The following is a 57671-nucleotide window of genomic DNA, read 5'->3' as shown; positions in this document are numbered from 1 at the left end:
TGGTCAGTTCAATGGCAGGAAGCATCTGATCACTTCGACTATGGTTGAGTAAAACTGCTAGGCGAAGTAATAAACATAGATAAAGTAATTTATTTCCACCAGCCTTCAAAATTTCGTTTTTTACATCATTTCGCAATTTACGACGGTGGTGAGCAACCAAATGTGAAAGATGGTTTTGATCAATTTGTGAGAAACCCGGAATATCAGAATGCTGCAATAAATAAGCACCATGACGGTGATAACCACCATGGCTAATTGCCAAACCAATTTCGTGCAAATACGCAGCTCGACGCAGTAAGTCACTGTCTTCACTCGTTAAATTAAGCGACTCCGCAACACTATCAAATAATTGTTGTGCTGTATTCACAACTCGTTCTGCTTGTTTTGGATCTGCGTTATAACGACCCATTAAAGCCTGTACACTACGATCACGGATGTCTTCATGTTTAAAACGGCCTAATAGGTCATACATGACTCCTTCACGTAATGCACCATCAGAATATGCCAAACGATCGATTTCTAAAACTTCAAAAACTGCGTACAAAATTGCCAATCCGGCTGGCAAAACTGCTCGTCGGTCTTCTCGAAGTCCTTCAAAATCAATTTCAGAAATATTTTTAAACTTAAGTAATTTATCTTTGAGTTTATATAAACCATCTCGAGTGACATTTTCTTGTTCATCACTCAAGCCCATATTCACCATAATTTGGCGGCAAGCTTTAATGGTTCCACTAGAACCAACTACAGTATCCCAGCCTTCCATTTTATAAGTTGTTGCAATAGCTGAAAGTTCTTTACGCGCAGCAACTACTGCTTTATCAAAGGCTTTTTGTGTGATTTCACCATCAGCAAAGTAGGCTTTTGTATAAGCCACACATCCCATTTGCAATGACTCTGTGTAAATAGGTTCAAACTCTTCGCCAATAATGAACTCAGTAGAACCACCACCAATATCTACAACTAAACGTCGACCACCATTTGCCATGGTATGCGATACACCAAGATAAATCAGACGTGCTTCTTCTCGTCCAGCAATAATTTCAATAGGTTTAGGCAAAATTTCTGCCGCTTTTTGAATAAATTCATGACCATTTTTTGCTTGACGCAAGGCATTAGTCGCCACAATTCTTAAGCGATTTGGCTGAACAGAACTTAGTCTTCCAACAAAACGCGCCAAACATGCCAAACCACGCTGCTGAGCGGCTTCTGTTAAGTTTTTATTCTCATCTAAACCAGCTGCGAGCTGTACTTTTTCTGACATCGAAGCAACTTTTTTAACTTCACCATGGTCTACCCGTGCAATTGCAAGGTGAAAACTGTTCGACCCCATATCTATGGCGGCAAGTAATTCTTCATCAATCAGAAAGTCAGACATTATTGAACTAAACCCATAACAATTCACGCCTAGAGTAATTCACAAGAATGCAATTGAAAAGTCATTTTCATCAACAATTAGCTGTGAATTATATTTTTCTATTTTATAAGTTAATTGTACAAGTCGATGATGAATATCGTGAGCATCCATTAGACAAATTTAGTTAAGCCTTGAATAATAGCATCAAACCCTTACATTGAACTAAGTAGCTATGTAATACTGATAGAGATAATTTCTCCTGTAATAGCACTTTTTCTAAAAAATTGGAGCCGTACCATGTCTGCGACTATTGTAAATACAACTGATGATAACTTCCAAACAGATGTTTTAGATGCTGAAACACCTGTACTTGTTGACTTCTGGGCAGGATGGTGTGCACCTTGTAAAGCAATCGCACCTGTTCTTGAAGATCTATCAAGTGAATATGCTGGTAAAGTAAAAATTGTTAAAGTTGATGTAACTTCTTGCGAAGATACCGCAGTGAAATACAACATTCGTAATATTCCTGCTTTATTACTTTTCAAAAATGGTGAAGTCGTGGCTCAACAAATTGGTGCTGTACCTCGCTCTAAACTTGTTAGCTTTATTGATGAAAACGTTTAAGTCAAAATGCTAAAAAAGAAAATACGCTATACTTTTTTATAGCGTATTTTTTTCGGCTATAAATTGACAAATTAGCTAGGCTGGCTTATATTGCATGCTCAAGAGGCACTGAAGGGAATCATCTTCGTCCGGCTTCTTACAAGACACAAACATAAAGATCGCCACTCGGCAACAGAAATTGTTTTTTCACATTTCTCTTTGAAACAATTAATCAGACTTCTGAATTGTTATTGTGTAAATACAATTGCGATAATCTTTTTTGTATGCGAGCGATTTTTCTTCTTTTTAAACCACACTCTACTCTTTCCTAATTCTGACCCTTATGAATTTAACTGAACTCAAGAAAAAACCAATCGGCGAACTAATTAAAATTGCTGAATTTATGGGCCTGGAAGGTATGGCTCGTAACAGAAAGCAAGATATTATTTTTGCCATTTTGAAACGCCATGCGATGAATGGCGAAGAAATTTTTGGTGACGGCGTTCTCGAAATTCTCTCTGATGGTTTTGGTTTTTTGCGTTCTGCCGCAGGTTCGTATTTAGCAGGTCCGGATGATATTTATGTGAGTCCTTCACAAATCCGACGCTTTAACTTGCGTACAGGTGATACCATCACAGGTACTATTCGCCCTCCAAAAGAAGGTGAGCGTTATTTTGCGTTGCTCAAAGTTAACCAGATTAATTACGACACGCCAGAAAATTCTCGAAATAAAATTTTATTTGAAAACTTAACCCCCCTTTTCCCGACCGAACAATTGGTTATGGAATTAGGTAATGGTACAACAGAGGACTTAACTGCTCGTGTTGTCGATTTAGTTGCCCCAATTGGTAAAGGTCAGCGTTCTATTATTGTTGCACCGCCAAAAGCGGGTAAAACAATGTTACTTCAAAATATTGCTCAATCAATTGTTAGAAATAATCCAGAAGTATTCCTGATTGTTCTATTGATTGATGAACGTCCAGAAGAAGTAACGGAAATGGAACGTACCGTTCGCGGTGAAGTGATTGCTTCAACATTTGATGAAGCTCCAGCTCGCCATGTACAAGTTGCAGAAATGGTAATTGAAAAAGCAAAACGTCTTGTTGAACATAAAAAAGATGTTGTGATTTTGCTTGACTCCATTACTCGTCTTGCACGTGCTTACAACACCGTTATTCCCTCATCAGGTAAAGTGTTAACGGGTGGTGTGGATGCTCATGCATTAGAACGCCCTAAACGCTTCTTCGGTGCTGCACGTAATATCGAAGAAGGTGGTTCACTTACGATCATCTCAACTGCTTTGATTGAAACAGGCAGTAAAATGGATGACGTAATTTATGAAGAATTCAAAGGTACAGGTAACCAAGAGATTACGCTTGATCGCCGTATTGCTGAAAAACGCGTCTTCCCTGCCATGAATATTAAAAAGTCTGGCACACGTCGTGAAGAGCGTTTAATGGATGATGATAAATTACGTAAAGTATGGATCCTCCGTAAGCTCCTTCACCCTATGGATGAATTAGCAGCAATGGAATTCTTACTTGACCGTATGAAAGAAACCAAAACAAATGATGATTTCTTTGATCAAATGAAACGCAAAGCTTCCACTTAACTGATTAAATCTCTAATAAAAAGCCACTCAAAAGAGTGGCTTTTTATTTGGTTGACAGAATTTACACAAAAACACATTTTGCTCATTTTTATGTAAAATTATTTATAAGTTTTTGATAATAAATATTATTATCTAAAAAAAATTAAGTTTTTTAGTAGCTTACCTCTACCTTTTCCAATATATCCGAGCTAGTTAATTGTTTTTTTCTGTTAAAAAACAGTCTGTTTTTCTCTTTTTCATACATTTTTTTGACAGACGACAGTAGTATTTCAACATTTGCAGTGATAGCATAGCGGCAGACCAGTTAGACTGCTCCATGCGTTGTTACCTAGCTACGTTTTAGGAATAATAAAAGCAAAACAGTCCAACTTAGGTTTTTTTAATCTCAAATCTTTTTTGTGAGAGTGATGCCATGTTATTCAAAAAATTCGCTGTTGCTGCTGCTGTTGCTGCTACTTTAGCTTTCGTTGGTTGTTCTAAGAAAGAAGAAGCTCCTGCTGCTGCTTCTGAAGCTGTAGCTGCTGCTTCTGAAGCTACTGCTGCTGCTTCTGAAGCTGCTGTAGCTGTTGACGCTGCTGCTTCTGACGTTGCTGCTGCTGCTTCTGACGTTGCTGCTGCTGCTTCTGACGTTGCTGCTTCTGCTGCACACTAATCTATATTCTAGATTAGACGTGAAAAAAGAGGACATTTTGTCCTCTTTTTTTTACGTCTAAATTTTGATTTTCTAATATTAAATGACCCTATATTGATGCCAAATAAAATTATATAAAGCTATCTAAAATATAAAAAAAGCAGATCAATCGATCTGCTCATTTCCAACGCGTTGTCTAAACTTCTGACCCGCTCTGAAGGTCACTACACGGCGTGCAGAAATTGGAATTTCCTCGCCTGTTTTAGGATTACGTCCTGGGCGTTCGCGTTTATCTCTTAATTCAAAATTACCAAAACCAGAAAGCTTAACCTGCTCCCCGGCAATAAGCGCTTGGCTAATTTCGTCGAAGAACAACTCGACCATTTGTTTTGCTTCACGGCGATTTAAGCTGGTTAACTCACTTAAATGATCAGCCATGTCTGCTTTAGTTAATGCTGTCATGAGGCCCTCAATGTCGCTTGATAAGTGTTTTCCAACACTTGGATTATATTGTCCATACCAGATTTAATTTCAGCATCTTCAAGCGTACGTGAAGGATGTTGCCATAATAACGCAAACGCTAATGAGCGCTTACCTTCTTCGACACCCTGCCCCGTATACACATCGAATAACCATGTAGAGTCTAAAAGTTCTCCACCAGTTTGTTCGATTAACTGCTGAATATCTCTAACATTTATATTATCAGAGATTAAAAGCGCAATATCACGTCTAACTGAAGGAAAACGTGATAATTCTGTAAAATTAGATACATAAGATTGCAAAACAGCTGTTTGATCGAGTTCCGCAACCCATGTGGTACTTAAATCAAGTTCATTTTCTAGTGATGGATGCAAACGGCCTAGATAACCAATTGATTTACCGTCTACTAAAATTTCAGCTGATTGCCCTGGATGCAACCATGCACGCTCAGAACGTACATATTCAACACTTACACGACCAGCAGCCAAGATCTCCTCTATCTCACCTTTGAAATCAAAGAAATCCATTGGTTGAGGTTTAACATGCCAAGACTCTGGTTGTTGCGAGCCAACAGCAACCAAAGCCAAAGTTGGAATCTGTTTTAGATCTTCAATACTTTTAGCATCTTGATAATCGAAACGTAACCCTAATTCAAAGAAGCGAACACGGCTTTGCTGGCGGTTGAGATTATATTGTACGCAAGGGATTAAACTTGAAAGTAGAGTACTACGCATTGCAGCCAAATCACTTGAAATTGGATTTGCTAGCATTAATGGATTTACTTGTGGGTTTAATTGCTTTTCAAGTTTTGCATCGGCAAAGCTAAAGCTAATTGCTTCTTGATAACCTAAACTTACGATAGTTTGACGTAACTCTGCAATTTCAAAGCGGTCTTTGTATTTAGCTAATTTAACATCCATGCTTGGTAAACTAATTTGGATATTGTCATAACCATCAATACGCGCTACTTCTTCAATTAAGTCTTGGTAAATAGCCATGTCATAGCGATGTGACGGAGGGATTACACTCCACTCACCTTCAGCTTTAACAGTTACCTCACAGCCTAGTCGAGTTAAAGCATCAGCAATGAACTCACCCGCGACTTGATATCCTAATAATTGGTCTACCTGAGCCTGCTTAAGGTCAATTGCTTCACGTTTAGGAAGTAGATCAGTTTTTTCAGCTACAGTAATTGGGCCAAACTCACCGCCCGCCAATTCTTGAATAAGCTGAGAAGCACGATTCATTGCAATTAACGGTAATTCAAAATCCACACCGCGTTCATAACGCTGCGAAGAATCTGTGTGTAAACCAAAACGGCGAGCACGTCCAGCAATAGCAAGTGGCGCAAAGAAAGCACTTTCTAAGAAAATGTCAGTTGTATCATCGGTTACACTAGATGCTAGACCGCCCATAATTCCGGCAATTGCCAAAGCTTTCTGGTCATCAGCAATAACCATTATATCTTCTTTTAATTCAAATTCTTGATCATTTAAAAGCTGTAATTTTTCCTGCGGCTGAGCTTGACGCACATGTACAGTTCCTTCGATTTTAGCTAGATCGAAAGCATGCATTGGTTGGCCCAATTCCATGAGGACATAGTTCGTCACATCAACCAGAATACTGTGCGTGCGAATTCCTGAACGAGATAAAGCTTGCTCCATCCACTCTGGTGTTGCAGCTTTTACATTAACGTTTTTAACTACACGTCCTAAGTAGCGTGGAGCACCATCCGTGCTGATTACTACTTTTTTCTCATCAGTGATTGTCGCATCAACCGATTTGATTTCAGGCTCATTCATTTGTAGTTGGTTAATTACAGCGATTTCACGTGCAATTCCACGAATACTGAAACAGTCACCACGGTTTGGTGTAATGCTAATATCAATGATGTTATCATCAAGTTTTAGATATTCACGGATGTTTACCCCTACCGGAGCATCATCAGGTAGCTCGAGTAAACCATCGATTTTATCTTCTAGATCAATTTCGGAAGCACCACAAAGCATGCCTTGTGATTCAACTCCACGAAGTTTACCTTTTTTGATTTTAAAATCGCCGGGTAATACAGCACCAATTGTTGCAACTGGAGCTTTCATGCCCGCACGAACATTCGGTGCACCACATACGATTTGTAAAGGCTCACCTGAACCAATATTCACTGTTGTCACACGCAAACGGTCTGCATCAGGATGCTGCTCAACTGTTAAAACTTCGCCGACCACGACACCAGTAAATGGCTTTGCAACAGGCGCGAGTTCATCAACTTCAAGACCAAGCATGGTCAACTGATCAGACAATGTCTCGCTATCAATTGCCGGGTTAACCCATGTACGTAGCCAATTTTCGCTAATCTTCATCTTTATAAACCTTTTTTAATCCTGAAAAACTGTTAGGCAAATTGGCGTAAGAAACGCACATCATTTTGATAGAACATACGCAAATCATTAATGCCATAACGCAACATTGCAAAACGCTCTACCCCTAAACCAAAAGCAAAGCCTTTGTATTTATCAGGATCAATACCCGCAGCACGTAATACATTTGGATGTACCATGCCACAGCCTAATACTTCTAACCAACGTCCACGCTCATCCATGATATCTACTTCTGCACTAGGCTCTGTAAATGGGAAATAAGATGGACGGAAACGTACTTTTAAATCTTTCTCAAAAAATTCATTCAGTAGGTTAATCAATAAACCTTTTAATTCAGCAAAACTGGTGTTCTCAGCAACGTATAAACCTTCGATCTGATGGAACATTGGCGAATGCGTTTGATCCGAATCACAACGGTAAACACGACCTGGACATACGATACGAATTGGTGGCTCACTTGTTTCCATTGTACGAATCTGTACCCCAGAGGTATGCGTACGTAGTAGGTGAGTGGCATCAAAGTAGAAAGTATCGTGCATAGCACGTGCTGGATGGTGACCAGGAATATTTAATGCTTCGAAATTGTGATAGTCATCTTCAACTTCTGGACCAGTCGCAACTGTAAAACCAGCTTTAGTGAAGAACTGACAAATTCGTTCTTGTACCTGAGTAACAGGATGGACTGTACCAATACGTTGACCACGGCCCGGCAATGTAATATCAATCGTTTCACTTGCTAGCTTTTGTGCAAGTGCTGCCTGTTGTAATACCGCTTGACGCTCTGTTAATGCAGTATTAATTGTTTCTCGAACAGCATGAATCGCAGCACCTTGTACTTTGCGTTCTTCAGGGTCCATTTTCCCTAATGCTTTCGATTGTTCTGCAAGCTGGCTTTTTTTCCCTGTAAATTGCACACGCACCTGATCAAGTGCAACAAGGTCTTGAGCTGCTGCAATGGCAGCAAGCGCTTCTGTGGTCAGGGCTTCCAGTGACATATTAACTCTCAAAGCAACAAATTTAAAAAATATAATAAAACACTGCATTCTAACAGTTTTTCATCGAATTGATGAAGTTTATCCATCATGAAAAATGTATTAGGCAACAAAAAGATAAAACGTATAAGATAATAGCATCGTCAATGAGATCAACTATTATGGCGCTTAATCGGATTTGGAAACAACAACTTACGCTTGTGACATACGGTAATGAATACCTCCGTCAGAATTTAAGCTTTAACCAATGGCGACAACATCATATTTTCGACCATCATAGTTTTCAGTTTCGTGACTTAACTTCTCAACATTTGTTGGCCCAACACTTTCAAGTCTGGCTAGAAGCATTAAAAAAACAAGGCACCTCAAAACTCAGCTTACATTTATCAAGCCTTCTCAATGAAGAGCAAAATCCAAACGGTAATGTCGAGCTCTTACCTTATACTCATTTTATCGTGAGCCATCAGAATGATAAGAAGTTTGCTTGGATTTTTGGCCATGAGCTTGCCGAATGGTATAACAATGATAATGAGTTTGAAGCCCCTGCCTCACAAACCTGTGAGCTTCGTTTAGAAACTTTCTGGCGTTTTGAACTCAATGAAAAATTATCAAAAAAAATTGAAGCTGATTTAAAAAATCCGCTATGGCAAGAAATAGCTGATTTTATGGATAGTGAATTATTTCATAGTAAATATGCAGCAGGCTTTGAGGAACCAGAACTTCAAAATGTTCTTTTTGATGGTACAAATATTAAAAGCTTAGAGCCAAAACTTGCATTAATTCCTGAGAGTTATCCCGCAGATTATGCTCATCAACTTTTATCTCGTACTCAAGCATTAGCCGACTATTTAGAACAAAAGAAACGTAGTGCAAATGATCCTTTAGGAGAAGAGCTAGACCAAGAGCAACTCATCAATTTAAGAAACTTTACGCAAAAAACTGATGATTTGTTTGCCAAACTTATCGTAAAGGTTGCCAACCATTATCAGGCGGCTCAGATGGTGCCCGTAGTTAAAGCCTCTCCATTTGAGCAACCAAATGAAAATCCAAAGCATCTCAAGTCTCACCATCATAAAGGTAATGGTTCAGGCGTGATTAAGCTGATTGTTTTGACGATTATTATTTGTGCTTTGGCTTATTATTTTGGTCTTTAAAGATTAAAGCTCCCATTGATAAAATAGTTCTGTTATTTCGGGGCCGAACTCAGGTAGTTCGGTTCCCCCAATTAATTTGGCTCCCATTTTTTCATAAAAAAACCGGCTTGGATTTTTATTAAAAACTTCTAAACGAATAAAAGCATAACCTTGATTTAAAGCGCATTGATAGAACTTTTGGAATAACTCACGGCCTATGCCTTGTTTTTGAACTTCTCTTAAAAGATAAAAAGCAAGAATCTCAGCAATATTATTTTCCGGATTTAGATAACCATCGAGAAAGCCTTTTACTACACCCTTTTCAGTATAGATAAACAACTTATGATTAGGGCTTGTGGCTATTTCTTTCCATAAAAGTTCTTTATCTAATACTTTAAGCTCATCTAATATTTCTTGCTTAAGCATACCAGTATAGGTTTCTTTCCACCCGTTTACATGCACTTCTGCAATAGATAATGCATCATCTAAGGTAGCTATACGGATCTCTCTTTCGTTCAATGTTTTCAAACTACCTCCATACCTAAGTACTTCTCAAAGCTAAGCATTAATTTGTTTAATATAAACTTATTGAGTTAAAAGCAGCTCTCGAACATGCATTAAAGCAAAACCCAACAAATTTAGTCCTTGCCATAGAGATGGATCTTGGATATAGGGATGGTCTTGCGCCATACCAATACCCCAAATTTTATCGACTGGAGATACTTCAACCAAAATACAATCTTTCGTTGCTAATAAGAATTTTTTCAACTCAGGATGCTGTGAAAATTTAGCAAAATTCGCCTGCACCACCATGTCAAAACGTTTTTCTCGCCATATCTGTTCATCATAATTACGTACTTTACGACCTAGCTGTTTGGCTTCATTAGGATGTTTAACTTGCAAAATCCGTGCAAAATTTCTTCATCATTAAATATTTTTGCTTTTTGCGCCATCATATAATGCTCAGCAGTAAAGTATTCATCACCTTCCACTTTAAATTGCGCAGGAAACCACTGGCTAAAACAACTTTTATCAACAAGATCAGCTTGTTTAGGAGTATGCCCCCAGAAGTATAGATATTTGAATTGGTGACCTTGCTGTACTTTTTGAATTAAATCATTAAGAAATTTTTCGTCTTTCATCATTTATCTCTGATTATTATCTTTTTTAAATTAGGACCACTAAAAATAAAAAAAGACCGCTAAAAAGCGGTCTTTCTTTGAATCTCTAAGCTTATGCAGCTAATGCACCTTTAGCTTTTTCAGCTAAAGCAGCAAATGCTACTGCATCATGCATAGCGATGTCAGCTAATACGCGACGGTCGATGATCACTTGAGCTTTTTTCAAGCCATCGATCATACGGCTGTAAGACAAACCGTTTTGACGAGCACCAGCATTGATACGCGCAATCCATAAAGCACGGAATTGACGTTTCTTTTGACGGCGGTCACGGTAAGCGTATTGACCAGCTTTGATTACCGCTTGGAACGCTACGCGGTAAACGCGTGAACGAGCACCATAGTAACCTTTAGCGCGAGCAAGAATTTTTTTGTGACGACGATGAGCCACTACACCACGTTTTACACGAGCCATTTATAATCTCCTTAGATGTATGGGCACATACGACGAACTGAATTCATGTCAGAAACATGAACCATTACACAGCCGCGTAATTGACGGATACGTTTAGCAGATTTTTTGGTCAAGATGTGGCGCTTGAACGCTTGTTTACGCTTAAAACCGTTTGCAGTCGCTTTGAAGCGTTTAGCTGCACCACGGCGAGTTTTTAACTTAGCCATAGTAACCTCTTTTAGGCACCTGTTCGGCGCGATTGCACCATTGCAAAATCGACCTGCAGGTAAGGAAGCGCGTATTTTATAGCATGCTGACTAAAATTAAAACTATTAGTTACGGTTTTTATAGGTGCAAAGAAAGACTTTTCGATTTCAACTGTGGCAGCGATATCAATAATAAATAAAGCACCTGGGCTTTTTTCCATTTATAATACGATCAAATTATCAACATATGATATTCCCAATGCAGAAACATGATGCATTTGCCGCCTTACGCTATAGAGATTTCTCAATTGTTACGATTAATCAATTTTGCTTAACTTTAGCAATTCTGATTCAAGAAATTATTGTTGCTTACTCACTCTATCGAATCACCAAAGACCCACTGACTCTAGGTTTAATAGGACTTGCTGAAGCCATTCCTTTTATTGCGCTTTCTCTTTGGGGTGGCTATTTTGCAGATAGGTTTAATAAACAAATTATTATGAAAATCTGTTTGTTTTTTTCGGTTCCTCTTCCTTTAGTTCTTTGGTTGCTATTCCATCTGCATGGTTTAGGTCATATCAGCGTAAATTTCCTTTCTTGGGGTATTTATGCTGTTATTTTTGGCTTAGGTACTATACGTGGGTTTTACAATCCTTCTGCAACATCTTTAAAGCCATTTTTAATTCCCCGTGAGCTGTATGCAAATGGTGCAACATGGACGACAATTGGTTGGCAAAGTGGTGTAATTATTGGACCTATGCTTGGTGGTTTTATGCTGGCCTATTTAGGCCGAGAAACCAGCCTATTTAGTGTTGCGACGTTACTGGGCATTTGTTTTATATTAATTAATTTACTGCATAAGCGTAGTTTTCCTAAAATAGAAACTGCGAATGTTTTAGAAAGTTTAGGAGATGGTTTTCGTTTTATCTGGAAAACCAAAATTGTTCTTTGGGCGATTTCTCTTGATTTAGCTTCTGTTCTATTTGGTGGAGTCATCGCGTTATTGCCAATTTTCGCAGAAGATATTTTGAAAGTTGGTCCAGAAGGACTGGGATATTTGCGTGCGGCACCATCTATTGGTGCGCTCGTCACTATGATTGCTTTGACTCGTTTCCCACCAACTCAGCATGCATGGCGTAACATGTTACTTGCCGTAGCCGGTTTTGGAGTATTCACCATTTTATTCGCCTTCTCGAAAAATATGTGGTTATCTCTATTTGCACTGGCGATGACAGGTGCTTGTGACAGTATTTCGGTTGTAGTTAGACAAACTATTTTGCAAATTTTCCCGCCAGAAAATATGCGTGGTCGCGTAGCTGCTGTAAACGGAATGTTCGTTTCATCAAGTAATGAGCTTGGTGCATTTGAATCAGGTTTGGCAGCAAAATATTTGGGAACGATTACAGCAACTATTTTTGGTGGTTGTATGACTTTGGTCGTTGTTACTTTCTGTTGGCTAAAAACCAATGACTTATTTAAAGTCGATATTACTAAAAGCTCAGAAGACTAATGAATTCATTTTAATTTAAGCATCTTCGGATGCTTTTATTTTAAATAAAATCTGTAATCACCCAATAAATAAAAATATAACGCCCAGCCTTCGCAATCAAAACTATAATTAAAAAGCGCCAAAAATTTTCTTTGAATAAACCAGCAACTAAAGTAATTGGATCTCCAATCACTGGTGTCCAACTTAGAAGCAGCGAATAAAATCCATACTTATGATAAAAACGTTGAGCTTGTTCTAAACGTTTTTCAGAAACCGGGAACCACTTTTTGTGTTTAAACTGCTCTATTTTTAAACCTAGCCACCAGTTCACACACGAGCCCAGTACATTTCCGAAAGTGGCGATAGAAATTAGAAGGAAAGCAGAATGTTCTTTTTTTAATAACAAGGTGGCGAGCACAGCTTCGGATTGTAACGGTAATAATGTGGCCGCCCCAAAAGCACTCAAAAAAAGTAAAAAGTAACTTAGCATATTAAATTAGACCAAATCACCTTTCACTTTATTCATTAAGGTACCAATAAGAATTAGATAACTTTAATTGATAATGCTTTTTGTATCGCAGGACGTGCCGTCAAGCGAACAATATATTCTTGTACATAAGGATAATCTTCTAATTGAATACCCTGCCATTCATAGCGCAAGATCCAAGGTAAAATTGCCATATCAGCAATAGAGTATTCACCTGCAACAAACTTCTGACCAATGAGCTGTTTATTTAATACACCATATAAACGTTTAGTTTCATTTACATAGCGGTCTATCGCGTATGGAATTTTTTCTGATGCAAAACGGTTAAAATGATGATTCTGCCCAAGCATAGGCCCTAGCCCACCCATTTGCCACATGAGCCATTGTTCAACTTCAACTCGCTCTTGCTCATCGGTTGGATAAAATAATCCCGTTTTCCGTCCTAAATATTGCAAGATAGCACCTGATTCAAATATCGAAATTGGCTCGCCACGAGGTCCATTCTGGTCAACAATTGCCGGAATTTTATTATTTGGAGAAATTCTCAGAAAGTCTGGCTGAAATTGATCATTTTCTAAAATATTGATTGGGTAAAGGGTGTAATCCAGTCCCATTTCTTCTAAGGCAATTGTGATTTTATGTCCATTGGGAGTTCCCCAATAATATAGATCAATCATTCTATTTTCCTATTCATCGTTATCATGACTGCGTCTTGCGTTATAGCATGTTTTAAGAGGGGCGATGAGGTTTCCAACACTAAAAAATACATAAAATTCAAGAATTGAATTTCTTTCAAAATATAGCAATTATCTTAAATAGAACTGAATAGAGAAAAGTGAAATCATCTTTATTATTGTAATGCGGTTATAAAAAAGCACTGCTTTTGCAGTGCTTTTTTTGAGTATTACTTTTTCTTTTTCGGTCCAAGTAACATACCCATTTGACGGCCTTCCATTTTAGGTGCTTGTTCCACAACCCCAAACTCAGCGACATCAGCTTCAATCTTTTGTAATTGAGCTAAGCCAAGTTGTTGGTGAGCCATTTCACGACCACGGAAACGTAAGGTGATTTTCACTTTGTTTCCTTCTTCAAGGAATTTCAAAATAGCACGAAGCTTAACTTGATAATCACCAACATCAGTTGCAGGGCGCAGTTTGATTTCCTTCACTTGCACTTGATGCTGTTTTTTCTTCGCATCTTTTTGCTTCTGCTTAAGGTCAAACAAGTGCTTGTTGTAATCCATAATTTTACAAACAGGCGGCTCGGCGTTTGCAACGATCTCAACTAGGTCAAGATCTGCCTCTTCAGCAGCGCGCAGTGCTTCATTTAATGAAACAATTCCTTTTTGCTCACCGTCAGCACCAACGAGGCGTACTTCTTTTGCACGGATCTCGTCGTTAATTGCTGGACGGTTGCTTTTTGCACCTTGTTGTTGGTTACGGTCAGGCTGTTTAATCTTTCTTACTCCACAATATACCGGCCACGTTCGGCGACGGCAGACTTCACTAAGTCAATGAATGCATCTACTGACATAGTACCTAAATTTTTTCCTGAGCGAGTACGCACATTCACTGTACCTTCTTCAACTTCTCGATCACCAAGAACTAACAGGTAAGGAATACGCTCTAGAGTACGCTCACGAATCTTAAATCCGATTTTTTCATTTCTCAAGTCAGAAATAGCACGAAGGCCATTTTCTTTGAGTTTTGCTACGACGTTCTCACAAGCTTCAGCTTGAGAGTCCGTAATATTCATGACACATGCTTGTAACGGCGACAACCAAGGTGGCATGAAACCAGCGTAGTGTTCAATTAGTATACCAATAAAACGCTCAAAACTGCCAAGAATTGCACGATGCAACATAACAGGCTGATCACGATCATTGTCTTCAGTCACATAAGACGCATCTAAACGTTCTGGTAAGTTGAAGTCACACTGAATAGTACCACATTGCCATACACGTCCGAGACAGTCTTTCAATGAGAATTCAATTTTCGGACCGTAGAACGCGCCTTCACCCGGTTGTAATTCCCAATCCAGACCCGCTGCATCTAAAGCATCTGCTAAAGATTTCTCAGCCATATCCCAAAGCGCATCATCACCCACACGTTTTTCTGGACGTGTAGAAAGCTTCATTTGCACTTCTTCAAAGCCAAAATCTTTATAAACATCTAAAGTAAGTTTAATAAAGTCTGCAACTTCTTGACCGATCTGTTCTTTAGTACAGAAGATATGGGCGTCATCTTGGGTAAAGCCACGTACACGCATAATGCCGTGTAAAGAACCTGATGGTTCATTACGATGACAAGAACCAAACTCTGCTAAACGAATTGGTAGATCACGGTAAGACTTCAAACCTTGGTTGAATACTTGCACGTGACATGGGCAGTTCATTGGCTTAACCGCATAGTTACGATTTTCAGAATGAGTCGTAAACATGTTGTCTGCGTAGTTCGCCGCATGACCTGATTTTTCCCACAATGTAAAGTCTACAATTTGTGGTGTTTTAATCTCAAGGTAACCATTGTCTTGCTGAACTTTACGCATGTATTGTTCAAGTACTTGGTAAATAGTCCAGCCATTTGGATGCCAGAACACCATACCGGGTGCTTCTTCTTGCATATGGAACAAGTCTAAAGCTTTACCAATTTTACGATGGTCACGCTTTTCAGCTTCTTCGATACGTTTGATATATGCAGCGAGCTGTTTTTTGTCTGCCCAAGCTGTACCATAAATACGTTGAAGCTGTTCATTCTTTGCATCACCGCGCCAGTAAGCGCCAGAGATTTTTGTCAGCTTGAATGATTTTAAGAATTTGGTGTTCGGTACGTGTGGACCACGGCACATATCCAAATAATCTTGATGGTAGTACAAGCCCATTTGTGTTTCTTCAGGCATGTCTGCAATCAAGCGTAATTTGTATTCTTCGCCACGTGCAGTAAATTCAGCAATTACTTCATCACGTGGTGTCATTTTTTTAACGACATCGTAATCTTGGTCGATGAGCTTTTTCATGCGCTCTTCGATCGCTGCCATATCGTCTAATGTAAACGGACGGGGCATCCAGATGTCGTAGTAAAAACCTTCTTCAATGACTGGACCAATCACCATCTTAGCTTCAGGGAAAAGCTGTTTAACAGCATGTCCTACAAGGTGTGCACAAGAATGGCGAATGATTTCAAGACCTTCTTCATCTTTTGGAGTGATAATTTGTAAGGTCGAATCTTCGGTAATTAAGTCACATGCATCAACTAAGCGATCATTTACACGGCCAGCAACAGTATTTTTTGCTAGACCAGGCCCGATACTTTGGGCAACTTCCATAACAGATACAGCGTGATCAAAACTCTTTTGATCGCCATTTGGCAATGTGATAATTGGCATAAAAAAATCCTTAAGGAGTGATGCCCTATACGAAGGAGCATTTCACCGCGAGATTATGATCGAGGCGAACCTCAAAATATAAAAACGGTGTAAATCAAAGTTAAAAAACCTGAAAGATTTTACACTTGTTCAAGCAATGTGAAAACCTTTGAGTCCATAAAATCATAAATACATTTTGCTTATCAGGTAAACAGCAATAAATGACTTAAAAAATATATTGAGGCGATTTTTAAATATATTTAGCACAAGTGGTTTAAGATGAAGAAAATAGCATTTCTGCTCATTTTTTGACTGGAAGGTATCGCCCTTTAAGACTAAAGCATAAATGCTTTGATTAATATTAAGTCATATTTTCAAAGAATGAATTAAAAATAGAACACGGAGTTGTTTCACATGGTTAGTGCTTATGACGAGTTACCACGCACCCCCGCAAACTTTGTTGCGTTATCACCTCTACGCTACTTAGAGCGTGCAGCTTATATTTATCCAGATCAAGCTTCGATTATTCATGGTAAGCGTCAAATTTCATGGAAAGAAACTTACCAACGTTGTTGCCAATTTGCATCTCAGCTCAAGCAACTGGGAATTGAAAAAAATGATACGGTATCTGTCTTATTGCCAAATATTCCAGCCATGATTGAAGCGCATTTTGCAGTTCCTATGGCTGGTGCGGTACTCAATACTCTTAATACACGTTTAGATGCAAAAACAATCGCTTTCATGTTAGAGCATGCTGAAAGTAAAGTGCTGTTGGTTGACCCTGAATTTGTAAATTTAGCAAGAGAAGCCCTCTCACTTATTCCAAACCAACACATTATTGTGATTGATGTAGCTGATACGGAATACGAAGGTGAAAACCAGTTTTTAGGTTCTTTTGAATATGAAGAATGGATCGCTCAAGGCGATATTAACTTCTCTTGGCATTTACCAGAAGATGAATGGGATGCGATTAGCTTAAATTACACTTCTGGAACTACAGGTAACCCTAAAGGTGTGGTCTATCATCATCGTGGGGCTTATCTTAATGCTGCGAGCAATATCTTGGCTTGTGGAATGAAACCGCGTGCTGTGTATTTATGGACACTACCCCTCTTTCATTGTAATGGCTGGTGTTTTGCATGGAGTATCGCAGCAAGTGGTGGAACCAATATTTGTTTACGCAAAGTCGATCCAGAATTAGTTATGCAACTCATTGCAGAACACAAAGTTGATTATTTCTGTGGTGCACCTATTGTTCTTTCAATGATTCTTAACTTACCTAAAGAAAAACAAACGGAATTTGATCACCATGTTGAAGTTATGGTGGCTGGAGCAGCGCCTCCTGTTGCCATTATTGAAGGCATGCGCAACATGGGGATTAACGTAAACCACGTATATGGCTTAACAGAAACTTATGGACCTTCTGCACTATGTGCCTCTCAATCTGGATGGAATGAGTTATCAATTGCTGAACAAGCCCAGCTTCATTCCCGCCAAGGCGTACCCTACCCATTACAAGATAGTATGCGTGTGTTAGATCCCGAAACTATGGAACCTGTCCCGAATGATGGACAAACCATGGGAGAAATTATGTTCCGTGGCAATATTGTGATGAAAGGTTATTTAAAGAATCCTCAAGCAACTCAAGAAGCATTTGCAGGTGGATGGTTCCATACGGGCGACTTAGCCGTTTGTCATCCAGATGGTTATGCAAAAATTACTGATCGTTCGAAAGACATCATTATTTCAGGTGGAGAAAATATTTCATCTTTAGAAGTGGAAGATGTTTTATATAAACACCCTGCGGTATTAACCGCTGCAGTCGTTGCTAAACCCGATGCACGTTGGCAAGAAGTACCATGTGCGTTTATTGAATTAAAGATGGGTACTACGGCAACACCTGAAGAAATTATTGCACATTGCCAAAAAGAGTTAGCGCGCTTTAAAGTTCCTAAAGATGTGGTCATTACAGAAATTCCAAAAACATCGACCGGCAAATTACAGAAGTTTATTTTGCGTGAATGGGCAAAAGAACGTGCTGAAAATATATAAATAAAAAAGCGACGCCTTGAGCGTCGCTTTTTTATTTAATCGCATTTAGCCTTGATCAGACAATAAAGCAATTTGCTGCACATAGTTCACAAATTTACCTTTTGATGCCTCAAGCTCTGCTTCACTCACTTCTTGAGTTTTATCACGCTTGATTCTCAATACATGCTGACGCAAGGTGTGACGCTCCGATGCATTATAAATTTTACTAAATTCATTAATTGCAGGGTCACCTTGTTCGATCATACGATCAACCCAACGCATCAATTGAGCCTGCTTTTTTGCGCCTTGCTGCGGAGTTAAATAAGACAAAATAATGGTCTCATCTTCATTACGCAATAATTTACCAATACGTTGAAACTGACGACGACGAGCTTCAAAAGAACTAATGTTCTGTACTTCCATTAACGCATCAATTAAACGTTCATCAACTGGGAGTTTTTGAATCTGCTTAATAGAAAGTTGTGCTAATTGCTCACCCAAAGCAGCCATACGTTGAACTGCTTTTTTCTGTTCTGTCTTACTTGCACGTCCTTCTAAAGAGCCAAAATCTTCTTCAGTATAACGTTGGGGACGACGTGCCACGATTAATCTGCCTCATAAAATTTTGCGGCGAATAACGCCTGTACTTCATTTAATGCCTGTTCTTCGTCGGTACCATCAATGACCAATCGCAAAGTGGTCCCTTTACCTGCACCTAACATCAGCAAAGACATAATATTTTTTGCATCTACTAAATGATCGCCTTTTCCAATTTGGATCGACGAACGAAATTTTGTAGTGACCTCTATCAGTTTTCCTGATGCACGAGCATGTAAACCGAGTTTATTAATTACATCAACAGTTGTGTCTATCATGACCAGTGCTTCATTTCTCTGTGTAAGACCTGAACAGACCATTCTGCCTCAAGTGCTTGTTTTAGTCTATCTACGATATAAACGGAACGATGTTGACCACCAGTACAACCAATAGAAATCGTCATATAGTGACGATGTCCTTCAGCAAATGCTGGAAGCCATTTTTTTAAGAAGTGAAGAATATCATCAAACATTTCGTTTGCTTGCGGACTTGCTTCTAAAAATTGTCTTACTGGCTCATCCAAACCAGAAAAACGTCTCAATTCTAAATCCCAATGCGGATTTGGTAAATGCCGTACATCAAAAACATAATCAGCATCTAAAGGAATGCCATGTTTATATCCAAATGACTGCAATATGACAATAAGCTTATCTGACTGCCCCAATTTAGACAGTAAAATATGCTTTAAATCATGAACACTTTTATCCGTTGTATCAATATGAACCGTGGCACGGAACTGAATTGGGAGCAATAACTGCTTCTCTTCATGAATACACTGCAACAGACTTTTAAAACGATTGGCCAATGGGTGTGGACGACGCGATGCACTAAAACGTGCGATCAAATCCTGATCTTGCGTGGTCAGATAAATCACGTCAACCGTGCCATGTTTTTGTAGTTGCTCAAAAACATGATCGAACTCTTGCATATCTGCACGAGTACTTCGAACATCTACACCTAATGCCAACTGCTCTAAATTATTTTCATGATCTAGCTTTGCCACAATTTCAGGCAGCAATGCCAAAGGCAAATTATCAATACAGTAATAGCCCAAATCTTCTAACACTTGAAGAGCCGAAGATTTTCCTGAACCAGACTGTCCTGTCACGATAAGTATACGCTTCATGGCATGGCTGTCCTTTGATCTGTTTATTGGGGTGTAAAGGCAACTTCTAAATTATCAATCAAACGAGTTGCACCCAATTTTGCCGCGACGAACAACACAATATCACGATCAAACTGAGTAGCAGGTAGCAGATTTGACTGACGAGCTTCGACATAATCCACAACAAACCCATTATCTGTCAACTGAGTTTTGATATCTTCTAAAACTTGTTGTAGATCTTTGCCTTGATGTAACTGCTGTTCAGCTTGTTTCAAACTTTGATAAATAACTGGAGCGACCTGACGTTGCTCAGGACTTAAATAGCCATTTCTTGAGCTAAGAGCTAAGCCATCTGCTGCACGAACAATTGGCACACCAATTACTTCTAGCGGGATATTTAAGTCTTGTACAAACTGACGAATCACTGCTAACTGTTGGTAGTCTTTTTGACCAAAGAAAGCATAGTTAGGTTGCACAATATTAAAGAGTTTAGTAACCACCAAAGCTACGCCATCAAAATGCCCAGGACGTGAACTACCACATAAAGCATCAGTAATTTGGCTAACACTTATGTTGGTTAACCGTGGCTGAGTACCATACATTTGCTCAACTGATGGTGCAAAAATAATGTCACAGCCTACATCGGCTAATAGACGACTATCTTGTTCTAAAGTACGAGGATAGTTATCAAAATCTTCACCCGGTCCAAATTGAGTTGGATTTACGAAGATACTAACAACCACAACATCACATAACTTTTTCGCTTCACGAACAAGTGTGAGATGTCCTTCATGTAGATTTCCCATTGTTGGGACAAAACCAATAATTTTACGTGCAGCTCTAGCAGGATTTAAAGAAGCAGCAAGACCTTGTATGGTGGTTTCTGTTTTCATGAATTACAGCTCAACGTGGAAAGTATGTTCTTTGGCTGGAAACGACTGATCCTGTACAGCAGCATGAAAAGCTTTAAAAGCATCTAAGATTGCTGTTTCACCAGATTGTTCTTTCATAAAGTTACGGACAAAACGCGCAACTCGACCAAAAGTTAAACCTAACATGTCCTGTACTACGAGTACCTGACCATCAGTCGCATTACCCGCACCAATACCAATCACAGGGGTATTTGGAAATAGTTCAGCAATTTCTTGTCCTAACTGAGCAGGAACACATTCAAGCAATAGAACTGCCGCACCCGCTTCAACCACTGCTGTACAGTCAGCAATAAGTTGATCAGCGGCTTCACGTGTTTTAGCTTGTAATTTGTAGCCGCCAAATACATGTACAGATTGAGGAGTTAAACCTAAATGTACGCACACAGGTACACCATTACGTGTTAAAACCTGTACAGTTTCACTTAGCCACGCGCCACCTTCGATTTTGATCATCTGGGCACCAGCTTGCATGACTGTTCTTGCGTTTTGCAAAGCATCATTTAAGGTTGCATAACTCATAAATGGCAAGTCAGTCATAATCAAGGCATGTTGGTTACCACGACGAACTGCTGCCGTGTGATAAGCCATGTCTTCAACAGTTACAGGTAAAGTTGAGTCACGACCTTGAATTGCCATTCCAAGAGAATCACCAATTAAGATAGTATCAATTTCAGCAAGTTCCATTGCTTTTGCCATACTCGCATCGTAACAAGTTAGACAAGAGAACTTACGTCCTTCGGCTTTAAATTTTCTTAAGTCACTTAGACTAATCATGATGGTATCCTCTACAGGAGTTTGCAGAACGTAATAAGTCGGGTTTTAAGCCCAAGACTCATCAGCAAGTACAGTCAGCGTCGGCTGCTGTATCAGTTCTAAATTTTTAAGTGGCTGATCATTAATATGTAAATCAGCGTCTAAATCTAATAAAGGAATTACAACGAAATCACGCTCTAGAATTCCAATGTGCGGCACTGTTAAGCGCTCATTTTGAATTTTTTCATTGCCATATATAAGCAAATCCAGATCTAAAGTCCGCTCTCCCCAACGACGAAGGCGTACACGACCAGCTTCTTGCTCAAATCGCTGTAACTGATCTAACAAATCTAAAGGCGTGAGATCTGTATTTAGCTCTGCAACTGCATTTAAATAATTTGGTTGATCTTGAGGCCCCATAGGTGGACTTTGATAAAGTTTAGAAACTTTCACTCCACCTAAAGTTTTAAGCTTAGCAATGGCTTCAGATAAGATTTGGCGCGAATCACCCAAATTACTTCCTAAACCAATATAGGTCTTCGTTGTCATTGCGTTGGCCCAAAAATAACTTGGCTTAAATCGCGTTGTACTCGCTTACGCTTCAAAATCGGATGGTCGCTCATCACGCCTGCGTCCAAAGCAGTGGCTTTTTCGACGAAACGACCCATCGATTGTTCTTGTCGAGCACGTTCTTTTTTCCCACGACGGCTGCGTGGTTCAGGAATATCAACCAAAGGTTCGATTTCCGTCTCAACTTTATTGTTTTCAACAGGTTCAGCAACGGCTTTACGACGGTTTCTAGCTTTCTGACGATTGTACTGGCTAATTGCAGCTTCTTTTTCGTCATTCGACATTTCTTGGTAGGCTTCCCACCAGCTTCCCATTCCTTGCGTGGTGTCATCACCTGACTTTTCACGAAGTAACAAGAAGTCAAAACCAGCACGGAAACGCGCATGTCCAGCCAATGCTTCAATTTGCTGTGGTTTCGGATTAAGCAAACGGGTCTGCATTTCCCAAACTTCACGAATAAAAGTTTCTGCAAAACGAGGAATTACAGTGCGTGTTGCCTGACGTTTTAAGACATCTAAACCAGCTTGTGCACGCGCTTCAGCTGGTACCACACCTTTAGATAAATAAAATTCACAACGCTCTAAAAATGGTTGCCACAATAAGACTGCATAGAAAAATGCAGGGTTAATTGTTTTACCCACTTGAATACGCTGATCTGTATTCTTTGCTGCTCTTAAAATAAATGGAGTGAGGTTAGGCTGAATATCGGCAAAGAGTTGTTTCCAAACACCAAACTCAATCAACATTGGCAAAACACGCGCCAAATGTCCCATTGTAAAGAGCTTCTGAGATTCATCATATAAACGATGCGGAGAAACATCACGCAATAGTTGCGTCATCTCTGCATCAAATATATCGAGAATATCTGAATCAATTTTAAAATTTAACTTCGCTGCAAAACGTAAAGTTCGCAGCATACGCACAGGGTCTTCTTCGAAGCGCTGTGCCGGATCGCCCAATAAACGTAGGGTTTTATTTTTTACATCGTCAATTGCTTTGCAGAAATCGAGCACAATCGCCTTACGCGGTTGGTAATATAGCGTATTGATTGAAAAGTCACGGCGAGCAAAGTCTTGTTCGATAGTTCCCCAGTTATTGTCACGTAAAATCATGCCTGAAGCACTGGTGACTGCTTTTTTAGGAGGAGCACGGAAAGTAGCAACTTCAATAAGCTCACGTCCTGAATAGACATGTGCTAATTCAAATCGACGGCCAATGATTCGACAACGTCGACCAAAAACTTCTTTAATCTGAGAAGGTGTTGCATTAGTGACTGCATCGAAATCTTTAGGATTAAGCCCTAGCATTAAATCACGGACACCACCCCCAACAATATAAGCTTCATAGCCAGCTTTGGTCAGACTATCGATCACATCTAAAATCGAAGAAGGAAGTTGGGCTGTGGACAAACCACATTTTGACGCTCGCAAGGTTTGCAAAAGACGCTGTCTCCTACGTCAGGACGTAAATAACAAGTTGTCGCTAATCATAGCTCTAACGCACACAAAGGGCAATTTGATTCTCTGTAGTTTACGCATGAAATGACAATTGACAGACAGATAATTTATAAAGTCAAACGCGCTTTATTCTTTTCAAAAATGGCTGGACCAATGCCCTTTACGTTTTTAAATTCATCAATATTTTTAAAGCCACCGTTCTTTTGACGGTATTCCACAATCGCCTGAGCCTTTTTCTCACCAATACCTTTTAGCTTTTGCAGCTCATCAAGATTGGCCTGATTCAAGCGAATTTGCCCTGACGAATCAGTCATAGCTGAGCTTTTTGAAATATTAGAATGGGAGGAATGCTGCATACTCAACTTCTGATCATACATCTGTTGCTTCGCCTTCCACTCCTTAAAATTTTGATCAAAAGATTGAGCCTGAACAAAGGTTGATGAAATCAGGCTCCAAAATAAAACAATGAAAATATTGTGCTTATTCTTCCAAAGATTCATGCTGAGCTGCATGTGTTTTTTCCCCTAACTTTAACTGCCGCTTTGCCTGATTCCACAATTCATCCATTTCAGACAAGGTCATGTCCTCTAACGTTCTTTGCTGTTTTTGCGCTTGATCTTCAATAAAAGCAAAACGACTTCTAAATTTATGTATTGTTGATAAAAGTGATGTTTCACTTGAAATCGCAAGTTTACGTCCAACATTGACTAATGAAAACAGGCAATCTCCAAATTCATCTTGAATTTCATCAATATTTTGATTTTTTAGGGCCTGCTTAAACTCATCCAACTCTTCTTCTAGTTTTTCATAAGCATCTTCTACTGTTTCAAAATCAAAGCCAACCTTAGCGACATTTGCTTGAATTTCTTGTGCCTGCAATAGCGCTGGTCCATGCTTTATTTCATCTAATCTTGATTGCGGCTTTCCTTGCTTTTCTTGCTGTTTAATTTGTTTCCATAATTCACTGACTTGTTCTGGTGTTAAGTTATTAAATTGATCTGCCTGAAAAACATGTGGATGACGGCGAATTAACTTTTCACTTATTGCCTCAACAACATCTTGAAAGTTAAAAGCACCTTGCTCACTAAACATCTGTGATTGAAATACGACTTGCAATAACAAATCGCCTAGCTCATTTCGAATCTCGTTAATATCGCCCTGACGAATAGCCGCCTCGACTTCATATGCCTCTTCAATCGCATATTTAGTCAGTGACATTGGGGTTTGTTGTTGATCCCACGGACATCTTTCACGTAACTCTTGCATGATTTTAAGCAATTTATCCATGGTAACCCTCAAGTTTAAAAAGTCGGTCAGTCAAACTAAGATTTTAATTTGCTATGATCAAAATCAAAGCGATTAAATCAGTCGCACTATTGTACTGAGAAAGAGAAAAAATATGGGATACAGTATTCTGATTAGTGGTGCCGCTCAAGGTATTGGGGCTGAAATTGCACGAGTATTCTACAAACAAGGATATAAAGTAGGCATTTATGATATTAATGAATCGCTTGCTCAAGAATTGGCAAATGACTTAGGGGCAAATGCCCGTGCCGGCTATCTAGATGTAAGTGATTACGACCAATGGCAACATAGATTAAAAGAATTTACTGACTGGGCGGGTGAACTTAACATATTGATAAATAATGCCGGTATTTTGTATTCTGGCGCGTTTGAAACGACTGATATTAAAGCTCATCAAAGAACAATAAATATTAATGTAAACGGTGTCATCAATGGCTGTCACGCTGCTCTACCCTATTTAAAGCAAGCGTCTTTTGCACGCGTTATCAACCTCTCTTCAGCCTCTGCAATTTATGGGCAAGCTGATTTAATCTCTTATTCAGCCAGTAAATTTGCAGTTCGCGGAATTACTGAAGGTTTAGATGTGGAATGGAAAAAATATGGTATTCGCGTTTTAGATGTGATGCCGCTATTTGTACAAACTGCAATGGTTAACAATATGGATGCAGGCACTATTCAAAATATGGGGATAGATTTAACCCCAAACGATATTGCTCAGCAGGTGCTTACGCTTGTCGAGAAAAAGGCTTACTTTTGGACGCCTACTCACACTCCAGTTGGCATAAAAACCAAACTGCTTTATCAACTATCAACGTTGAGCCCTCAGTTTCTAAATCGACTAACCAATATTTATTTATCTAGAAAGTAATTTGCAATAAAAATAAAAAGGCTGTCATTTGACAGCCTTTTTATTCAGTTTATTAAACACCTTGAATCATACGTCGCGCACTAATGATTCCCGGTTGCTGCTCTAGACGAGCCAATAAGCGAGAAAGCTGTGCTAAACCTTTAACCTCAATGAGTAACTTCATATTAGCAATACCATCTGCCTCAGAAATTGTATTGACCTGACGAATATTGATTTGGTCAGAGAAAATCACTTGAGTTAAGTCTTTAAGCAGACCACGACGATCATATGCTTCCACTACAATTTGAACGCTTTGACCACGTGTTGGCTGCATTTCCCAATCAGCTTCAACAGCACGCTCTGGCTCTTGCTTAATCATACGCTGATAGTCTGAACAAATGACCTTATGGATGCTGACACCACGGTTCAAAGTAATATATCCAGCGATTGATTCACCATGCACTGGCTGACAGCACTGAGCGATGTGTAACTCTACATTATCTAAACCATCAATTAAAATTCCATGAGCAGATAGCGTATGGCTGGCACGTGGATTTAATGTTGGTTTAAGCACCAGTTCAGGCTCATCCTGATCTAGATGCATTTGGCGGTTCACCTGATTAATCAGGGCATGTAAGCTAATATCACCACTTACCAGACTTACCAAAATGTCGTCGCCAGTCTTCACATTAAAATGTGATGAATAATCGTTTAGGTCGATACTTTTTGGGTGAATCGCAAGACGAGCTAACTCTTTATTAAGCAGTTCTCGACCTACTTCAAGATTTTTACTACGATCTTGCTGTCTAAACCAATGACGCAACTTGTCACGTGCACGAGAGGTTTTAATATAACCTAAAGAATTCACCAACCAGTCACGGTTTGGTTCACGATCTTTTTTAGTTAAAATTTCAACCTGTTCACCCGTTTTTAAAGTATAGGTAAGTGGCACATAACGCTGGTTGACCCGCGCTGCATAACACTTATTCCCTACTTCTGTATGCACATGATAGGCAAAATCTAAAACTGTTGAGCCACGTGGCAACTCCTTAATGTCACCATCACGACTAAAAACATAAATCTTCTCAAAGCCTTCAAAATCTTGTAGTTGATCAAAGCCTTCCGTTTCATCTTCGTTTTGATGTACCGTCGTTTCATTACGTTCTTGATAGTGCTCTAAAACAGCACGTAATGAATGCAAACGATGATTAAAGGAATGATCGGTATTCTTTGAACCTTCTTTATAGTTAAAGTGTGAACATACGCCTAACTCAGCCTCATCATGCATCTCGTGAGTACGAATCTGTACTTCAAGAGATTTGTTTTCAGCAATTACAGCCGTATGCAAAGAACGGTAACCATTTGCTTTCGGGTTAGTAATATAGTCATCAAACTGATGCGGAATATGACGCCAGATTTGATGAACAATACCTAAAGAGTGATAACACTCCGGCACACTATTTACTAATACACGTAAAGCACGAATATCATAAAGTTGGTCGAAGCTCAGGTTTTTGCTTTTCATTTTTCGATAAATCGAATAAATGTGTTTTGCACGACCTGTAATTTCAGCCTCAATACCGTAAGACGCTAACTCATTTTTCAAACGATCGATGACGAACTGAATATAATGCTCACGCTCTAAACGCTTTTCATTGAGTAATGAAGCAATCTCTTTATAACGGTCTGGAGCCAAATAGCGAAAAGCGAGATCTTCAAGTTCCCATTTAAGCTGAGCAATACCAAGTCGATGTGCCAACGGCGAATAAATAGTAAGAATTTCACGTGCTACACGTTCTTGGCGTTCGCGAGAGGAATTTGCAAGCTCTCGTAAAGAATAGGTACGTTCAGCAAGTTTAATTAAAACAACACGAACATCTTCGGTCACCGAAATCAGCATTTTATAAATGCCGCTTAAATGTTCTCGTTGATTATTATTAAAGTGATCTTCTAACCGTTTATTTTTTTCAATAAGTTCTGAAAGTTTACCCATTGCCAAAGTACCTTTGACAAGGTTGTAAACTTGCTCTCCGAATTTCTGTTTTACTTCTTCTATATCGGTAATGCCTTCACGCACACTACGATAAAGCATTGCTGCTGATAAAGTATCTTCATCAACATGGAGATGTGCCAGAATGTCGGCCATTCCAACGCCTGTAGCAAAAGTATTGGAACGATGATTAACCGTTGAGTCTAACTCTTTTTGCAGGGTTAAATGTGCGACTTTTTCAAGTTGTTCAAGCTTCGCCCCATCTAATATTTCACGCACTCGATCCAACCATGAGGCTAAACCGATTTGCGTTTCGGCGGCATGCTCTACAGTCGTTTCCTCTGACAACTCAGTTAGTTGTTCAGGTAACTGTTCACGTACTGTGACCATACCATTCTCCTCAATATGTAACTCATGTTTTTAATCGTTTATCTCTTGAATTTTTTCAAATAGTGCAATGGATTCAACATGTTCGGTATGCGTAAACATGTCCATCACCGCTGCTTTTTTTAACTGGTAACCATATTGGACCAAAACACCCGCATCCCTTGCCAGTGTAGCTGGATTACATGATACATAAACGATTCTTTTTGCTCCAAAATTTGATACATACTGCATAATTTCATATGCACCAGCACGAGGAGGATCAATCAATAATGCATCAAATCCTTGATTTGCCCAAGAATGATGCGAAAAATCTTTTGTTAAATCTTGTGAAAAGAAGGTTGCTTGCACCAAACCATTGCATTTCGCGTTAGCTGTTGCTCGCTGCACCATTTCTTCACTCCCTTCGACCCCGACAACCTGACCACTCGCACCAACACATCGTGCTAACGGGAGTGAGAAATTGCCCAAACCGCAAAATAAATCAAGTACCTTTTCACCTGATTGCAATTGAAGCAATTCACATGCCAATTGAACCATCTGTTCATTTACTGTGGCATTGACCTGAGTAAAATCCAATGGCGAAAAAGCAAAATTTACATTAAACCTCTCCAAGGCATAATGTAAACGTAAAGCCCCTTGTTCATCATCAATACGATGAATGCTTTCAGGCCCCTTAGGTTGCAAATACAACTGCCAGCCTTTGTGTAACGCAAATTGCTTTAATTGGTTGACATCAGAATTGTTTAATTTTTCTACATGACGAACCAATAAAGAAACTTCATTATCACCTTTTGCTAATTCTACATGACCAATGTGCGCTTTGCCTTTTAGACTTTGGAGTAAAGTGCGTAACTCAGGCAGACTATTTGATAAATTTTTATCCAAAACACTACAACTATGGACCGAAGTTAATCGATTACTATGATGTTCGCGAAACCCCATAATTAAACGATCTGGTTTTGGCAAATAGCGCACGCCTATTCGAGCACGGCGACGATAATCACTTTGTGAAGATCGAATCGGCTCTAGCCACTGTTCAGGTTGAATACCTGCGAAATGCTGTAAATGTGACTGGAGTACATTTTGCTTTAAACGGATTTGCTCATCAGGATGGATATGCTGCATGCTACATCCACCACAGATACCATAGTGAGGACAAATTGCCTCGATACGATGTGCTGAAGGTTCTCCTAACAACTGCAACATCTCAGCCTCTTCAAGGCGCTTGGCTTGATGGGTAATTCGAGCCTTTACAGTTTCTCCGGGCAATGCATAACGAATAAAAACTTTCTTACCATGCTTATCTGCAGGATGCTCAGGATGAGAACCATAATGCGCAATTCCCCGCCCCTCATGAGAAAGTGTTTCAACCTGAAAAATATATTCGGGCTGTGGCAGGTTGCGAGATTTGGCTTGTTGTTTCAAAGGATGAACCTAAAAATCTGAAGAATTAAAATAGTGAGAAGTAAATTCAGTATGTTTCGAAGTACGTTCCCATACTTCAAGGAAATCGGCCTGCTGTGGCATAGTCAGTAAATATTCAATACTCGAACTAATCCAGTGGTCATGTTCATCTGCATTCAATTGGCCTTTTAGTACGAGCCAACGCAAATAAATAAACCATGTATTGAGCACGTCCCCTTCACAATAGCTCGTCAATTTTAACCACTGTTGATTACGGACATATTCAGGCACATGATAACCCGATTCACCACGTTTACCTGGTAGACCTAAAATACATGCAATATCATCAAGTTTTTGAAAATTACGCCCATTAAACATTGCCATCACATCCATTAAATCAATGTGGCGATGGTGATAACGATTTTGGTAATTATTAAAACGCTTTTGGCTATCAATCTCACCTTGATCAAATAGACCTGGTGCAGAAAGCCCATGATACATTGCGCGGAATAGAATGACAGGTAAATCAAATTGTGAGCCATTCCAACTCACTAGAGTCGGATGACGCTTATCAAAAATAGATAGAAATTTCTGCAAAATCTCAGCTTCAGAATATTGTTCTCGACTAAAAGAAAATAATCTAAAACCAGACTCATCTATCCATAAGCCAGAAATACAAACGATTTCATGTAAGGGCAAACGCTGAAAATCCATGCCAGATTCTTGACGACGGATTTTTGTCAATGCTTGCTCTACATCGGCCTCTGGTAAATCGAGATGATATAAATGCGCTCCCGCTTTTAAATCAGTTAAAGTTTCAATATCAAAAACTAAGGTTGGGAAACGCATCATTTCTCTCAATTATGAGTTATCGTCCTGTACTGAAAACAGACCTGTAGACAAGTAGCGATCACCACGGTCACAGATAATGCAAACAATAACAGCGTCTGGATTTTCTTCAGCAATCTTGATTGATGCCCATACTGCACCGCCTGAAGAAGTACCCGCACTAATACCTTCCATACGTGCTAATTTACGCATGGTTTTTTCAGCTTCAATTTGTGGAATATCAATAATACGATCCACACGGCTACTATCAAAAATAGTAGGCAAATATTCTTTCGGCCAACGGCGAATACCGGCAATACTTGATCCATCAGATGGCTGCAAACCAACAATTTGGATATCTGGATTTTGTTCTTTTAAATATTTAGAAACACCCATAATGGTACCGGTTGTGCCCATTGAACTCACAAAATGAGTAATTTTACCGCCTGTTTGTTTCCAAATTTCAGGACCAGTCGTTAGGTAATGAGCCTCAACATTATCAGGATTACCAAACTGGTTTAAAACGTGACCTTTACCTTCTTTTTCCATTTGCAAGGCTAAATCACGTGCACCTTCCATACCTTGCTGTGGTGTTACTTCAATCAGCTCTGCGCCATAAGCCAGCATCGCATCTTTACGCTCTTGGCTCATATTGTTCGGCATAATAAGTTTCATTTTATAGCCGCGCATTGCCGCAACCATAGCCAACGCAATGCCTGTATTACCGCTGGTTGCTTCAATTAATGTATCACCTGGTTTAATTTGACCACGTTTTTCTGCCTGCATAATCATGTTATATGCTGGACGATCTTTTACAGAACCTGCCGGATTATTACCTTCCAATTTTGCTAAAACCGTTGCCTGCGTGTGACAAGCCAAGCGCTGCAAACGGACTAGAGGTGTTTTACCTACATAGTGATCTAACAAAAATTCATCGGCTAAAAAATCAGGTTGTGTATTACTCATGATCAACACCTATATCGAGGTGGGCCTATTGTATGAAAAAATGCTCGGTACTGCACCCATTTCAATATGCTTTTTAAAGAAAGCGATTAAAGCTCGGTCATTTATAAAATGGCGTCTGTTTTAAAATAAAGCGTGATAAGATGCCGTACAGAGAGATAAATCTGATGTAGCCATGTCTAATTTCAATAAAACCTTATCGAAACGCTTACGTCTGAATCATGCATATGGGCAATTAATTGCTCTGATTTTTGTGCCCATTATGATTTTAACATGCGTGGGTGCTTTTCTGGTTTTAACTGAAACCTCACATTCAGTAAAACAACAACAACTACATCATGCCTCTGCAATTTTAGCTCGCTACAATCAAATCGCGATCGACTTATATAAGCTGGTTGAACTAGAACCCGATGAATATGATCATGCCCAGCACATCATGCAAAGCATGTTTAGTGAAAAAAATCTAAAACGTGCTGCTTTAATCGACAGTAATGGTCAGACCTATTTAAGTATCGGTTACCGTGATAATCGCTACTGGCCAAACTTTACGAAAAGTAATGGTTTTTTTGGTCCAATTTCTTATAACCACAACAATATTTATGGACTGCGGATTAGTGATACACCTGGAAAAGCACCTGTCTGGCTCGTGATTGAAATGGACAACCAGCCACTAGAACTGGCACGTTATCGTATTCTGATCGCACTTGTCATTACGGGATTAATGACCTTACTATTACTGTTACTTTGCTTGAATTTTTATTCACGTCGCTGGATTGCGCCGATGTATGAAATTCGCATGCAGCTGCAACGTTTAAATGCAGACACGTTAGACCAGCATATGGTGATTAACAGTACTGGCGAATTACGTTTGTTACAGCGAGATATTGCAAACGTTGTTAAACGATTACACTTTAGCTTTTTAGAGCTAAAAGAACACACTGAACAAACCGAAGAAGACTTACGCAGAACTTTAGATACCTTAGAAGTTCAAAATATCACCTATCGTCAAGCACGTGACCAAGCAATTTCATCGAACCAAGCCAAATCGGTTTTCCTTGCCAATATTAGTCATGAACTTCGAACCCCTTTAAATAGTATTGATGGCTTTATTCATTTATTACTTCGTCAGCAAAACCTAAATAACGAACAAAACCTTTACCTACAAACCATTCGCAAGTCATCTGCCCATTTATTAGCATTAATTAATGATGTATTAGACTTCTCCAAAATTGATGCGGGTAAGTTAGAGCTCGAAACAGCACCGTTTGATTTAGAAGAAGCTGTCTTTGATGTCATGGATATGCTGTCTCCACTGGCTGCCCAAAAGCATATCGCTATGGCTTTTTACTATGCTGACAACATTCCACAACAAGTGATTGGTGATGCTTTACGCTTCAAACAAATTCTGACCAACTTGATTTCGAATGCGATTAAATTCACTCCAGATGGAGAAATTATTGTTCGTGTTCGTATGGAACATGATGATATTGGACAATGCCTACTTCATTTTAGTGTGCAAGACAGTGGTATTGGTTTAAGCGGTACAGACCGTAAAAAACTATTTGAATCATTCTCACAAGGTGATGCATCTGTTACACGTCAATTTGGCGGTACAGGTTTAGGTTTAGCTATTTCCAAACAGCTTGTTCATCTCATGCATGGTCAAATTGGCTTTGAGGATAACCAAGAGCGCGCACCAACAGAAAAAGGTTCTACGTTCTGGTTTACCGCACAATTTGTGGTAGATGAAGATTACGAGATCGAACATCCACACTTTGAGCATTTACAAGTGGTGTCGTATCTTGCTCACCCTGCTACAGCAAGTGTTTTACGTTACTACCTTGAAAACTATCATGTTCCTCACATCGAGACACAATCGATTCTAGACTTATTTAGTCGCTTAAAACATCTTGATCAAAAAGATGATACGTGGCTCATTGTTGACCATAGTGGCGATACTGAAGCGTTATTAAAAGAAATCCGTAGTCGTTATCAAGGTAATTTGGCAGTCTATGGTTATCAAATGACGCTTGAGCCAAACATGCTCAATGAATATCGTGCTCGCCCTCTATATCAACCATTAAGTCGAAGCGGACTCATTCAATTATTAAATGATCAACCTATTTTTGAAGAAGAAGAACAAGACTTCAATGGAGAAGGTTTACACATTCTGGCTGTCGATGACCACTTACCTAACTTAATTGTTTTAGAAGCTCTGCTTGGAGAACTGAATGTTAAAACGACTAAAGCAATTAGCGGTCAAGAAGCGCTAAACCTCATCCAAGAGCGAATTGATCAAAAACTCAAACCATTTGATTTGGTGTTTATGGATATTCAAATGCCTGTTATGTCAGGTATTGATACAACTCGCGCTATTCGTTCGCTAGAGTCAACTTTAGATGGTGAAATGCAACTTCCAATTATTGCATTAACAGCCCATGCCCTTGCCGATGAAAAGCAGAAACTCCTCAAAGTTGGCATGAATGACTATGTCACCAAGCCAATTCAAATGGAACAAATTATCCAGATTTTAACGCAATGGACCAAAAACAACTTTGCGTCAAAAGCGCTAGAGAAAGACCATCATGTGGTTGCAGAAGCATTAGACCCAGAAATTTTAAACTGGCAACAAAGCTTGCAGCTTGCGGCAAATAAAGAAGACTTAGCTCAAGACTTACTTAAAATGTTAGTTGATAGTTTCCCAACTGAGCTAGACGAAATGCAACAGCTCATTGAGCTTGAAGACTTCCCTCAACTTGAGCATGTTTTACACCGTCTTTATGGCGCCACTCGCTATGTAGGCACTCCAAAACTACAACAAGTGACAGGTGACTTTGAACAATTTATTTCAACACTACGTAAAGAACGCCGTATAGCAGATGAAGGCTTCATTGAAGAAGTTATGAGACGCTTCGACGAGCTAGGACTTGTTGTAAAAGAAGTAGAAAGTGCAGCCCACCAAATCTTGGTGATTCCTGACTAAGATATCTACAAAATAGGCATGACTGAGCTGTCATGTTTCCAGATTACAGCCATGTTATGCTCCGCTTATCTATAAAAAAAGAAGCGGGAATCTCATGGCACTCTTACGTATTGAAAAAAATAATGGCATTGCAACGGTATATTTAAACCGTCCTGACAAACGCAATGCCATGAGTTTTGCCTTATTAAAAGAACTTGTTTCAACAGCAAAAGCCATTAAAAAGGACCGTGATATTCGCTGTGTGATTTTGACAGGTGAAGCACAAGTTTTTAGTGCCGGAATTGATTTATCCGACCTAAACAATCCCAAAAATTCTGCTTTTGCCATTTGGGAGCTTGTAAAACCGGGTCAAAGCCTATTTCAAAAAGCATTTCTTATTTGGCAAAATTTACCTGTACCTGTGATTGCGGCATTAGAAGGTTATTGTTTTGGCGCAGGCATGCAACTTGCCTTAGCAGCCGACATTCGAATTTCTCACCCAGACACTAAAATGTCGATTATGGAAAGTCGTTGGGGCTTAGTTCCAGATATGGGACTTACTCGTTCATTGAAAGGTTTAATTGGCGTTGACCTTGCAAAAGAGCTTACCTTAACCGCTCGTGTTTTCGATGGAAATTATGCAAAAGAAATTGGTCTTGTCACTCATTTAAGTGAGTCTCCGCTAGAAAAAGCAAATGAAATTGCAGCTGAAATGTTACAGCGCTCACCAGATGCGCTCACTGCGGCAAAACGTGTACTTGATGCAATGGAGCACCAACCAGAAAAATCATTACGTTTAGAAAAAATCTGGCAACTTAAATTATTACTTGGTAAAAATAGCAAACTTGCTCGTAAAAAAGACAAACATCCAGAAGTTAATTTTTTACCACGTCAATATAAATAAAGAGCTTAGATTATGAATTTTGATCGCAATACCCCTATTGCTTTTTTAGGTATAGGGTTGATGGGAAGCCGCATGGCAACCCGTCTTACTCAAGCAGGTTTTCAAGTTGCTGTTTGGAACCGAACCTCTTCTGCATGTGAAGAACTGATTGATATCGGCGCGCAGCCTTTAGATCTTATAAATATTGGCGAATATCCTGTTATTTTAACTTGTCTCGCAGATGACAAAGCCGTACAAAGTGTATTTGAGCAAATTCAACCTCACTTAAAAGCTAAACAGGTGATTGTTGATTTCTCAAGTTTATCTGTTGCTGCAACAAAAACACTTGCTCAAGCAACTGCCGCGCATGACGTTACTTGGATTGATTCTCCTGTTTCGGGTGGAACAGCTGGTGCAGAACAAGGAACGCTAGTCATTTTTGCAGGCGGTGATGCTCAAACAATTACAGAGTTAACGCCTATTTATAATGTTCTATCTCAACGTGTGACGCGAATGGGAGACACAGGAACTGGTCAAGCCACCAAAATTTGTAACCAACTCATCGTCGCAGCCAATAGTGCACTTATTGCAGAAGCTGTCGCGCTTGCAGACCGAGCGGGTGTAGATACAACTTTACTCGCTCCAGCCTTAGCAGGTGGATTTGCAGACTCTAAGCCCTTTCAAATTCTAACCCCACGCATGGCAACTCATACATTTGAGCCTATTCAGTGGAAAGTTCAAACATTATCTAAGGATCTTAACAATGCAGTAACATTGGCTAACAGTGTTAATTTAGACATCCCCGTTGCACAAAAAGCTCTATTACAGCTACAAACTCACCAAAAAAATGGCTTTGCTGAGAAAGATTTAGCTACTATGATTCAATTAATAGAGCAAAAATAAACGGAGTTTGAGTATGGGTCGTCTTGCAGTCAATTTATCCATGATTTTTACCGAAGTTCCTTTAATTGAACGCTTCGCTCTGGCTCATGCACAGGGCTTTGAATATGTAGAAATTCAATTCCCCTATGAATTAACGATTGAAGATATTCAAACCCAACTCGAACGCTACAACCTTAGCCTTTGCCTAATTAACGTACCTGCTGGTGATCTTATGCAAGGTGGGAATGGTTTAGCAGGCATACCTGGTCAAGAAGCAGCTTTTCATGAAGCATTAGAATTAGCTATTCGCTATGCCACTGCTTTAAACGTTCCTCGTGTTAATATTTTAGCGGGTAAACAACCGCTTGACGCAGACTTACTTCCTTGTTTAAAAACATTAGCAGCTAATCTAAAACTTGCCTGTAATTTACTCGGTGAACACGGTATAGAGCCTGTTTTCGAAATGATTAATGGTACGGATATGCCACGCTTTTTAGTGCAGAACATTGCTCAAGCACAAGAGATGCTCGAAGCAGTCAACCACCCTACTCTAAAAATGCAGTATGACTGCTATCACATGGCCATGATGGGTGAAGATGTACTTGAGGGTTTACAAGAGAATATTCACTTAATTGGACATATTCAATTTGCAGACTGCCCAGGCCGCCACGAACCTGATACAGCTCAAATCCCATATGAGCAAATTTTTTCTTGGTTAAAGCAAAGCTCATATCAGAACTATATTGCAGCAGAATATAAACCTGAAAATGGTTCAAATCAGTCGTTTACATGGAAGAAAAAATACTTTTCTGATGATGTAAATATATAAACTGTTACGACTTCTGTTTGAAATTTAGCGCGAAAACCACTATATTAGATAGTGAGTAATTGTCAGGAAAATATACCCTATATGAATTTAGAACCATCGCCCAGCGTGTCTAATTCTCACGATTTCGCAATGAACACCTCAAATAAAGACGTACAAGCTTGTCTCAAAGTCGTCCACGACGCTTTAGTTGATGTAAAAGCAAAAGATATTCTCCAGTTAGATGTTAGCTCAATTAGCAATGTCGCTGATGCTATTGTAATTGCAAGTGGTACTTCTACTCGCCATGTCAAAGCACTTGCCGACAATGTTGCAGAAGAAGCTCGAAAAGCCGGTTTCCGCCCGATTGGCGTTGAAGGTGAACGAGATGCAGAATGGATCTTAATTGATCTCGGCTTTGTTGTAGTACATGTAATGCTACCAACAGCTCGCAAATTCTATGATTTAGAAAGCTTATGGCGTACCGCTCCAGAGTCGGTTGCTTAAAATTTTGCTTTTAAAAAAAGCGGCTCTTTTGAGCCGCTTTTTTATTTCTCTAATAGCGATTTAATCCCTTTTAAATATCAACTACTATCTCTAAGAAACCAATTATCACTTACAGCCCAAATTGACATGACAAATTGTCAGTTTTACCGCACTATACAAATTCTTAAAGTTCTCACCAATAAATAGCATAACCGGAGTACAGAAAGTGAAGATATTAATTACGGGCGCCAACACAGGGATTGGTTTTGCCACAGCAGAACAACTTGTTAAACAAGGACAACATGTGATTTTGGCTTGTCGAAATCCTCAAAAAGCACAAGATGCGCAGAACAAACTACGCTCACTCAATCAAGGTCAAGTCGATTTAGTTTCCCTTGATTTAAACAGTCTTGAGTTAACCCAAAAAGCAGCAGATGAAATTGCTGATCGCTATGGCAGCCTTGACGTACTCATTAATAATGCAGGCTTATTCTCTAAAACAAAGCAACTAACCACAGAGGGTTTTGAACAACAATTTGGGGTTAATTATTTAGGCCATTTTTTACTTACTCAAAAATTACTTCCAGTTTTACAACAATCTCCTAAAGCACGAATTATTCATCTAGCTTCGATTGCTCACTGGGTTGGCTCAATTAAACCTAATAAATTTCGTGCAGAAGGTTTTTACAACCCCCTGTTCTATTACGGGCAATCAAAGCTTGCAAATTTATTATTCAGCAATGCATTAGCAGAACAGCTAGCAGGAAGTTCAATTACCAATAATGCATTACACCCCGGCGGTGTTGCTTCTGATATTTATCGTGACTTACCAAAACCGGTTTATGCAGCGATGAAATTAGGCTTGGTTCCAACCTCAGTTCCAGCAAAGCTCATTACAGAAATGGCAACTGGAGATGCATGGCAAAACCGCAACGGCGAGTATGTCAGTGCACATATGCCAGACTGGAAATCATCACATGCTAAAAACCAGCAACTGGCACGCGACCTTTATCAACAATCGATGGATCTTGTAGAAAAATTTCTTTAAAAATAGAGCCAAATAAAAAACCACCCGAAGGTGGTTTTTTATTTCAAACCAAATTAGTGGCCTGTACCATTAATCGCTTTTGTCATATCTTCAACAACTTTCTTAGCATCACCAAAGATCATCATTGTCTTTTCGTTATAGAATAAATCGTTATCTAGACCAGCATAACCTGTTGCCATAGAACGCTTAATCACCATGATTGTACGCGCTTTATGAGCTTCAAGAATCGGCATACCATAAATCGGCGAGCTTGGATCATCTTTCGCAGCAGGGTTAACAACGTCGTTTGCACCAATTACAAGTACTACGTCAGTTGCAGGGAAGTCCGAGTTAATCTCATCCATTTCTAAGATATCTTCATAAGCCACGTCTGCTTCAGCAAGCAATACGTTCATATGACCAGGCATACGACCTGCAACCGGATGAATTGCGAAACGAACGCGAACACCTTGCTCTTTTAGAATTTCACATAACTCTTTTACAGCATTTTGTGCACGACCTTGTGCCATACCATAACCCGGTACAATCACAACGCTGTCAGCATTTGACATCAAGAAGCCAGCATCATCAGCAGAACCAGAACGGTAGTTACGTTGAACTTGCTCACCTTTGGCAGCAGTAGCAACCGCTGCACCACCCATTGCCCCACCAAACAATACGTTGATGATCGAACGGTTCATTGCTTTACACATGATGTACGACAGAATCGCACCAGACGAACCTACAAGCGAACCCGCAACGATCAACATGTTGTTTTCAAGTGTGAAACCAATACCTGCTGCCGCCCAACCAGAGAATGAGTTAAGAAGCGATACCACTACAGGCATATCACCACCACCCACTGGTGCAATCCAAACCCAACCAAATGCAAGCGCAAGAGCTGTCATTGCCCAGAATGCAGTCATGTTGCCAGTCGTGAAGAAGTAGAAACCACAAGCCAACATCGCAATAAAGATAAGCGCTTGAACAGGTTTAACCCACGCACCAGAAATTGTTTTCGCCCATTTTTTCGCAGCTAATTTACCGTATGCAAACACAGATGCAGTAAAGGTAATCGCACCAACGAAACAACCAACAAACAATTCAAACAAGTGAACCTTGCTCATGTGTGCATGTTGCACGCCAGCTGCTGTTAAAGCCGCTTCATTTTGAGCGAATAGTTCAGTAAGTTGGTTGTTATGCAAAATTGCAGCAATCGCAATGAGAACAGCAGCCAAACCAACCAATGAGTGCATAAGTGCAACAGTTTCTGGCATTTGCGTCATTGGTACAGTACGAGCACGTGCAATACCTACGATTGCACCCAACACCATTGCACCAACAATCATCCAGATCACTGGATTATTGGCAACAAAGAAAGTCGTTACCACAGCAATCGCCATTGCGATCATACCGTAACGGTTACCTTGAATTGCTGTTTTAGGGCCAGACAAGCCACGAAGCGTCAAGATAAAGAGAATTGCACCAACAAGGTATAACCAGTTTGCATTTGCTTGAATAAATTCCATGTCAAAGCCCTCTTATTTCTTTTGCTTAGGCTTGAACATTTCCAGCATGCGTGCAGTTACTGCGAAGCCACCGAAAATATTAATGCTTGCCAAAAATACTGCAATCGCACCGAGTACGCTCACCACATTCACACTTTGAAATGCAACGTTAGCATCTACACCTAAAACTGGCAGACCCACAGTTTGCAACATCGCACCTACCACAATAATAGATGACAACGCATTGGTTACTGCCATAAGTGGCGTATGCAAAGCTGGCGTAACGCCCCAAACCACGTAATAACCTACGAAGATGGCAAGGACGAAAATTGTAATAGTTTCAACCATGAGAAATCTCCTTAACCACGCTTAAGCAGCACTTGACCGCCATGAGTGACCAATAGGGCTTTTTGGATTTCGTCTTCTTGATTAATCGCAAAGTTTTTCTCTTTGTCGAATAAAGTCTCTACGAAATTAAAAACGTTACGCGCATACAATGCAGAAGCTTCCGTTGCTACAGTTGCCGGAATATTGGGAACACCCAAAATTTTCACGCCATTTTCCGTAAACACAGTCTCACCCACTTTAGAGCCTTCAACGTTACCGCCGGTTTCAACCGCCATATCCAAAATGACAGAACCCGGTTTCATCTTGGCAACAGTTTCAGCTTTAATTAAACGTGGTGCATCACGACCTGGCAACAATGCAGTAGTAATCACGATGTCTGCATTAGAAACAGCTTTATCTACAATCGCAGCCTGGTCTTTGATGTACTGCTCACCCGGCATCCATCCATAACCATTTTTAGCGGCATCTGCTGCACGTTGCTGCTCTTCTTCAGTCATTGGTACGTCTAACCACTTACCACCTAAAGACTCAACTTGATCTTTTGCTGTAGGACGTAAGTCAGTCGCTTCAACAATTGCACCTAAACGTTTTGCAGTTGCAATCGCCTGTAGACCAGCAACACCAACACCCATGATTACAACACGTGCAGGTTTTACAGTACCCGCAGCAGTCATAAGCATTGGGAACATGCGTTGATATTCAGCAGCAGCAAGTAAAACTGACTTATAACCAGCTAAGTTTGCTTGAGAAGACAACACATCCATGTTTTGTGCACGAGAAAGCGTACGAGGAAGCAGTTCTAAAGCAAAAGCAGACACTTGTTGATTCGCAAACTGATCTAGCTCGGTGTTACGATAAGGATCAAACATTGCTACAACAGCGGTATTTGCTGCAAGTTTCTGAATTTCCGCGCCCTGTGGTGCGCGAACTTTCAAAATAATTTGACTACCCGTATAGGCATCATCCGTAATGGTTGCACCGACCTGTTCATAAGCACTGTCAATGTACGCAGCCTTTACACCAGCACCACGTTCAATCACAACGCTATGACCAGCGCTAATCAACTTCTTTACTGTCTCTGGCGTAGCAGCTACACGATTTTCACCGACGACAGTTTCGGTTGGGATTCCGATCTGCATGAGCGTTCCTCAAGCTAATTTCTCATTGTCAAAAACATTGCAAGCTGCAATGTTTCCCCCATGTGTATTCTTTGTACAGAATTTGGATTCTAATTGAACTTTTTTAAAATACCACCCACTATTTATTTAATAAATACCCATATTTTGAACTGATGATTCACGATATTTATTTAGAGGTGTAACATAGGAGGATTTTTCTTTTTTTGCAGACAATAGTCTCTCTTATACAGTCCTGTATATGAAAATTTCTTTATCTTCGTTTCAAATCGGGTCTTTTTTTGCTCTTTGCTCTGCTTTTCTATTCAGCACAAAAGCAATCTTTATTAAACAGACTTATGCCCTTTCTCCATTAGTAGACGGTACGGTCCTGATGGCTTTACGCATGTTAAGCGCTCTACCGTTTTTTCTATTAATTTGCTGGTTTAACAGGCATCATAATCAGGGCATAAAAAAGAAGGATTGGCTAATTTTAATTTTTGCCGGTCTATTAGGCTACTACTTTGCAAGTTGGCTCGATTTCATGGGTCTCATGTTTATTAGCGCCTCTCTAGAACGAATTATTCTATTTTTATATCCCACGCTTACAGTCATCGTATCAAGCTTACTCTACAAACAAAAATTAGATGCAAAAAGTTTATTTGCCATTTTTCTTAGTTATGGTGGAACCGTGCTGGTTATGCTTCAGGAACATAACAACGCACCAATTCAGGGCAACTTCTGGCTAGGTACAAGTTTCGTATTTGCAAGTGCCGTGGCTTTTGCAGGCTATTTATTGCTAACACCCCCTCTCATTAAAAAATTTGGTTCTTGGAATTTCACAGGGTTAGCCTTAACTGTGGCTTGTATCGGCACATTAACTCATTACGTATTAAGCACACCTCACCCAATTCAACTTCTATTAGAGCTTCCCTCTAGCGTGATTTTGTATGGGATTGGCTTAGGCTTTTTAGTTACCGTGCTACCCACCGTTATGCTCATGCAAAGCATCGAACGGCTAGGTGCCTCTCAATCAGCAATGATCGCTTCGATTGGACCAGTTTTAACAATTTTACTTGCCGTGGCTTTTTTAAATGAACATCTCAATATGTGGCAATGGGTCGGCTGCCTACTCAATATTGTCGGTGTGATGATGATTACATTAAGAAAGAAAAGACTAAAACATTAAATTCTCTTGACCTCAACTTAAGTTGAGGTTGGATACTCATCTAAATTTTAATGAACGGTTGAGTTCCAATGAGTCAAGAAACTTTTAAAATCATAAATCCATCAACCTTATATGATCCTACCCCAAATGGTTATAGCCATGTTGCTGTGGTAGAAAGCTTTAAGAACATTATTCATGTGGCAGGTCAAGGCGGCGAAAATTCCAAAGGGGAATTAAGCCCAAGTTTTGAAGAACAAGCGAACCAAGTTTTTGATAATATTCAACATGCTTTAAACGCCGCCAATGCAGAACTTAGCAATATTGCTGTGTTAAGAGTTTTAGTTGTTGACCACTCGGTCGAAAAACATCAAATTTTGATTAAAATTATGCACAATTTATGGAAAAATCATCCTTTTCCTGCCTGTACACTCATTCCTGTGCCACGCCTTGCGCTAGAACACATGCTCATTGAAGTTGAAGCAACGGCATACACCTAATAAAACCGAGAGAACATCATGTCTACCCCTGAAGATATCAGTCAAAATAAACCTTTGCTTTGGTTGATGGCAGCAGCATGTGGCTTGTGCGCAGGTGTGAATTATTATTGTCAGCCTCTGATTCACTCGATTCAGCAAGAATTTGCTGTAACTCAAGCACAAGCCGCTTTAACAGTGACATTTGCTCAGGTGTCTTATGCCCTCGGTTTACTTTTTATTGTACCGATGGGTGATATTGTCAATAAAGCCAAGGCTATTCCGTTTTTAATGGTGCTTTGTGCAGTTGGTCTATTTACGTCTGCTTTTGCCGTCAACTTACCCATGCTATGGATCGGTACAATTTTAGCGGGCTTGTTTTCGGTTGCAGCTCAAGTCCTGATTCCACTTGCTACAATGACTGTAAAACCTGAAAAAACTGGCGAGATCATTGGTTTTTTAATGAGTGGCTTATTGGTCGGGATTTTACTATCTACCAGTCTGGCTGGCTTATTTTCCAATCTTTTTCACTGGAAAGTCGTATATGTGGTTAGTGGCGTATTAATGCTTCTGTTGGCATTTACCTTAAAAAGTCGTCTGCCTTATGTCTTACGCATGAAAATGAACTATGGGCAAATTTTTGTTTCCATGGCTCAACTCTTAAAAGAGGAAAAGCGCCTATTACTAAGAGCACTGACGGGTGCGTTCGCATTTGCAGCAGTAAGTATTCTGTATTCTACCATCGCATTACTTCTCACCTCGGCACATCATTTACCTGACCTATTTATTGGACTGGTGCCTTTAGTCGGTATCTTTGGCGCTTTATCAACACGTTATATTGGTAAATACGCCGACCAAGGCTATACACGATTACTCACTTGGATGGGTTGTGGGCTGTTTTTGGTAAGTTGGATTTGTTTCTATTTCGGACAAACTCTACTTTCAGCTTATGTTATTGGTTTTGCTTTAATCCAATTGGCACTTGCGCTGGTACACACCAGTAACCAGAGCATTATTTTCCGTTTACGTCCAGATGCTAAATCTCGTATTAATGCCATTTATATGACGACTTATTTTATTGGAGGAGCTGGTGGCTCTGCTTTAGGGATTTTTGCTTGGAATCGTGGTGGATGGAGCATGACATGTCTTGCTGGTGTTGTACTCGTTATGTTTTGCATTTTGTTTAGCGTGATTGATGCTTTCTTACAAAAAAAGCAACTCGCTCATTAACAAAGTAAATTGTTATAAATCATCCCCCTATATTTAACACAAGGGTGATTATAAATTACTCGGTTAAATGCCACTGTCGATTCAGTGCTAAACCCCGTATAATGCTGCCCTTTCATTAATTTAGCGACTTTTGGGTCTATTGGCTATGCAATCACTTCAATCGTTACAACCTCGTATTTCTGTCGCACCTATGATGGATTGGACAACGAAGGATTATCGATTTTTTGCACGATTGTTTAACCCAAACGTTATCCTCTATACCGAAATGGTGACTACAGGTGCAATTCTTTTTGGCGATGCTAAACGCCATTTGGACTACAGCGCACAAGAACACCCTATCGTGTTGCAACTTGGCGGTTCAAACCCAAAAGAGCTTGCAACCTGTACAAAAATGGCCGAAGACTGGGGTTACGATGAAGTCAACCTCAATGTAGGCTGTCCAAGTGATCGCGTACAGAACAATAAAATCGGTGCATGTTTAATGGCAGAGCCAGACTTGGTTGCTGAGTGCATTCACAATATGCAAAAGGCGGTGAATATTCCAGTAACGGTGAAGCACCGTATCGGTATTGATGACATGCAGTCTTACGAAGAAATGCTCCATTTCGTAGATACTGTCGCTGCAACAGGTTGTACGTATTTCGTTGTACATGCCCGTATTGCTATTTTAAAAGGTTTATCTCCAAAAGAAAATCGAGAAGTTCCTCCTTTACGCTACGAAGATGTATATCGTTTAAAGCAAGAACGTCCGCACCTAACCATTGAAATTAACGGTGGAATTAAAACGTTTGCTGAAACTCAAACCCATTTACAACATGTTGATGGTGTCATGATTGGCCGTGAAGCCTATCACAACCCTTACCTACTCGCTGAACTGGGACAGCTTTGGAATTTAGAAGCACCAGATCGTTTCGATATTATGGAACAAATGCTGCCTTATATTGAACAGCGCATGGCTGAAGGTGCTCCCCTTTCAATCATTACACGTCATATTTTAGGTTTATTCCAAAACTTACCAGGTGCGCGTAAATGGCGTCAGGCGCTAAGTGGTGGAAATGCAAAAACTTTAGCTGATGTTGAGAATGCAATTCAGAACATGCGAGCAGCCATAATTCGCACTGAAGAGTATGTAAAAGAGCAGCAGGTTTAAGTTGGCGACGACTTCTTAAATTGTAAGAAAATGTGGCATTTTAAATCAGAGACTTAGATTTTGAGTATATTCGCAAATGTTGAAGCAAAATATTCAAATTTAAGCTCTGATTAGTTATTTATTTATAATGATATCAATAATTTAAATTTTACTATTTTTAACCACCTCTTTTATAAGTATCTTTTCTCTCCAAAGCAGACACTTCTGCAAAAAGATACGTTATTACATAACACAAACAAAACTTTTAAGGTACGCCTATTAGTATCTCTGAACGCCACAGGTAGGTGGTGATTTTTTTAATATGGATATGAGTAGCACGGTAGAGATTTCACGATGATTATTTATGACGGACAAGTAGCTGATAATTACATGTATCAGGATTCAAATCAGGCAGCCATTGTTGTATCGCACAGCGCACCAAGCCTCCCTTATCCCTTCACAATGAAACCCAGTAATCATCAAACTGAAACTTCCAATACTCCAGCAATAGATGTTGATAAATTCGTAGCTAAATTAGAAAGCATCACCTCTAGACGTAGTAAAGCTCGATGTGCACGTAGTATCCGCCTTGCTCTTGAGTCAGCCGGTGCTAATGTTGAAAATCATCCAATCGCAGCTTCAGATTGGGGCGATACCCTTAAAAAAATTGGCTACAAACAAATTGACCCGGCTTTTGACGAACCTCAAGAAGGCGATATTTACATCATTCACAGAACCCGCAACCATGTTTATGGACATATTGCTGGCTATACGGGAAGTGAATGGGTGTCTGACTTCAAACAAAATAGCTATGACGTCTATAAAGATGACAGCGTAACTTATACTTATTACCGATTAGGGCAAACAACTTAAGAACTAGATGTTCAATCACTTGAATTATTTCAAGCATCTTATCAAACACACATTTTGAATCCAGCTTGGCTTCTTTTTTGCTTTATTTTCATATTGTACTCGTCAAAAATAATGATGGAACTTTATGAAAAGAATATTGCTGAGCTTTTACTTACTGACGTCGTTTAATATGACGTATGCTGCCCCAGATACAAAAGTTGAAGAGGTTTTAAAAAAAGTACCTGAAAAACGGATTTATCAGCCCCAATATTTATTAAAAGAAACCACTCCTAAAGCTCGGGTCCACGTGATACGAAAACAGTATTTAAATGGACTACTAGATTGTCCTTCCGTGATTTATCACGACAAGAAGAAAATTCTATCTTTACACTCATTTGAAGAAGCAACATTTTTTCTAGAACCCGATCGTTACTATATTCGCTATGAAGTTAACAATAGTGGTTGTATCAATTTGGAATTTTACCAGCATAAGCGCCCCAAAATGGACATCCTATCTCAGGAGCGTCAGTTAGAAGGTGATACCGAATATACATTTTCTATTAGTGAGCACACTGGGCCACAATAATTATTTCAGCATAAGTTAAACATATTACCTCTCACACTTGCAGCAAATGGTAGATCTGCTCAACATAAGGTTGAATCAGATCACTCTGGTTTGTTCTGTAAGCTAAAACCACTTCAGATAAAAGATTCTTATTTTCTAGAGGAATCAATTTTACATTTTTGGGTAATATTTGCTTAAACTCTTGGGGGACAATACTAATACCCAAGTTTGCAGCAACTAACTGTAATTGGTTTAATTTACGTGATTGGATCGTCGCCGTTTTAGGCCAGAAGCCAGCCCCTAAACACAAGTTTGAGACTAAATAACTCAAACCTCCCCGCTTAGGATGTGGAGTCGAAACAAAATATTCATCTTTTAAATCTTTTATCTGGATACTCTGTGTTTCCTTAAATTTAGGATGGTTAATATAAACAGCTGCAAATAATGGCTGCTCATATAGTTTCAAGGTTGTTATTTCTTCAAGACTATGCAGAACTGGTGGTCTAATCAAACCAATATCAATTTCTCCATTCAGTAAAGCCAAAATCTGATGCTCAGATGACAAGGTATTTATCTCAAAGTTAATTTTTTGCTTTAAGCTAATTTCTTTTAATATCTGGACCTTTTTATCATCCATAACAATACTGCTCGAATGAGCAATTTTAATCTGACGATTTTTTCCTTCTGCAATATTCTTAGAAACTCCAATGATCTCATTTAAATAATGCATATTATCTTTTATTTTTTTGTAGAAGACCTCTCCCGCTGTCGTAAGTTTCACTTTTTTATCAGTACGATCAAATAATTGAAAATCAATTTCTTCCTCTAATAATTTAATTTGCCGACTTAAAGCAGACTGAGCAATGAATAGTTTTTCGGAAGCTGCGGTAAAGCTTCCTTCTTCAACAATTTTTATAAAATATTGGAATTGCTTTAATGTGAGCATTTCTATCTCAAAATTAGATCATAAGGTCTATTTTCTATATTAGATTAGATAGGTTGCCTTCGCTAGAATTTTATCAAGACCATTCACTTGATTGAATTATTCATGAAGTATTTAAAAGGGTTTGCCATATTTACTATCGTTATTTTAATTTTATGGTGCTTTAAATTTTATGATCAACAACTCCCAACACAGCCCAAACACGACAACATAGAGTTATATGATTAAATAGTTTTCCTCAAAAATAAAAAGCATGCACTCACATAAGCGCATGCCTTTTAAGATTTAAATTACACTTTCTTTAAATCGAGTTTCTTCAAAACTTCAGCCACAGCAATCATGGCAAAGCTTGACGTCACCACTACCGCTGAACCATAGCCACCGCAACGTAAGCCCGCCGATGGGCAAACATCTGCACTAGAAAATGGATTATCGATTGAGTAAACACAAGTAATGCCAAATTTCTCTTTTGGCTTTTTACAGATGCCGCGAGCGCGAAGTTGACTACGGAGCTTCGCTAACATCGGGTCCTGTTCTGTTTTTGATAAATCAGCAACACGAATTTTAAGTGGATCGAGCTTACCACCAGCTCCGCCGGATACAATCAAAGGAATTTTATTAAAACGACAATGCAGCATTAAAGCCAATTTTGCTTTAACGTCATCAATACAGTCCAAGATAATATCCGGTACAGGGTTTAACAGCTCAGTGACATTCTCAGGTGTTAAGAAGTCATCAATAATATTAACTTTAATACGTGGGTTAATTTGGCGACAACGCTCCGCCATAATCTCAACTTTTTCACAGCCCAGTGTTGATGTCATGGCAGGTAGCTGACGGTTCACATTTGATGCTGCAACCACGTCCATATCAACTAATGTGATCTCACCAATACCCGTACGTGCTAAAGCTTCTACCGCCCAACTACCGACACCACCAATACCAATCACCATCACATGACTTTTTTCATAGTGCTGGAACGATGAATCACCATAAACTTTGGCTACACCTGCAAAACGGCGGTCATATTCATCTTGTTGAAGATCGGTCATTGCTACTCTTTGGGGATATAAAACACGGCGAGTATTTTACTGCTTTTCAGAAGAAAGTATATTTTAAGATCAAAGAAAACTTGAGATGGTGATATTTAAACTCATGACAAGTCTTATGATTATTAATCAAATTATACGACTTAAGATTTAAACTATTGTTTACTAGTGTGACAGGCGGCATGGATGCCGCTCAGTTGGGCTGCGGTATAAGGATATACCGTCAGCCCGACAAAGGATTTTTGTTACTTTTTATCCTAAAAAAGTAAGGATACGCCTATATAGTCAACATTAGCCAAAGCACCTTCATTACAAGGCTATGCAAACTTAACCAATTTATGATGCAATCAAATTCCGCAGTACATAATGCAAAATACCACCCGCCTTAAAGTACTCAACCTCATTTAACGTATCAATTCGACATAACACATTAAAGTGGCTGGCGACTCCATTTGGCCCTTTTACATCAACTTCAAGAATTTGATGAGGTTCAATCCCATCGGATAAACCTCGAATTGATATCACCTCATGACCAGTTAAGTTGAGCGACTGTCGAGTTTGTCCATCAACAAACTGTAATGGCAACACTCCCATACCTACCAAGTTTGAACGATGAATACGCTCAAAACTTTCGGCAATGACAGCCTTTACGCCTAATAAATTTGTTCCTTTGGCTGCCCAGTCACGTGAAGAACCTGTTCCATATTCTTTACCAGCAATAATCACAAGCGGTGTATGTTCTTGTTGGTAACGCATTGCAGCATCATAAATAGCGAGCTTTTCACCACTTGGTACATGAATGGTATTACCACCCTCTTCACCACCAAGCATCTCGTTTTTAATACGAATATTGGCAAAAGTACCTCGCATCATGACTTCATGATTACCGCGTCGAGAACCGTAGGAGTTAAAGTCTTTTGGCTCAACACCTTGCTCTTGTAAATATCGACCTGCTGGACTGTCTTTTTTGATATTGCCTGCCGGTGAAATATGGTCAGTCGTTACCGAATCACCCAGCACTGCCAAGATATTTGCTTGTTCAATATTTTTAATTGGTTTTGGTGGTTCGCCAATGCCCTCAAAGAATGGCGGATGACGGATATAAGTCGAATCATCAGCCCATTCATAAGTTTTACTTTTTGGAATCTGAATCGCTTGCCATGTCGCATCACCATCAAACACAGCCGCATATTCTTTGTGGAACATGTCTGTATTTACTTTTTGCAAGACTTCATCAATTTCTGCCTGACTTGGCCAAATATCTTTTAAATAGACAGGTTGCCCATCTTTACCTTGCCCAATAGGTTGCGTAGTCAAATCGGTACGAATATTACCCACCAAGCCATAAGCCACAACAAGAGGTGGAGAAGCTAACCAATTAGTTTTAACTAATGGATGCACACGTCCTTCAAAATTACGGTTACCAGAAAGTACAGATGCGACATTTAAATCATGGCATTGAATTGCATCTTCGACTGGCTCTGGTAATGGACCTGAGTTACCAATACAGGTTGTACAGCCATACCCCACCAAGTTATATCCCAATTCATCTAAATACGGCGTAAGCCCAGCAGCCAACAAATAATCAGTCACGACTTTAGAACCTGGTGCAAGAGAGCTTTTCACCCATGGTTTACGCTGCAAACCTTTTTCAATTGCTTTTTTAGCAAGTAACCCCGCCGCCAGCATTACACTCGGGTTAGAGGTATTGGTACAAGAAGTGATGGCTGAAATAACAACATCCCCATGATTTAATGGATATTCTTTTCCTTCAATCACGCAAGATGGACTTTCATGTTGAATATTTGCTTTTTTTGCCTCGACAGCAGTACCACCGCCTTCATTTTCTAAACGCTCTTTAGCTTCTTTCGCTGGTTTAAGCGTTAATTCCATGAGTGCATTAAAGGTTTTAGGTACTTCTGATAAAAGCACTCGGTCTTGTGGACGTTTTGGACCTGCCAAACTTGCCTGAACCGTGCTCATATCAAGACTTAAAGTGTCTGTAAAAACAGGTTCATCACCTGCATTTCGCCATAAACCTTGTGCTTTGCTATATGCTTTGACTAGTTCAATACGGTCACTTTGACGACCAGTTAATCTCAAATATCCTAATGTCACTTCATCAATCGGGAAGAAGCCACAAGTCGCACCATACTCTGGTGCCATGTTGGCAATGGTTGCACGATCAGCAAGAGGTAAATCGGCTAAGCCATCTCCATAAAACTCAACAAATTTACCCACGACACCTTTTTGACGAAGCATTTGAGTAATGGTCAGCACCAAATCAGTTGCAGTAATCCCTTCTTGTAATTTGCCAGTCAGTTTAAAACCAATAACCTCAGGAATCAGCATAGAAATGGGTTGACCCAACATAGCTGCTTCGGCCTCAATACCCCCTACACCCCAGCCCAAAACCCCTAAACCATTAATCATGGTGGTATGTGAGTCTGTACCCACTAAAGTATCTGGAAAAGCAAAAGTCTGACCATTATCTTCGCCTAGCCACACCGCTTGAGCCAAATATTCTAAATTGACCTGATGGCAAATCCCCGTACCCGGTGGCACTACACTAAAGTTATTAAATGCAGATTGCCCCCAACGTAAAAATTGATATCGCTCACCATTACGTTGCATTTCAATTTGAACGTTTTCTTCAAAGGCATGATCATCAGCAAAATGATCCACCATCACAGAGTGGTCAATTACTAAGTCTACAGGTGATAACGGATTAATTTTTTCAGGATCTCCACCCGCTTGTGCCATTGCAGCACGCATTGCAGCCAAATCAACTACAGCTGGAACACCGGTAAAATCCTGCATTAAAACTCGGGCAGGTCGATATTGAATTTCCTGTTCAGAGCCTTTGGTTTTTAACCATTCTGCTAAGGCATAGATGTGTTCAGTTTTAACGCTAATTTGGTCTTCAAACCGTAATAAGTTTTCCAATAATACTTTTAAAGATTTCGGTAGTTTGGCAATATCCCCTAGCGTCTTCTCTGCTTGGGCTAAGCTAAAAATCTGATAATTGCTGGAACCTACGGTTAGCGTCTGTAAAGCATTAAAACTATTGATATTGCTATACTTAGCCATTGGGTTATCCTCCCATGTCTGGCAATGTTATTTTTCACGTTTTTACATGTTGTTTTCTTACTTTAAGCTTCTTTTTTAATCGCTGTGTTTTGTTTTAGTTACTATTTTTAATCTTTGATTTTTATTACGATAATTTCAATGCAGTAAGAGAGTTTTTCCACAGCAACTCAGCCAAATCCGACTCTGGCATATTTAAATTTTCAGCCAAACTTTGTAAAACATAAGGCAAATTAACAGGGGTATTACGAGTACGCTGCTCTGTTGAGGTTTGACAGCAAAGCGGTGTCATATCTGGACAATCTGTTTCAATCACCAAATGCTCTGCACCTATAGCCTGCACAACCGTATGAAGTTTTTTTGCGTTCGGGTTGGTAATCTGCCCCGTCACACCAATTTTAAAACCAAGCTTAATAAGACCTTTTGCCTCTTCTACCCCACCACTAAATGCATGAGCAATTCCGCCAAATTTAAATTTTTGAGCTTTTAATATTGCCAACACATCACCATGTGCTTTTCTAATATGAAGCAGTACTGGTTTCTGATATTGGGTTGCCAGCTCTAACTGAGCTGCAAAATATTGTTTTTGCTTTGCATATACATCTGGCTGCTTATGTTCTTTTAAGAAAGTATCTAAACCAATTTCACCTACAGCTACGCAGTCCTGTTGCTGCAAGATGTGTTCAAGATGAGAAACATGCTCAGGTTGATGCTGCTCAATATAAAACGGATGTAAGCCTGGTGCTAAATATGAAGTGGGGACATTTTCCCAGTTATTTAACTGATGATGTGTTTGTAATAATTCATCAAAACGTGACTGCACAAAACCAATTAAAATCAGTGCATCAACTCCAGCTTTTTTAGCATTAAGCGCTAACTGCTGCCGATCTTCATCAAAATCGGCAACATCGAAATGCGTATGAGTATCAAACAGACGCATTAGCCAGCACTTTTTGCAACTGGCGCCGAAGCTGGCTTAACTTTAGGCTGTGGCAAATATTCTTCTTTTAACACATCCTGTAATTGGTCATAAGGAATGACTAATCGAGGGAGTCCAACCACGTATGGTCCAATTTCATACTCGCCGTATTGAAGGATTAAACCTTGCTCACCTAACAAGAAGTTATTAGATAATTTAAACGGCCACGCCTGCTCATAGTCAGCAACATTATCAGCAAGTTTTGAATCAGTCACCCAAGTCTTAAAGGCTTCATGCGCTAACTTTTCTAATGCAGCTTTTTTCTGTGGAAGCAACAAGTCTTTAAGCTCAACCTGTTTTTGCTCTTTTAAATCGAAATTATAGTAATGCTGTGCGGCAGAGCCATGAGCCCCACCTAAATAACTACTACTATTAAGCACCACGGTGACCACTTTGCCTTGAGCCTGCAAAATCTTAGGTTTAACTAAAAGATTAATCTGATGACTACTACTTAAAGCTTTTAACTCATTATCTAGATCAATAAATGAATTTGCATAACGTTGTACCTGCGCATCAAAGCTATTTTTTTGCTCTGCACCCGCAGCCGCCGAAGCTTCTGTTTTTTGTTCCATTTGTGCGCCCTTAGCATCAGGTTCAGCAATTTCTAAAATTTGATTTAATGTATTTAAGATTTGTTGATCTATAATTTTGTCAATAAAAGGAAAATTACTCTGTAAGCGCTCTACCGTAAATTCTGGACAAGTTTTACCATCACAATCAGGTAAAACCACCTTACTAGGAATTGTTTCACCCTTCAAAGTCAACTCTACTGGCTTTTGTTCCTCAACTGCTGGTTTCTGCTGCTCTTGAGAATCCTTAGGATCAGCTTTAGGTTGGCATGCTGCCAAAAATATAGCAGAAGCAAGCAAAGTTAATCGCAGTGAAGCTTTAGAAGATAACATCATATTTTGCCTTTTATTCGAAGGAGATTACGCTATGCCTTTCTAAGAAATTAGCGCATATAAATAGAGGTTGCAAATTCTGCTACCATCTTAAAACATTTGTTCATAAACCTCGGGTTGTAATATTTTTTTGGTCTGTTCTCTAGATAAATAAATATCCAGCTGTGGAGCTTCTTTAGTAATCTGGTTTGCCTGATAATGTAAGCCAACCCCTTCACCATCAAAGAACCAATCTGCTTGTCCCCAATATAAAGTTTTTGGTGCTTCTTTCTTTATGTCAACGGTCTGCTTTTTTAACCAATCTTGATAGGCCACCTGCACCATTTGATGCACAGCTGTTTGCTGATCCTTCTTTAAAACATCTAACAAAGTTAAGCTTTTATGCAGTTTTCGGTCGGCAACAAAAAAGTAATAACGATCTTTAATTGTGAGCTCTTCTTGCTTGGTATCAAGCCCTAATTGTAATAAAACATATTGGTTACGCTGTGACGCAATACGGGTATGAAGATGCAATTCGTAAGCCCGATTTTTTGAATATTTATCTTGCCATTCATCAGACTTTTTAACATAGGCATTAATAGCTTGCTGCAAGCTTAAGTCTTTTTTCAAATCAATTTGGTCTTGAATTACCTTAGCCTGACTTTTCGCAATCCAATCATTTAGCCATGCATCTTGAGTCTTTATTGTTTGAATATCGACATCAATACAATTCTTCTTCTCACAAAATGGCAAAGCATAATCAGCTTTTACTTGTTGTATGTTAAGAAATGGTAGTACTTCGGCTTTTTCAATATTTTGAGCTTGGGTAGAAGCTGATTTGACTTGAGAGGATGATGAAGGTTGGGTACTTTTCCAGACAAAAAGACAAATCGCCAAAATTAATATGATTACCGCAACTAAAAGTGCAATAAATGTCTTTCTATTCAAATTCATTTCATCATCCTTTCTTATTTTTCAAAACAAAACAGCTTCTTTTCGAAGCTGTCTGTCAAACCTTAAAGATTAGTGTTCACGTGTGTTACGGAACTGAATATCAGGCCAACGCTCTTGCATAATCTGCAAGTTCACACGACTAGGTGCAAGATAAGTTAAGTGACCGCCGCCATCAATAGAAAGCTGATCATGTGCTTTTTTCTTAAATTCATTGAGAATCTTGTCATCATCACAATGAATCCAACGAACTGTATTAACACTTACAGGCTCATAAACACAGTCAACTTTATATTCTTCTTTTAAACGGTAAGCAACTACATCAAACTGAAGCACACCCACTGCACCCACAATCAAATCATTGCTAATTTGTGGCATAAACACCTGAGTTGCGCCTTCTTCAGACAACTCTTTCAAACCTTTTTGCAATTGTTTTGACTTTAATGGATCTTTCAAACGCACACGACGGAACATCTCTGGTGCGAAGTGAGGAATACCTGTGAAATGTAGATCTTCACCACTTGTGAAAGTATCACCAATTTGAATTGTGCCATGGTTATGCAAACCAATAATATCGCCTGGCCACGCTTCTTCTAAGTGTTCACGTTCACCCGCAAGGAATGTCAATGCATCACTAATACGAACATCTTTACCGATACGTACATGATTCATTTTCAAACCTTTCTCGTATTTACCTGAGCAAATACGCATAAAGGCAATACGGTCACGGTGTTTCGGGTCCATGTTTGCTTGAATTTTAAAAACGAAACCAGAAAAACCTTCTTCTTTCGCATCCACAACACGCTCTTGTGTTGGATGTGCTTTAGGTTCTGGCGCCCAATTCATAAATGCATCTAACACATGGTCAACACCGAAGTTACCTAATGCCGTACCAAATAGGACGGGAGTTTGTTTACCTTCTAAAAATAATTCACGGTCTAAAGGTTCGTTCGCCATTTGTACGAGCTCAAGTGACTCTTCAAAAGACGCCCAAGCCAGCTCACCTACTTTTTCACGGATATCTGCATGGTCATAACCATCGCGCACTTCAATATCTGTAATGGTGGAACCAAAACCTGCTTTGTAGACATACAATTTATTTTCAAGAATATTGTATACACCAGCAAAATCACGTCCCATCCCTAATGGCCATGTAATGGGTACACAACGAATATTAAGGACATTTTCAATTTCATCCAGTAACTCAAGTGGTTCACGAATCTCACGGTCCATCTTGTTTACAAATGAAATAATAGGAGTGTCGCGCATACGACAAACTTCCATTAATTTGATGGTACGTTCTTCGACACCTTTTGCACCATCAATTACCATTAACGCCGAGTCAACTGCGGTTAGGGTACGATAAGTATCTTCAGAGAAGTCTTCATGTCCCGGTGTATCAAGTAAGTTAATGGTATGACCTTTGTAAGGGAACTGCATAACAGAAGTGGTAATGGAAATTCCACGCTCTTTTTCCATTTCCATCCAGTCAGATGTAGCTGCGCGATCAGATTTACGGCTTTTTACCATCCCTGCAACCTGAATTGCTTTACCCCATAACAGTAATTTTTCTGTCATGGTGGTTTTACCTGCATCGGGGTGGGAAATGATGGCAAATGTGCGGCGTTGAGCAACCTGTGCCGCTAACTCATCTTTAAAACTCATGAAATACACCTACTGCGGAGATTGCAGTGCCAAAGACCTAAAGTCGATCAAAATAAAAATTGGCGTAATTGTAGCAGATTTATAGAAGTGTTTAATGATTGTTGATAAGCCATGAGCTACTCATAAGCTTTTTAGATATTTTTTGAGAATGTCTTAGCATCTTAGAAATTTTATAATTAAAAAAGCCCACCTGTTCTATAGATGGGCTTTCTTCGGACTTAGCAGAATATCTTATGCCAGTTTCTTTTCTTCAATAAACTGAACATCGGCAATTTGTGCATCCCAGAACTCATTCCATAACGCACAATATTCAATACATAGCTTAGTTAAGCTTTCGTAATCCTCTTTTGTAATCGCCTGTGCTAACGCAAACCAAAGGTCATCTTGATGGTCATCATCAGCAGCCTCAGATGTTTCATCCGTGGATACACCATGTACATGGTAATACCCCCCACCTTCAACATCAATATTTACGAATTTAGTCGCTTGACGTAATGGAGGACTGAAAAGAATAACCTCTTCCTCTGCAACAGCCAACAATGCTACGACGTTAATATAGCTATCATAAGAAGATTCTAAGAATGATCTCACCTGATCTGAAATTTTTGATGGCTTAAAGTTACGACGATCAAGCTCGGTTAAACCATAATCATTAAGTAAATCTTCATATAATGGATAATGAGCATATTCAGGATTCCCTAAATAATAATTATCTTTCCCTAAACCGGGACGAAAACCAAATTCATCAAGTATATTTAAACTTAACAATACACGTGGAAACATTTTAGCTCCAGAATGAAGTTTTGGTTCCAGTTGTTTTGTTTGAAACTGTGCTTGTAATAAAGCATCAGTAAAAATCTGTACAATTGCATGACGGTATTCTAAATGAATATGAGTCAAACTTTTCTTATCGAGATATCCATTATTTAATACTTCAATTGCAGGATGTTTAGAAACGGGTAATTCCGCAATTTTACGTCTAAGCTGTTGGAGAAATTGTAAATTTTCTTCCCACTGTTTTGCAGGAATACTATTTCTCATCCCCTGCAATGCTTTTTCTCTTGGATTATTAAAGTCTTCAAATTTTTTTGACATAATGATTCTCAGTAAAAAAGTTTTTCTTATAGTTAAGTTATAGGTCTTATTTTTATTCCAATTTTGCATTCAATTGCTAAAATAAATTCCACGAACCAAAACTTAACAATTTTATATTA

The 57671-nt window shown here is 39.4% G+C and carries 57 protein-coding genes and 1 pseudogene (1 of these 58 running past the window's edge); 20 read left to right on the top strand and 38 right to left on the bottom strand.

Annotation, left to right across the window (positions count from 1 at the left end):
• On the bottom strand, window positions 1-1375 hold the 5' portion of the coding sequence (gene ppx, locus HUN22_RS00290; RefSeq protein ID WP_087089891.1) for an exopolyphosphatase. Its footprint begins 146 nt before the window's first position; only the first 1375 of its 1521 coding nucleotides appear in the window; it begins with the start codon at window positions 1373-1375; its stop codon lies off the left edge, out of view.
• Window positions 1376-1651: 276 nt separating this feature from the next.
• Here ppx and trxA point away from each other — a divergent pair, with 276 nt between their 5' ends.
• Complete coding sequence (gene trxA, locus HUN22_RS00285) at window positions 1652-1978, top strand: thioredoxin (RefSeq protein WP_174726078.1); 327 nt, start codon at window positions 1652-1654, stop codon at window positions 1976-1978.
• Between the two features lie 322 nt (window positions 1979-2300).
• The gene (gene rho / locus HUN22_RS00280; protein WP_016144371.1) at window positions 2301-3569 is read left to right on the top strand and encodes a transcription termination factor Rho; all 1269 of its coding nucleotides are present in this window, start codon (window positions 2301-2303) and stop codon (window positions 3567-3569) included.
• A 192-nt stretch (window positions 3570-3761) separates the two neighbouring features.
• Here the strand turns inward: rho and HUN22_RS00275 are convergent, their stop codons facing one another.
• Window positions 3762-3887, bottom strand: coding sequence for a hypothetical protein (locus HUN22_RS00275; RefSeq protein ID WP_174726077.1), 126 nt, complete (start codon window positions 3885-3887; stop codon window positions 3762-3764).
• A gap of 94 nt (window positions 3888-3981) precedes the next feature.
• Here HUN22_RS00275 and HUN22_RS00270 point away from each other — a divergent pair, with 94 nt between their 5' ends.
• Window positions 3982-4221 carry a hypothetical protein gene (locus HUN22_RS00270; protein ID WP_086264983.1) on the top strand — a complete coding sequence of 80 codons (240 nt, stop codon included), beginning with the start codon at window positions 3982-3984 and terminating at the stop codon, window positions 4219-4221.
• 144 nt (window positions 4222-4365) lie between these two features.
• On the opposite strand, the gene HUN22_RS00265 is transcribed toward HUN22_RS00270, so the two are convergent.
• The 3 genes from HUN22_RS00265 to pheS are packed head-to-tail and all read right to left on the bottom strand — an operon-like array spanning window position 4366 to window position 8053.
• Complete coding sequence (locus HUN22_RS00265) at window positions 4366-4662, bottom strand: integration host factor subunit alpha (RefSeq protein WP_000126166.1); 297 nt, start codon at window positions 4660-4662, stop codon at window positions 4366-4368.
• Window positions 4659-7040 (bottom strand): phenylalanine--tRNA ligase subunit beta, encoded by a 2382-nt coding sequence (gene pheT / locus HUN22_RS00260; RefSeq protein ID WP_174726076.1) that lies wholly within the window; start codon window positions 7038-7040, stop codon window positions 4659-4661. Before pheT ends, HUN22_RS00265 begins: the two co-directional genes overlap by 4 nt.
• A 32-nt stretch (window positions 7041-7072) precedes the next feature.
• Entirely contained in the window at window positions 7073-8053 is a 981-nt protein-coding gene (gene pheS, locus HUN22_RS00255) for a phenylalanine--tRNA ligase subunit alpha (protein ID WP_174726075.1), read from the bottom strand.
• A 158-nt stretch (window positions 8054-8211) separates the two neighbouring features.
• Here pheS and HUN22_RS00250 point away from each other — a divergent pair, with 158 nt between their 5' ends.
• Window positions 8212-9204, top strand: a complete 993-nt coding sequence (locus tag HUN22_RS00250) for a hypothetical protein (RefSeq protein ID WP_174726092.1) — start codon at window positions 8212-8214, stop codon at window positions 9202-9204.
• 3 nt (window positions 9205-9207) lie between these two features.
• Here HUN22_RS00250 and HUN22_RS00245 read toward each other — a convergent pair whose 3' ends face one another.
• From HUN22_RS00245 to HUN22_RS00225, 5 genes and pseudogenes are all read right to left on the bottom strand, one after another.
• Window positions 9208-9711 (bottom strand): GNAT family N-acetyltransferase, encoded by a 504-nt coding sequence (locus tag HUN22_RS00245; protein ID WP_174726074.1) that lies wholly within the window; start codon window positions 9709-9711, stop codon window positions 9208-9210.
• A 57-nt stretch (window positions 9712-9768) separates the two neighbouring features.
• A pseudogene (locus HUN22_RS00240) lies at window positions 9769-10325 on the bottom strand (NADAR family protein).
• 91 nt (window positions 10326-10416) lie between these two features.
• On the bottom strand, window positions 10417-10776 hold the full coding sequence (gene rplT / locus HUN22_RS00235; protein WP_000124858.1) for a 50S ribosomal protein L20: 360 nt from the start codon (window positions 10774-10776) through the stop codon (window positions 10417-10419).
• 11 nt (window positions 10777-10787) lie between these two features.
• Window positions 10788-10982, bottom strand: a complete 195-nt coding sequence (gene rpmI, locus HUN22_RS00230; RefSeq protein ID WP_002054552.1) for a 50S ribosomal protein L35 — start codon at window positions 10980-10982, stop codon at window positions 10788-10790.
• Between the two features lie 11 nt (window positions 10983-10993).
• Window positions 10994-11182, bottom strand: a complete 189-nt coding sequence (locus HUN22_RS00225) for a hypothetical protein (RefSeq protein ID WP_174726073.1) — start codon at window positions 11180-11182, stop codon at window positions 10994-10996.
• Between the two features lie 38 nt (window positions 11183-11220).
• On the opposite strand from HUN22_RS00225, the gene nreB reads away from it, so the two are divergent.
• On the top strand, window positions 11221-12471 hold the full coding sequence (gene nreB, locus HUN22_RS00220) for a nickel resistance MFS transporter NreB (RefSeq protein ID WP_174726072.1): 1251 nt from the start codon (window positions 11221-11223) through the stop codon (window positions 12469-12471).
• A gap of 40 nt (window positions 12472-12511) precedes the next feature.
• Here nreB and HUN22_RS00215 read toward each other — a convergent pair whose 3' ends face one another.
• The 4 genes from HUN22_RS00215 to thrS all read right to left on the bottom strand — a co-directional run bounded on the left by HUN22_RS00215 (window position 12512) and on the right by thrS (window position 16321).
• A complete protein-coding gene (locus tag HUN22_RS00215) occupies window positions 12512-12940 on the bottom strand; it encodes a YqaA family protein (protein ID WP_087089903.1) in 429 nt (142 codons plus the stop codon).
• 53 nt (window positions 12941-12993) lie between these two features.
• Window positions 12994-13614: a glutathione S-transferase N-terminal domain-containing protein gene (locus tag HUN22_RS00210; RefSeq protein WP_174726071.1), complete on the bottom strand. Its 621-nt coding sequence runs from the start codon at window positions 13612-13614 to the stop codon at window positions 12994-12996.
• Between the two features lie 227 nt (window positions 13615-13841).
• Window positions 13842-14393, bottom strand: a complete 552-nt coding sequence (gene infC / locus HUN22_RS00205; protein ID WP_075383312.1) for a translation initiation factor IF-3 — start codon at window positions 14391-14393, stop codon at window positions 13842-13844.
• A gap of 5 nt (window positions 14394-14398) precedes the next feature.
• Window positions 14399-16321, bottom strand: a complete 1923-nt coding sequence (thrS, locus tag HUN22_RS00200; protein WP_174726070.1) for a threonine--tRNA ligase — start codon at window positions 16319-16321, stop codon at window positions 14399-14401.
• 393 nt (window positions 16322-16714) lie between these two features.
• On the opposite strand from thrS, the gene HUN22_RS00195 reads away from it, so the two are divergent.
• Window positions 16715-18352 (top strand): acyl-CoA synthetase, encoded by a 1638-nt coding sequence (locus HUN22_RS00195; RefSeq protein WP_174726069.1) that lies wholly within the window; start codon window positions 16715-16717, stop codon window positions 18350-18352.
• Window positions 18353-18397: 45 nt separating this feature from the next.
• Here the strand turns inward: HUN22_RS00195 and yjgA are convergent, their stop codons facing one another.
• The 9 genes from yjgA to mazG form a co-directional block, all read right to left on the bottom strand.
• On the bottom strand, window positions 18398-18934 hold the full coding sequence (gene yjgA, locus HUN22_RS00190) for a ribosome biogenesis factor YjgA (RefSeq protein ID WP_174726068.1): 537 nt from the start codon (window positions 18932-18934) through the stop codon (window positions 18398-18400).
• Between the two features lie 2 nt (window positions 18935-18936).
• Entirely contained in the window at window positions 18937-19206 is a 270-nt protein-coding gene (locus HUN22_RS00185; protein ID WP_000567533.1) for an HPr family phosphocarrier protein, read from the bottom strand.
• On the bottom strand, window positions 19203-20054 hold the full coding sequence (gene rapZ / locus HUN22_RS00180) for an RNase adapter RapZ (RefSeq protein WP_005066272.1): 852 nt from the start codon (window positions 20052-20054) through the stop codon (window positions 19203-19205). The genes HUN22_RS00185 and rapZ overlap by 4 nt, the downstream gene beginning before the upstream one ends.
• 23 nt (window positions 20055-20077) lie before the next feature.
• Complete coding sequence (panC, locus tag HUN22_RS00175) at window positions 20078-20926, bottom strand: pantoate--beta-alanine ligase (RefSeq protein WP_032057513.1); 849 nt, start codon at window positions 20924-20926, stop codon at window positions 20078-20080.
• A 3-nt stretch (window positions 20927-20929) separates the two neighbouring features.
• Complete coding sequence (gene panB / locus HUN22_RS00170; protein WP_002117298.1) at window positions 20930-21739, bottom strand: 3-methyl-2-oxobutanoate hydroxymethyltransferase; 810 nt, start codon at window positions 21737-21739, stop codon at window positions 20930-20932.
• Between the two features lie 45 nt (window positions 21740-21784).
• Window positions 21785-22267, bottom strand: coding sequence for a 2-amino-4-hydroxy-6-hydroxymethyldihydropteridine diphosphokinase (gene folK / locus HUN22_RS00165; RefSeq protein WP_174726067.1), 483 nt, complete (start codon window positions 22265-22267; stop codon window positions 21785-21787).
• The gene (pcnB, locus tag HUN22_RS00160) at window positions 22264-23727 is read right to left on the bottom strand and encodes a polynucleotide adenylyltransferase PcnB (protein WP_174726066.1); all 1464 of its coding nucleotides are present in this window, start codon (window positions 23725-23727) and stop codon (window positions 22264-22266) included. Before pcnB ends, folK begins: the two co-directional genes overlap by 4 nt.
• Before the next feature lie 125 nt (window positions 23728-23852).
• Window positions 23853-24257, bottom strand: a complete 405-nt coding sequence (locus tag HUN22_RS00155; protein ID WP_174726065.1) for a ComEA family DNA-binding protein — start codon at window positions 24255-24257, stop codon at window positions 23853-23855.
• Window positions 24226-25032, bottom strand: coding sequence for a nucleoside triphosphate pyrophosphohydrolase (gene mazG / locus HUN22_RS00150; RefSeq protein WP_031947376.1), 807 nt, complete (start codon window positions 25030-25032; stop codon window positions 24226-24228). The genes HUN22_RS00155 and mazG overlap by 32 nt, the downstream gene beginning before the upstream one ends.
• 112 nt (window positions 25033-25144) lie before the next feature.
• On the opposite strand from mazG, the gene HUN22_RS00145 reads away from it, so the two are divergent.
• Window positions 25145-25918 carry an SDR family oxidoreductase gene (locus HUN22_RS00145; RefSeq protein WP_174726064.1) on the top strand — a complete coding sequence of 258 codons (774 nt, stop codon included), beginning with the start codon at window positions 25145-25147 and terminating at the stop codon, window positions 25916-25918.
• Between the two features lie 52 nt (window positions 25919-25970).
• Here the strand turns inward: HUN22_RS00145 and HUN22_RS00140 are convergent, their stop codons facing one another.
• The 4 genes from HUN22_RS00140 to cysM are packed head-to-tail and all read right to left on the bottom strand — an operon-like array spanning window position 25971 to window position 31472.
• Complete coding sequence (locus HUN22_RS00140; RefSeq protein WP_174726063.1) at window positions 25971-28277, bottom strand: RelA/SpoT family protein; 2307 nt, start codon at window positions 28275-28277, stop codon at window positions 25971-25973.
• Window positions 28278-28307: 30 nt separating this feature from the next.
• On the bottom strand, window positions 28308-29699 hold the full coding sequence (gene rlmD / locus HUN22_RS00135) for a 23S rRNA (uracil(1939)-C(5))-methyltransferase RlmD (RefSeq protein ID WP_174726062.1): 1392 nt from the start codon (window positions 29697-29699) through the stop codon (window positions 28308-28310).
• Window positions 29700-29708: 9 nt separating this feature from the next.
• Window positions 29709-30527: a 3'-5' exonuclease gene (locus HUN22_RS00130; protein WP_174726061.1), complete on the bottom strand. Its 819-nt coding sequence runs from the start codon at window positions 30525-30527 to the stop codon at window positions 29709-29711.
• Window positions 30528-30539: 12 nt separating this feature from the next.
• Window positions 30540-31472 (bottom strand): cysteine synthase CysM, encoded by a 933-nt coding sequence (cysM, locus tag HUN22_RS00125; RefSeq protein WP_016144350.1) that lies wholly within the window; start codon window positions 31470-31472, stop codon window positions 30540-30542.
• Window positions 31473-31644: 172 nt separating this feature from the next.
• Here cysM and HUN22_RS00120 point away from each other — a divergent pair, with 172 nt between their 5' ends.
• The 6 genes from HUN22_RS00120 (at window position 31645) to HUN22_RS00095 (ending at window position 38535) form a co-directional block, all read left to right on the top strand.
• Window positions 31645-34452 (top strand): GacS-like sensor histidine kinase, encoded by a 2808-nt coding sequence (locus HUN22_RS00120; protein WP_174726060.1) that lies wholly within the window; start codon window positions 31645-31647, stop codon window positions 34450-34452.
• Between the two features lie 94 nt (window positions 34453-34546).
• The gene (locus tag HUN22_RS00115; RefSeq protein WP_174726059.1) at window positions 34547-35335 is read left to right on the top strand and encodes a crotonase/enoyl-CoA hydratase family protein; all 789 of its coding nucleotides are present in this window, start codon (window positions 34547-34549) and stop codon (window positions 35333-35335) included.
• 12 nt (window positions 35336-35347) lie between these two features.
• Window positions 35348-36217: an NAD(P)-dependent oxidoreductase gene (locus tag HUN22_RS00110; RefSeq protein ID WP_174726058.1), complete on the top strand. Its 870-nt coding sequence runs from the start codon at window positions 35348-35350 to the stop codon at window positions 36215-36217.
• Between the two features lie 13 nt (window positions 36218-36230).
• A complete protein-coding gene (locus HUN22_RS00105; RefSeq protein ID WP_174726057.1) occupies window positions 36231-37025 on the top strand; it encodes a hydroxypyruvate isomerase family protein in 795 nt (264 codons plus the stop codon).
• Between the two features lie 81 nt (window positions 37026-37106).
• Window positions 37107-37508 carry a ribosome silencing factor gene (gene rsfS / locus HUN22_RS00100; protein WP_001047580.1) on the top strand — a complete coding sequence of 134 codons (402 nt, stop codon included), beginning with the start codon at window positions 37107-37109 and terminating at the stop codon, window positions 37506-37508.
• 205 nt (window positions 37509-37713) lie between these two features.
• Complete coding sequence (locus tag HUN22_RS00095; protein ID WP_174726056.1) at window positions 37714-38535, top strand: SDR family NAD(P)-dependent oxidoreductase; 822 nt, start codon at window positions 37714-37716, stop codon at window positions 38533-38535.
• 53 nt (window positions 38536-38588) lie between these two features.
• Here HUN22_RS00095 and HUN22_RS00090 read toward each other — a convergent pair whose 3' ends face one another.
• From HUN22_RS00090 to HUN22_RS00080, 3 genes are read right to left on the bottom strand one after another with little or no spacing between them, the layout of a single operon-like run.
• Window positions 38589-40043 carry an NAD(P)(+) transhydrogenase (Re/Si-specific) subunit beta gene (locus HUN22_RS00090; RefSeq protein WP_174726055.1) on the bottom strand — a complete coding sequence of 485 codons (1455 nt, stop codon included), beginning with the start codon at window positions 40041-40043 and terminating at the stop codon, window positions 38589-38591.
• A 12-nt stretch (window positions 40044-40055) separates the two neighbouring features.
• A complete protein-coding gene (locus HUN22_RS00085) occupies window positions 40056-40370 on the bottom strand; it encodes a proton-translocating transhydrogenase family protein (RefSeq protein ID WP_000230434.1) in 315 nt (104 codons plus the stop codon).
• 11 nt (window positions 40371-40381) lie between these two features.
• Complete coding sequence (locus HUN22_RS00080) at window positions 40382-41509, bottom strand: Re/Si-specific NAD(P)(+) transhydrogenase subunit alpha (protein ID WP_174726054.1); 1128 nt, start codon at window positions 41507-41509, stop codon at window positions 40382-40384.
• Window positions 41510-41747: 238 nt separating this feature from the next.
• Between HUN22_RS00080 and HUN22_RS00075 the strand changes: the two genes are divergently transcribed.
• From HUN22_RS00075 to HUN22_RS00050, 6 genes are all read left to right on the top strand, one after another.
• The gene (locus HUN22_RS00075) at window positions 41748-42674 is read left to right on the top strand and encodes a DMT family transporter (protein ID WP_174726053.1); all 927 of its coding nucleotides are present in this window, start codon (window positions 41748-41750) and stop codon (window positions 42672-42674) included.
• 68 nt (window positions 42675-42742) lie between these two features.
• Entirely contained in the window at window positions 42743-43150 is a 408-nt protein-coding gene (locus HUN22_RS00070) for a RidA family protein (RefSeq protein ID WP_174726052.1), read from the top strand.
• Between the two features lie 18 nt (window positions 43151-43168).
• Window positions 43169-44356: an MFS transporter gene (locus tag HUN22_RS00065; RefSeq protein WP_174726051.1), complete on the top strand. Its 1188-nt coding sequence runs from the start codon at window positions 43169-43171 to the stop codon at window positions 44354-44356.
• Window positions 44357-44501: 145 nt separating this feature from the next.
• Window positions 44502-45506 carry a tRNA dihydrouridine(20/20a) synthase DusA gene (gene dusA, locus HUN22_RS00060; protein ID WP_174726050.1) on the top strand — a complete coding sequence of 335 codons (1005 nt, stop codon included), beginning with the start codon at window positions 44502-44504 and terminating at the stop codon, window positions 45504-45506.
• Window positions 45507-45839: 333 nt separating this feature from the next.
• Window positions 45840-46358 carry a hypothetical protein gene (locus tag HUN22_RS00055; protein WP_174726049.1) on the top strand — a complete coding sequence of 173 codons (519 nt, stop codon included), beginning with the start codon at window positions 45840-45842 and terminating at the stop codon, window positions 46356-46358.
• Between the two features lie 169 nt (window positions 46359-46527).
• Window positions 46528-46923 carry a hypothetical protein gene (locus HUN22_RS00050; protein ID WP_174726048.1) on the top strand — a complete coding sequence of 132 codons (396 nt, stop codon included), beginning with the start codon at window positions 46528-46530 and terminating at the stop codon, window positions 46921-46923.
• A gap of 31 nt (window positions 46924-46954) precedes the next feature.
• On the opposite strand, the gene HUN22_RS00045 is transcribed toward HUN22_RS00050, so the two are convergent.
• Complete coding sequence (locus HUN22_RS00045) at window positions 46955-47854, bottom strand: LysR family transcriptional regulator (protein ID WP_174726091.1); 900 nt, start codon at window positions 47852-47854, stop codon at window positions 46955-46957.
• A gap of 96 nt (window positions 47855-47950) precedes the next feature.
• On the opposite strand from HUN22_RS00045, the gene HUN22_RS00040 reads away from it, so the two are divergent.
• Entirely contained in the window at window positions 47951-48073 is a 123-nt protein-coding gene (locus HUN22_RS00040; protein ID WP_174726047.1) for a hypothetical protein, read from the top strand.
• Between the two features lie 62 nt (window positions 48074-48135).
• Here HUN22_RS00040 and HUN22_RS00035 read toward each other — a convergent pair whose 3' ends face one another.
• The 7 genes from HUN22_RS00035 to HUN22_RS00005 form a co-directional block, all read right to left on the bottom strand.
• Window positions 48136-48897: a tRNA threonylcarbamoyladenosine dehydratase gene (locus HUN22_RS00035; RefSeq protein ID WP_174726046.1), complete on the bottom strand. Its 762-nt coding sequence runs from the start codon at window positions 48895-48897 to the stop codon at window positions 48136-48138.
• A gap of 333 nt (window positions 48898-49230) precedes the next feature.
• Window positions 49231-51984 carry an aconitate hydratase AcnA gene (acnA, locus tag HUN22_RS00030; protein ID WP_174726045.1) on the bottom strand — a complete coding sequence of 918 codons (2754 nt, stop codon included), beginning with the start codon at window positions 51982-51984 and terminating at the stop codon, window positions 49231-49233.
• Between the two features lie 124 nt (window positions 51985-52108).
• Window positions 52109-52921: a TatD family hydrolase gene (locus HUN22_RS00025; RefSeq protein ID WP_174726044.1), complete on the bottom strand. Its 813-nt coding sequence runs from the start codon at window positions 52919-52921 to the stop codon at window positions 52109-52111.
• On the bottom strand, window positions 52921-53862 hold the full coding sequence (locus HUN22_RS00020; protein WP_174726090.1) for an RsiV family protein: 942 nt from the start codon (window positions 53860-53862) through the stop codon (window positions 52921-52923). Before HUN22_RS00020 ends, HUN22_RS00025 begins: the two co-directional genes overlap by 1 nt.
• A gap of 90 nt (window positions 53863-53952) precedes the next feature.
• Window positions 53953-54795: a hypothetical protein gene (locus tag HUN22_RS00015; protein ID WP_174726043.1), complete on the bottom strand. Its 843-nt coding sequence runs from the start codon at window positions 54793-54795 to the stop codon at window positions 53953-53955.
• 69 nt (window positions 54796-54864) lie between these two features.
• A complete protein-coding gene (locus HUN22_RS00010) occupies window positions 54865-56457 on the bottom strand; it encodes a peptide chain release factor 3 (protein ID WP_174726042.1) in 1593 nt (530 codons plus the stop codon).
• Between the two features lie 231 nt (window positions 56458-56688).
• The gene (locus tag HUN22_RS00005) at window positions 56689-57552 is read right to left on the bottom strand and encodes a hypothetical protein (RefSeq protein WP_174726041.1); all 864 of its coding nucleotides are present in this window, start codon (window positions 57550-57552) and stop codon (window positions 56689-56691) included.
• Window positions 57553-57671: the final 119 nt, after the last annotated feature.

The organism is Acinetobacter lactucae (genome assembly GCF_013344765.1).
GTDB lineage: Bacteria > Pseudomonadota > Gammaproteobacteria > Pseudomonadales > Moraxellaceae > Acinetobacter > Acinetobacter lactucae_A.
This window is presented reverse-complemented; position numbering and strand designations above follow the sequence as displayed.

What these genes read in the sequence shown, in the direction of transcription:
- trxA (WP_174726078.1), top strand. Translation starts at nt 1,652, where the DNA reads ATGTCTGCGACTATTGTAAATACAACTGATGATAACTTCCAAACAGAT.
- rho (WP_016144371.1), top strand. Translation starts at nt 2,301, where the DNA reads ATGAATTTAACTGAACTCAAGAAAAAACCAATCGGCGAACTAATTAAA.
- HUN22_RS00275 (WP_174726077.1), bottom strand. Translation starts at nt 3,887, where the DNA reads ATGGAGCAGTCTAACTGGTCTGCCGCTATGCTATCACTGCAAATGTTG.
- HUN22_RS00270 (WP_086264983.1), top strand. Translation starts at nt 3,982, where the DNA reads ATGTTATTCAAAAAATTCGCTGTTGCTGCTGCTGTTGCTGCTACTTTA.
- HUN22_RS00265 (WP_000126166.1), bottom strand. Translation starts at nt 4,662, where the DNA reads ATGACAGCATTAACTAAAGCAGACATGGCTGATCATTTAAGTGAGTTA.
- pheT (WP_174726076.1), bottom strand. Translation starts at nt 7,040, where the DNA reads ATGAAGATTAGCGAAAATTGGCTACGTACATGGGTTAACCCGGCAATT.
- pheS (WP_174726075.1), bottom strand. Translation starts at nt 8,053, where the DNA reads ATGTCACTGGAAGCCCTGACCACAGAAGCGCTTGCTGCCATTGCAGCA.
- HUN22_RS00250 (WP_174726092.1), top strand. Translation starts at nt 8,212, where the DNA reads ATGGCGCTTAATCGGATTTGGAAACAACAACTTACGCTTGTGACATAC.
- rplT (WP_000124858.1), bottom strand. Translation starts at nt 10,776, where the DNA reads ATGGCTCGTGTAAAACGTGGTGTAGTGGCTCATCGTCGTCACAAAAAA.
- rpmI (WP_002054552.1), bottom strand. Translation starts at nt 10,982, where the DNA reads ATGGCTAAGTTAAAAACTCGCCGTGGTGCAGCTAAACGCTTCAAAGCG.
- HUN22_RS00225 (WP_174726073.1), bottom strand. Translation starts at nt 11,182, where the DNA reads ATGGAAAAAAGCCCAGGTGCTTTATTTATTATTGATATCGCTGCCACA.
- nreB (WP_174726072.1), top strand. Translation starts at nt 11,221, where the DNA reads ATGCAGAAACATGATGCATTTGCCGCCTTACGCTATAGAGATTTCTCA.
- HUN22_RS00215 (WP_087089903.1), bottom strand. Translation starts at nt 12,940, where the DNA reads ATGCTAAGTTACTTTTTACTTTTTTTGAGTGCTTTTGGGGCGGCCACA.
- HUN22_RS00210 (WP_174726071.1), bottom strand. Translation starts at nt 13,614, where the DNA reads ATGATTGATCTATATTATTGGGGAACTCCCAATGGACATAAAATCACA.
- thrS (WP_174726070.1), bottom strand. Translation starts at nt 16,321, where the DNA reads ATGCCAATTATCACATTGCCAAATGGCGATCAAAAGAGTTTTGATCAC.
- HUN22_RS00195 (WP_174726069.1), top strand. Translation starts at nt 16,715, where the DNA reads ATGGTTAGTGCTTATGACGAGTTACCACGCACCCCCGCAAACTTTGTT.
- HUN22_RS00185 (WP_000567533.1), bottom strand. Translation starts at nt 19,206, where the DNA reads ATGATAGACACAACTGTTGATGTAATTAATAAACTCGGTTTACATGCT.
- rapZ (WP_005066272.1), bottom strand. Translation starts at nt 20,054, where the DNA reads ATGAAGCGTATACTTATCGTGACAGGACAGTCTGGTTCAGGAAAATCT.
- panC (WP_032057513.1), bottom strand. Translation starts at nt 20,926, where the DNA reads ATGAAAACAGAAACCACCATACAAGGTCTTGCTGCTTCTTTAAATCCT.
- panB (WP_002117298.1), bottom strand. Translation starts at nt 21,739, where the DNA reads ATGATTAGTCTAAGTGACTTAAGAAAATTTAAAGCCGAAGGACGTAAG.
- folK (WP_174726067.1), bottom strand. Translation starts at nt 22,267, where the DNA reads ATGACAACGAAGACCTATATTGGTTTAGGAAGTAATTTGGGTGATTCG.
- HUN22_RS00155 (WP_174726065.1), bottom strand. Translation starts at nt 24,257, where the DNA reads ATGCAGCTCAGCATGAATCTTTGGAAGAATAAGCACAATATTTTCATT.
- mazG (WP_031947376.1), bottom strand. Translation starts at nt 25,032, where the DNA reads ATGGATAAATTGCTTAAAATCATGCAAGAGTTACGTGAAAGATGTCCG.
- HUN22_RS00145 (WP_174726064.1), top strand. Translation starts at nt 25,145, where the DNA reads ATGGGATACAGTATTCTGATTAGTGGTGCCGCTCAAGGTATTGGGGCT.
- HUN22_RS00140 (WP_174726063.1), bottom strand. Translation starts at nt 28,277, where the DNA reads ATGGTCACAGTACGTGAACAGTTACCTGAACAACTAACTGAGTTGTCA.
- HUN22_RS00130 (WP_174726061.1), bottom strand. Translation starts at nt 30,527, where the DNA reads ATGCGTTTCCCAACCTTAGTTTTTGATATTGAAACTTTAACTGATTTA.
- cysM (WP_016144350.1), bottom strand. Translation starts at nt 31,472, where the DNA reads ATGAGTAATACACAACCTGATTTTTTAGCCGATGAATTTTTGTTAGAT.
- HUN22_RS00120 (WP_174726060.1), top strand. Translation starts at nt 31,645, where the DNA reads ATGTCTAATTTCAATAAAACCTTATCGAAACGCTTACGTCTGAATCAT.
- HUN22_RS00115 (WP_174726059.1), top strand. Translation starts at nt 34,547, where the DNA reads ATGGCACTCTTACGTATTGAAAAAAATAATGGCATTGCAACGGTATAT.
- HUN22_RS00110 (WP_174726058.1), top strand. Translation starts at nt 35,348, where the DNA reads ATGAATTTTGATCGCAATACCCCTATTGCTTTTTTAGGTATAGGGTTG.
- HUN22_RS00105 (WP_174726057.1), top strand. Translation starts at nt 36,231, where the DNA reads ATGGGTCGTCTTGCAGTCAATTTATCCATGATTTTTACCGAAGTTCCT.
- rsfS (WP_001047580.1), top strand. Translation starts at nt 37,107, where the DNA reads ATGAATTTAGAACCATCGCCCAGCGTGTCTAATTCTCACGATTTCGCA.
- HUN22_RS00090 (WP_174726055.1), bottom strand. Translation starts at nt 40,043, where the DNA reads ATGGAATTTATTCAAGCAAATGCAAACTGGTTATACCTTGTTGGTGCA.
- HUN22_RS00085 (WP_000230434.1), bottom strand. Translation starts at nt 40,370, where the DNA reads ATGGTTGAAACTATTACAATTTTCGTCCTTGCCATCTTCGTAGGTTAT.
- HUN22_RS00080 (WP_174726054.1), bottom strand. Translation starts at nt 41,509, where the DNA reads ATGCAGATCGGAATCCCAACCGAAACTGTCGTCGGTGAAAATCGTGTA.
- HUN22_RS00075 (WP_174726053.1), top strand. Translation starts at nt 41,748, where the DNA reads ATGAAAATTTCTTTATCTTCGTTTCAAATCGGGTCTTTTTTTGCTCTT.
- HUN22_RS00070 (WP_174726052.1), top strand. Translation starts at nt 42,743, where the DNA reads ATGAGTCAAGAAACTTTTAAAATCATAAATCCATCAACCTTATATGAT.
- HUN22_RS00065 (WP_174726051.1), top strand. Translation starts at nt 43,169, where the DNA reads ATGTCTACCCCTGAAGATATCAGTCAAAATAAACCTTTGCTTTGGTTG.
- dusA (WP_174726050.1), top strand. Translation starts at nt 44,502, where the DNA reads ATGCAATCACTTCAATCGTTACAACCTCGTATTTCTGTCGCACCTATG.
- HUN22_RS00055 (WP_174726049.1), top strand. Translation starts at nt 45,840, where the DNA reads ATGATTATTTATGACGGACAAGTAGCTGATAATTACATGTATCAGGAT.
- HUN22_RS00050 (WP_174726048.1), top strand. Translation starts at nt 46,528, where the DNA reads ATGACGTATGCTGCCCCAGATACAAAAGTTGAAGAGGTTTTAAAAAAA.
- HUN22_RS00040 (WP_174726047.1), top strand. Translation starts at nt 47,951, where the DNA reads ATGAAGTATTTAAAAGGGTTTGCCATATTTACTATCGTTATTTTAATT.
- HUN22_RS00035 (WP_174726046.1), bottom strand. Translation starts at nt 48,897, where the DNA reads ATGACCGATCTTCAACAAGATGAATATGACCGCCGTTTTGCAGGTGTA.
- acnA (WP_174726045.1), bottom strand. Translation starts at nt 51,984, where the DNA reads ATGGCTAAGTATAGCAATATCAATAGTTTTAATGCTTTACAGACGCTA.
- HUN22_RS00025 (WP_174726044.1), bottom strand. Translation starts at nt 52,921, where the DNA reads ATGCGTCTGTTTGATACTCATACGCATTTCGATGTTGCCGATTTTGAT.
- HUN22_RS00020 (WP_174726090.1), bottom strand. Translation starts at nt 53,862, where the DNA reads ATGTTATCTTCTAAAGCTTCACTGCGATTAACTTTGCTTGCTTCTGCT.
- HUN22_RS00015 (WP_174726043.1), bottom strand. Translation starts at nt 54,795, where the DNA reads ATGAATTTGAATAGAAAGACATTTATTGCACTTTTAGTTGCGGTAATC.
- HUN22_RS00010 (WP_174726042.1), bottom strand. Translation starts at nt 56,457, where the DNA reads ATGAGTTTTAAAGATGAGTTAGCGGCACAGGTTGCTCAACGCCGCACA.
- HUN22_RS00005 (WP_174726041.1), bottom strand. Translation starts at nt 57,552, where the DNA reads ATGTCAAAAAAATTTGAAGACTTTAATAATCCAAGAGAAAAAGCATTG.